Genomic DNA, 57,671 nt, shown 5'->3' with positions numbered 1-57,671 from the left:
TTATCGATATAACCTTCTACCCTAGGGCGGATTTCGATATTTTGCTGTCCCTGGATACTGGCAGGAAAATCTGTATTTAATGTAGCTGATTTAGTCTCTAAAGTCAGCGTTTTATACTCTTTAACTTGTGGTGCACCTCCGGCCTGAGCCGATTTGTCATTTTTATTACCACACGATGTGATAACAACAGCTACTGCGAGAATGCTTAAAAAGGATTGCTTATTCATTGTGAAAAATGTGTAATTATCAATTTATATCGAAACAAAAGAACTAAAATATAACAAACAAAAAATTTTCAATAGACGGAGCGCAAGAAACAATCGATAGATATAACTTAAGAACCGATGGAACTATATTTGCCAATACTATTACGTTTTACAACAGTCTCGTCGGCTCTAAAATGGTTTTTACGGGTTCTCATTCTATTTTGGGCGATTGCTTTTAAATCTTCTATAAATATAATGTAATATTGTCATAAAATCATCATATAAAATGTCACCAAACTTTTTTAAACCTTACATATTCACAGGATTACATATCCTTGCCTGGCTTTTATTGGGATTTATAATGCTGTTTTATATCCCTATAACCTGGAATGTAGTGCTTCCTACAGTTTTTTGGATTTGGCAAATGATTGTACTGGTTTTACTTATTATTATATTTTATTCTAATGCCAAAATCATCGTTCCTAAAACCATTATAAAAGATAGTACATCTCCTTTTTTACTTTGGGAGTTCTGTATCATCTTTGTTATGCAGATTATTGCCTATTTCTACACATCTCAAACAGATCTTCATACTAAAATCAGTTTGGTTTTAGGGTTTAAAAAATACAAAAACCCCTATTTTGATAATTACGTTTTCATGCTTACCTTATTGGTTTTGGGTATTAGCACGAGCTGGGCCATGTTACATCACTGGCAAAAAGCGGCGCAACACAAACAAAAGCTGGAGCAGGATAAAACAATGGCCGAACTGGCAATGCTAAAAGCGCAAATCAATCCGCACTTTTTCTTTAATTCGCTCAATAGTATTTATTCTCTTACTTATACCAATATCGAAGATTCCCGCAGTGCACTTCATACTTTAAGTCGTATGATGCGATATTTGCTTTACAGTACCGAGGGCGAAAGAACTACTTTACTAAAAGAAGCCGACTTCATGAAAGATTTTATCGCTTTAATGAAACTTCGAGCCAATAGCAAGCTTACCATAACAACCGATATACCCGAAAAAATACACGATTACCCAATTGTTCCTATGTTGTTATTACCTTTAGTAGAAAATGCTTTTAAACATGGTGTACATGCCACAGATAAAAGTGAAATACATATTAAACTCAGACAAAAAGAAAATAATCTTGAATTTGAAGTTGAAAATACTTTCTTCGAAAAAACATCAACAACACATCAGGGCGGAATTGGATTAACAAATACAAAACGCAGACTGCACTTAATTTACCCTAATAGTCATATTATGACTTGTGGTGTTGACCAAAACGGTAAATACAAAGTAAATCTGCAAATAACTTTAGAACAATGATGGTATTAAAATGTATAGCGGTAGATGATGAACCACTCGCGTTAAGACTGGTGGAAACTTTTATAGAACAAACTCCTTTTTTAGAATTAACCTGCAGCTGCGATAATGCGGTTGAAGCAATGAGTCTGATCCGCGAACAGCAACCTGATATTGTTTTTCTGGATATCAATATGCCCAATTTAACGGGGATGGAACTGGCCAGACTTTTGCAGGAACAACCCGGACCATTGCCTAAAATCATTTTTACTACCGCATATAACCATTATGCGATTGAAGGTTACAGGGTTAATGCTGTAGACTATCTTTTGAAACCTTTTAGCTATGAAGAGTTTTTAAGAGCTGCCAATAAAGTTTTACAAATCTCTGAAGAAGCATCAAACCAATACCCTTCTGTTACTGCTGATGATGAATTTATTTTTTTGAAGGTCGAATATCAATGGGTTCGAATTTCATTAAAAGACATTTTATACATCGAAAGTTTGAAAGATTATGTAAAAGTTCATCTTGAAGATACCCAGAAATCCGTAATGTCTTTAATCTCCCTTAAAGCGCTGGAAGAGAAATTGCCTGCATCAAAATTTATGCGCATCAATCGTTCTTTTATCGTTTCATTAGAAAAAATAAATGCGATAAGTAAAAATTCAATTTTTATTAATAAAACCGAAATAACTGTTGGGGAACAGTACAAGGAAACCTTTAAAACCATTGTAGAAAAATGGTTGAAATAATTATAATTTAAATCAAATGGAAAAAAGATCAAATAAATATTACCTGACATTAAGCTTAAAAGAATACGCAAACGGAGAAACCGAACCGGCAAAAGAACTCGGAATACAATTTGACAATCACGACGAAATATTCAGCATTATCGAAAGAATAAAAGATAAAAATATTTTTGAAGACCCTAATGAAGCAACACAATTTGCACTGGGCCTGAAATTGTTTAGCGAAATAAAATTAAAGCACCGTAAGAATCCTCTTTTTGATGAATTGAACGAAGTGTTTCCTGTTTTTATGAAAAAGCTGAAAAGTATGTAAAAAGTATAATAAAGACTGTTCTTTTTAGACAGTCTTTTTTTGTTTAAAATTAGTTGGTTCTTATTTTATACATAATGAATGTCAGCCTTAACGAGTCGAAGAGCGTGTCTATTGAAACGGGCTTTGACTTCACCTGGAAAAAACCAAAGTAACCACAATCTTATCGTTCTGGGCAACGAAGGATCACAATAGAAACTCTGCAAAGTAATTTCCTAATCTTTATCGAGATTCTTTGTCGAGTTTCTATTGTGATCCTTCCTGCGTCAGGATGACAAATATTTTGGGGTTATTTTGCGTGTTGATTGTTTAACGCAACCTTGTCTTCCTGAGGAACAAAGGATCACAGCAGGAACTCCGTAATCTTTGTCGAATTTCTTGTGTGATCCTCCTGTTTAAGGATGACAAAAAATGAGGATACCACCATTTCAAAATAATAAAAGAACAATTATAAAAACATCTTTAAACAAAAAAACACCAACTTTTCAGTGGTGTTTCTTTATACGAAAATATAAAAACTATGCTTTCGCTTTTCTTTTTACCGTACAACCAATTTCTTTCGTCTCAGTTATAGCAGGTTTTTGATTGCTTTTTAAGGCCGCAATAACATCTTCGGCATATTTTGTTTTCTCTGTTTTAGTGCCTTCCGGATCATTGTCGATTGCTCCTACATACTCTACGATATTTCCTTTTGTTGTTTTAGAAACAATAAAAAGATGCGGTGTATGCTTTGCTCCATATTGATCTGTAACTACTTGTCCCTGATCGAATAAATAAGGGAAAGGATATTTTTTATCTTTTGCCAATTGCTGCATTTTATCGTAAGCATCAGCTTTCGAAGCTTCAGGATCATTTGGGTTAATGGCAATTACAGGATATCCTTGCGGTTTGAATTTTTTATCCAGCTCAATTATTCTTTTTTCATAAGCCACTGCATACGGGCAGGTATTACAAGTAAAAACAACGATAAAACCTTTTGCTTTTGGGTAACTGGCAAAAGAAACCTCTTTCCCATCAACATTTTTTAATTTAAATTCAGGTGCTGTTTGTCCTGCCTTAAGCGTTGCCGTTTGTGCCTGGGCAAATAAAATACTAAATACTAGTATTGTAACTGTAGTAATGAACTTTTGCATAATTTATAGTTTTTTATATTCGGTTAATAATTGTTCGTAGGTAAATTCAGATTCGATAAATTTTCTTTGATCTCCTTTAATGAAGAGTGTTGCTGGAATACTTCCTGACCAGGATTTATCGATTCGGTCAATGTACTTTTGAGGATCGCTTTCGTTCAGTAAGAAAACCTGACTTTTCATGTTTTTTCTTTTTACAAAAGGAATTACAGCAGAGTTTAATTTTGATTTAAAATCAACGCTAACCAGCAAAACAGCAAGTTTTTCTGATTTAAATTCTGCGTTTAACTTTTCAAAATGAGGCAATTCCTTAATGCAGGGCGCGCACCATGTTGCCCAGAAATTCACTACATAAGTACTGTCTTTTCCGTTTTTGATTCTTTCGTTCAGCTGATCAATATTTAGCAGCTTGACATTTTGACTGTAAACACTTACCGAAAAAGCGAATAAAAGAAAAAGTGAAATTTTAAAAGCGGGGATTTTCATACTCGTAAGGCTTAAAATTAAATTTGCCTTACAAATATAAATTAATGACCACTTACTTTTTGTTAATAAAAGTTTAATGCTTTTCAATTTAACCGCTAAGGCGTGTAGGATCGAAGATTATTATTTGAACGAATGAAGAATTTTATTCAGCTCTTTTACATCTTCCTGATAACGCGAGTACTTTATTACATTTCTCACACTGTGATTTTCATTATTTGTTATACCAATTTCAGCTGTTTCCTGAAATGAAGAGTCCATTATTAAACCATTTAAAATACAATTGGCAATATATTCAGAATGCGATTCAAATTTAGGAATAGCTTCCAGATGTTTTATAATTGTTGGTTTTAAGACAGATTTCTGATTTTCATGTATTCCTGTCATTGGTAACAGAAGCAAAAAGAAAATGGGATTTTTTCCAAAAGCCAGCAATTCATTCAATGTTAAAAACCAAGCTTCAAAATGACCTCCTAAATTACCAATATAAATATCATTCAGAAAAAAATTGATCTCATATTCCTGAAATTCAACAGCAAAATTTAAATTATCTGTTAGATTCCCCGCAATATATCTTGGGTTTTCTTCGATCGATTCATGATTAAAAAATGATCTTTCCCAATTATAAAATTCGGTTTCATTGGTTTCTATAACATCAACTGCTTCATCGATATTAATTTCTTCTTTATCATCAAAACCTCTGAACCAGCATAAATAAAACTTCCAGAAAAAAGTATTTTCCCTAATTTCTTCTATATTTATTTCGTTATTCATTCTTTAAATTATCTTGTGGAGTCCACATTTTAAAGAATTTGAACATTTTTGGATATTCTTCTCTGGGTACAAATGCCAAACAAACTTCCTGATTATCCAAAGCAGATTCAGTTAATACAATATTGTCCGGTTCTTTCTGTGCATTTTTAAATTCTGTTTCAGAAACAACACAAACTACTTTTTTAAAGATTCCGTTGATCCAGGTTTGCATGTTTTCATTCTGTTCAAATCTTCTAAAACAGGCTAAAGAAGCGTGCGCAGTAATTACAGGAACCAACTTATCAGGAACACCCTGTTTTACTAAAATGTACATTTTCATATTATTATCTTTTTAGAGGTTATCCCCTGTCTTTTTATATTTCGAACAAACCTTATTCTATTAAAATTGCAATAACCTCATCAATCGAATATTCAAAATATTTTCTGTCTTTATCTTTGTTTCTTTGAAATAAATTAAGTCTGAATTTATTAAAATTAATTTCCAGAAATTTCATAAAATATCCATTTCCGTAAACTGTATTCTGATAAAACGTTGAAAAAAAATCTGAAACATGTTTCGTATTAATTTCTTCAAAAGTTTTCAATCTTCTTACTATTTCATAGACTTCCTCTTTGGTAAGAGAATTTACTTTTTGCGGGTCTGGTAACGAAATATCGAAAGCCAGATTTTCGGCACCCTCTTCTTCCCACCATTCCCACAAATTAAATTTCGACATCTCTTTACCTGTCATGAGATTAAGTTTTTCTTCGAGTTTTTTATATTCTATATTCTCTTCATCTCCATTTTTTTCACAATAATCTGTGTAATCCAAAATTGATTTTAATACTTCAGGATAACGGTTTTCGGCAACATCAAATTGAGGCTCTATTTCTTTTCGTAATTCCACTATTTCTCTTTTATAACTTATACTTCCACTTTAAACTGATAATTAAAATCTGCTGTATAATCTGGTTTTTCAGTTGATGGTTTCAAAACAAATTCAAAAGTGGGTTCCATGCTTTCAAATTGTTTTATTTCGCCTGAAACCGTTTCTATTTCTGTAAGCTGTTTTGTTAATCCGGCTAACACAGAAACTGTATACCAGCCATTTGGTAATTCTATCGTAGCATTTTTGAATTTCTTTAAGACTTCGACTGTTGGTGTTGTAAAATTTCTTAGATAAGGAATTGTATAAAGGTAAATTCGTCCGTTGACTACTTTTAAGCAATATCCGTCACGCTGATGCTGAAGTTCATTTTCTGGTTTTAAAAGCTCCGGAGTTTGAACCGAAAGATTGAAGTATACAGTGTACGGATGATTTTCAATTCCTATCATCGGTACCATTACTCCTTGTTCTACAACCTGATCACCAGTTTCTTCTGTAGTAAATTCCGTAAGCAAATCATCAGGCAAATTATTTTCAGTTTTATACTGCAATAAATAATCCGGATCGCCTAAAATGAAATAATCCATTAAGTCATTTAAAACTTCGTCGAATTTGTATAGAGACATATTGGTGATTTTATGTTTTTGTTTTAAATTTTGATTTTCTAAATGATCTAAAAAAAAATCTATTCTCTAGCCTGCTACATTCATTTTTATGAATTTCAGCGTGTCATTTTTCCATTCAAATTCCCACCAAAAAGAAAATTCATCAGAGAACTCGCTTGGGTACAAAGATTCTGCAATATCAGATCCTCCTCTGCTGCTATATTGTACCGTTACATGATTCTTTTCTATCTTTAGCTCATACGCCATTACATAATCACCGTTATCAATAGTTACACTATATAAACCTTTATTTTTCGACCAGTTTACATCCTCAAGATTTAATTTTGTTAAAGCTTCAGTAATATTTTTGTATTGCTTGTTTTGGGTTGTAAATGAATATTTATTTTTTAGGGTAACTTTATCATTACTCAATATTGTAGCTTTAAATATCTTTAACTCATTCATTAACTTATCACGATCTGTTTTAAGTTCAGCTGTTCTTTGCTTAAATAATTGCAAATTTTGCTGTTCAATTGTGTTGTAAACAATTTTCTCATTCTCATTGATTGGTTTATACCATTTTTTATCAGAATAGTAACTGTCTATTTCACCACTTTTGAATTTATATCCTTTTCGGGCGTATAAATCATTGGTAAGAAAACGCAATTCATCTACGCTTAAGTTTTTTATTTGTTCTTGTTTTATTGTTTTAGACAAACAAGTTTCACAGTCATTAATTGCCTGCGATTGTGCTGTATTAGCAAATAAGATTACCAGGAGTATTAATTGTAATTGCTTCATTTTTGTATTAATTAAAGATGTAATGCTAAAGAATCTAATTTTTTATATTCTTGCTTCAGCAATATTTCTAAAGGTTTTATCTTAGTATAATTTACGGAATCCTCTTCTCTATTGATCAATTTATATTCTTTATCTGCATTTATTGTTATTACAACATCTGAACTATCATATTGAATACGACGTTTACCACTATTAATACGCTTAAAATCTACCAACTTGATGCTATTTATTATTTTTTTCCATCTATCGCTGGATGTAACTTCAGATCTGGTTTTTGTTTCTTTATAATTTGCCCATAGGTACTTTGTCGAATCTTTTGAAATTAAAAGACTGAAACTGGCAGCGCCCTTACCTCCATTTTCGATACTATAAGAAACGGAATAAATAGTGTCAGCAGTATTTCGTTTACAGGAAACAATTGCTATTAAAAACAACACAAATAAAATTAAAGGTATGTTCATTTTTTCGAAACTAAATCATCAATAATTAATTTTAAATTGTTTATTTCCTTACGATTACATCAGTATTGTTTACAAATAATAGTTGCTCCATATTATCCATTTTAGTAAGTGATAATATGCCATTTTTGTTTTCGTTGATTGCATTTATTCTAAAACAAAATTCATTTCCGTCTTTGTCCATTAATGTTATAAATTCAATAGTCTCAGATAAATAATTTTGACAGGAGTGCGAAATGGTATAGCGATACATGACCTTAAAAATGTTTTTATTATAGTTGTAGACTTTTCCATCCTGACTGAAAACCCATTTCGTATCCCGGTTTTGATCCATGTACCAGGTTCCGATAATTTTTTTTGATGAAGGGTCTTCACTTTGATTTTGTCCTGAGATTGTAGGTATTTGCAATAACAACAGTAAAATTAAAAATAGTTTTTTCATCATTTTTAGTGTTTAATGGTTTGTTTGATATTTATTTTGAAAGTTTCCTTCTTACAAAAATAATATTTATTACCACTACTCTTCTTCATATTCCCCGTCATCATCATACGAAAGATAAGACCAGTCAATATCTAAATTCTCTAAAATACTATCGAAACGATCCTGATGGCTTGTTCCTATAAAAGCTGCCGTGCAATTATTATCTTGATCAAAAGACAGACTGATCAGCTCATTGTAATGTTCAGTATATACTTTTTGATTATCACGACTTATATCCGGTATTAAGATCCAGTTTTGCTCAACAAACTTTACAATATCTGAATCAATTGCACCAAAATAATTTCCGTTATATTTTAGTCCGCCCAAAGTGCCATTAAAAACAGCCATAAAAAGAAAAAAAATCTCAGTGGTTTGGGTTTCAATTTCCCAGTCCGATTTTTCAATGGTATCATAATTGCCATATATTGGCGGATTATCTAACTTTAAATCTTCTTTTTTGATTCCCCAAAATGCTACAACTTGGTTTTCTTGGTAAATAACCAAATATCCATCGTCTGAATAACCAATTTCGCTTTCTAGTTTCAAAAGCCTGTTAAAAGAGTGATTTAGGTTTTCTTATTTTCCTAATTCCAGATAATATTCTTTAAGTTTTGCCGGAAGCGTTACCTCTAATTTTTTTTCAAGTTCAAGAATCTCAGCTTCCGAAAATCCATAATTTTCATTTTCCGAAAGGTTATAAAGGCGTTTAATTTTTTGTATTATGGTCATTTGAATTATTGTTTAAATCTAAGTTGCGCAGAGATTACCTTTCCAAAAAAAACTCCAATTGCTTAAAAACCGGAATCAAAGATTTTCCTTTTTCAGATAAATTATATTCGATATGAAGTGGTTTCAGCTTGATCACATTTTTGTCTAAAATTCCAAAATCTTCCAGCTCGCGAAGCGCCACGGCGATAGATTGTTTATTAGCTCCTTTAATATCTCGTAGAAGTCCATTGAAGCGCAAAGGACCATTAACCGCCAACAAAAAAATCTGTGGTTTCCATTTTCCGGATAACAATTTTAGAAGCCCTTCTGCCGGACATTCATTTTCTTTTTGAGATTTATTTTCTGTAGTCATATTTTTTAGACTAATTGACTTGTGATTAAAGATGAGCGAAGTTTGCAGTAAAATTATAAAATTAAAAACCGAAGCGTAAATTTAAAACAGTTATTTATGAAAATACTGTCGCTATTATTAATCCTGATGTACAGTTTTAGCTGCCAATCACAAACCACCTCAAAAATGAACGAAAATAAAATAAATCCATTATTATGCGATCCCGAAACCGGAACATGCGAAATGCCTGTTGATGAAAAACTAAATAAGAATGGCACAATTACAACAGAAAACAAACCGGTAAAAATAGTATATTATACAGATCCTATCTGCTCCTCGTGTTGGGGAATTGAGCCACAATTGAGAAAACTAAAACTCGAATATGGACATTATATCGAGATTGATTATCGAATGGGGGGCCTATTACCCGACTGGTCTTACAACAGCGGCGAAATAAGCAAACCAGCAGATGTGGCACATCATTGGGATGAAGCAAGTTTACATTACGAAATGCCAATCGATGGAAATGTATGGCTTGAAGATCCTCTCGATTCCTCATATCCGTCTTGTATTGCCATGAAAGCGGCGCAAATTCAGAGTAAGGAAAAAGCAATAAAATTTATGCGAATTCTTCGTGAGAAATTATATCTCGAAAAGAGAAATATTGCAAAATGGGAAAACATTGCCCAGGCCGCTGAGCTTGCCGGTCTTGATCTTAATAAATTAAAAACCGATTATGACGGTAAGGCAAAAATTCTTTTTCAGGACGATTTGACTTATGGGAGAACACTTGGCGTAAGAGGTTTTCCAACTTTATTTTTTTCTGATGCAAATAATAATCAGCTAACGGTTTACGGTTCTAAACCTTACGCATCGTATGAAAACGCTATATTAGCTTTATATCCTGATGCCAAAAAGAAAATATTTATAGCTGCAAATTCTTTAGCCCTTTTTGAAATTTATCCCACTTTGGCTCCAAAAGAATACGCTGTGATTTTGGATAAATCGTATTCTGAAGCGACAACTATTTTAGAAAGCTTATACGAAAAAGGAGAATTGAATAAAAAATCAATCAGGAATGGTTCACTTTATAGTAGAAAATAACCTAAAAATAAAAAGTCGCAAGGCATTCTTTGCGACTTTATCACATCCTTTAAAAGCCTTAGTTAACTCATTAAAAGACAATTAAACTCAATTAGCAATAAGAGAATCTTTTGGATCGCAAGGAAAATAAATCGTAATTTCTGTTCCTTCATTCAGTTTACCAACTGCGCGAATATTTCCGTGGCAGGTTTGCATAATTTTTTTGCATAATGCCAGTCCAACACCTGAACCATCGTATTTTTCAAGTGTATGTAACCTGGTAAATATTTTAAAAATAGATTCGGCATATTCCTGTTCGAAACCAATACCGTTATCAGTAAACTTGACCCAATTACAATATACTTTATTAGAATATTCATTGATTTCCGGTTCTTTTGAAGCTGTTACTTTAATTACCGGAAGTCGGTTTACGGAGGCGTATTTTAATGAATTTTGCATGATATTTGAAAATAACTGCTTCATCAAAAACGGAACTGCATGTACTTCAGGCAAACTTTCACATTCAAAAGTAGCTTTGTTTTCCTGGATTATTTCCTTCATATCCTGCAAAGTTTCTTCCATAATCGTATTAAGGTTTACTTTTTGAATAGATTCTTTGGTATGTTTTATTCGGGTATATTTAAGGATATCTATCAATAAATTCTGCATTCTATTTGCCGATTTGGTCACTCGCTGTAACGAATCTATTATCGCCACCGAAGGAATTTCGGTAGTATCTGATAATACTTTCGAAGCAATAAACTGAATCTTACGTAAAGGTTCCTGCAAATCGTGCGTACTAATCCAGTTAATGTTTTCCAGTTCCAGATTTGTTTCTTTTAATACATCACTCAGATTTCGGTATTTCTCCTCCTCTTCACTAAGCAATAACATTATAATCTGATTATGAAGAGAATGTGCATAACTTGCCGCTGCATTTAGCTCCGGTTGTAACCAGGCTTTACTTTGATGTTTTATAATCTGTTTCCATAAATTGAATGAATTTCTGGGATGCAGTCCTTTACTATCGATAATAATGGCTTTTTCAGGATCTCCGGCCCAATTGATCACAGCAACCGTTTCCGGCCTGTACCATATAATATTGTTGCCATCCCCCAAAGCATAATAAATTATTCCAGATACATGCTCGTAACTCTTTAAATCTGTTACAAAATTGCTCAGTTTATTGGTACTGAATGTTTTTCCGTACTCATTATCATGCATGCTTAGAATGATCTTTTCGATCTCCTGATCAGATGGCGTTATTCCGTTTTTATACATTTTATTTCCAATACAAATAGAAACTCCTGTAGCATTACAAAGCTTTAACAATTCAGGATTAGCGCAAATAATCTCGAAAGAGTCATGTACTAATGGAAGATTTAAATCCGTTAATCGTTCCAGGGCTTTATTGGTTTTACGGGCAATCTCATATTCATCATTCGATTGTCTTAAATCGATTTGAGAAGTAATAAATTGTCCCTGAAGTTTGGCTGCCAGTCTAATTTCTGGAGAAATATTTTTAGGCGAATAATGATGACAGGCAATAAGTCCCCATAATCTGCCGTGATGAATAAGCGAAATGGTAAGTGTTGCGCCAACGCCCATATTTTTAAGATATTCAACATGAATTGGCGATGTACTTCGCAGCGAAGAGAGACTCAGATCAAGATTCTTATTTTCTTTGTCATCAATAGTAAAAATGGGAACCGGTTCGTAACCAATATCAACAATAAGACGCAAAAGATTTTTCATATACAATTCTCTCGCCTGAACCGGAATATCAGTATGAGGATAATGAAGTCCTAAAAATGGTTCCAGATCTTCCCTGCAATCTTCAGCAAAAATTTCACCGTTATAATCCTCATCAAAACGATAAATCATTACACGATCATATCCTGTTATTTCCCTTGTTCCCTCTGCAACAAGTGCGCATAACTCTTTTAATGATCGGGTATTATTCATATTAGACACAAACTGAATGGTCTGCGCGTAAATATTGGCCAATTGTTCTTTGCCTGTAGATTGTGGCTCTGCTTCAAGCACATAAATAGCACCAGATTTATGTATCGTAATCTGAAATGCTATTCCTTTTAGTTCGACTTCAAGCGGAAAAACAAGTTGCTCTTTTTGATTGTGTACATAATCATAAAGCTCTTTTTGTGCTGGTGCTCCAAAAATTTTACTGAATTTATGTCCTAATAATTCATCGTACGTTAAATCGAGAAACAAATTAATATTGGCAGTACAAAATTCAATTTTCCAATCTAAATCAATTCCTAACAAAAAACCATGCGGCTGAATACTTCCCGGAATATGTATGGGTTCATGCTCACAATTTGTTAGTGTGACCAAATCGCGGTTAACAATATCCTTAATCTTCATTGTTGGCCGTATTCAAAAAATGGTTGTAAATAGTATCAAAAGCATAAACAGCACCATTTATGATCTCGTCCTGGCAATTATTTTGCTGTTCGTATGCTGTAAGCTGGTTTAAAAAAGTTTTCCAATAACTTCCTGTTTTATTACCGTAACCTGTAAAATACGAAACTCCCTGCTGCTGATCTAATCCCGGAATTGTTTCAATATTTTTTAGAATAAAACGCCCTCCAAGCGAGGATCCTTCTATAACATAGAGAATACCCAGTGCAAATGGAACATTTATAGCCTTATTGCTAAAAACCCAAACTGTATTATTTTTTGTGTAATGTAAAAAAGAAAGATCTTTATTTATTAATTGCGTTTTTTCTCTTTCTGCTAAATCTGCAATATGATCTTTTAGCAAAGGAAAAACAATTTCCTGAGCGCTATAATGTACATCATACATTAGAGATAAATAATGGCAATAGTCAGCTATCTTCATTTGAGGAGAAAGTATAGATGCTGAAACCGGAAGACTTTCAAGCTTTTTATGCGCTGTTACTGTTTGATTTTTTAGCTTATCTAAAAAATCAACATTTATAGTGGAATCTAAATTGTTAGTCATTGTAGTAGATTGTAGAAATATAAATTAATTTTGGACGATATGCCATCTAATTCATGTTTTTAGGTAATGTGAAAAACACCATTATGGCATTCTGGTAAATGTAGCATTTTAATCGGTAAAATTTTAAACGGTTTATTTAAAATAACATTTTACTGTGCATTTAAAGGCCTAAAACTGATTTAAATCTTATATTTATACCTCTTCCAAAATCAATTCTGAAACTGCATCAATAGCCTGATCAACGATGCTATCAGGTTTTCCTTTAAATGTAAATTGTCTGGCGATTTCCTTATCGGGAAAGATAATATGAACAAAAATGGTTCCTACAGGTTTGCGTGGGGTTTCACTTCCACCCGGCGTTGTGAGCCCGGTTAAGGCAACACAAATATCAGACAGAACATAACGATGGAAATTCTGTGCCATTAACTTGGTAACAATGGCTGATTCTGCGGTATGTTTTCTAATTGTTCCCTGCGGAATCAAAAGCAAATCTTCTTTCATTGAGGTATGATAACAAACCATTCCACCAATGAGGATTTGTCCCGAATTGATCACGGTCGAAAATTCATAACTTAATTTTCCTGCCGAGGCACTTTCTACAAAAGCGATGGTCCAATTTTTTTTTATTAGAGCCTGGCAACATGCAGTCACTTTTTCTGAGGCCATATTATTATCTAATTAATTATACTTATTTATTCTCCTGTTTCGCTATGAGGCGCGTCTACAGGTTTAGATTGTGAAGATCCTTTTTGTCTTAAAAAAATAGACAATACTATAATGGCAAAAACCGAAAGAAATTCGCTTTGCCAATTCTGAAAAGATTCAAACCAAAATCTTGATTCTCCCAGATAATCCACCAAAGAAAGTTGTGGATTTCCTTTTAAAACATTCGCTGTATTTTCGTCTTTTAAACTTCCATAAAAATGAAGTACAAAAGAAGCAAAAAACAGCAAAAACAAACTGATTGTCAATGAGTTTTTATATAGCCAAAGCCAAACTCCTCCTTTTTTCACCGGCCATGGTGCGCCTTTTCGGTTGGGTGAAGGCTCACGGTCAACTTCTTCATCTCCATCAAAACCTTTAGATTCTGATGATCCTTTTTGTTTGAGAAAAATAGTAAGCCATACTAACAAAGCCATTTGTAGAAACTCACTTTCCCAATTTTCGAAAGTCGCTTCTATGAAATGTCCGGTGGTCAGATAATTGCTCATCGTAACTGCATGACCACCGTTTTCTAAAAGCCCTTTGTTATATTCTTCTATACCAAAAAATATCTGACCTATAAAGGCACCGATAAAAAGTAACAGAAACACAATCGACAAACTGTTATGGTAGAAAAACTTTTTCATTTCCTGCTTATTAGAAATTACATTTCTAAAAAATTATTCTTTTTTTAATAACTCTTCTCTTTCCCAGAAACGGTGTCTTCCCATTGCTTTTATAAAAGAAGTGGCCAAAGCCTTATCCCCTATTTTTTCGCTGGTTAAAATTCCCGCATCTTTGTGCACGTCGTCTTTTAAAGGAAGAACCTGAACGCCCTGACCTTCGGCTGCGATAAACTTACAGTGATGGTAAGCATCTTTTATAAATTCACCTACTTCTTTCTTGTTTTTAAGTGCCAAAATTCCTTTTCCTGCCGGAATATAAACAGCATCAAACAATACCGAAGCGGCAATAAGATAACTTTGATCTACAGCAATTTCCAGACCTTCTTCTGATACAATTGTACCTAAATGCGGTGCGATAATTACAGCTTTTGCTCGGGCATCTTTTAAGGCTAGTTTCATGGTTTTTACAGATTCTGCATTTACGCCTTCTGCACATAAAAAAGCAACTTGTCTTGTGGCAATAGTATTCGAAATAGTTGGATTTTTCAACATACTTAAAGCATCCGAATTATCTATAGATTGTTTTACTTCTCTCGGCTCTTGTTTCCCTTCATCATCAGCTCCAACGCCTTGATTAATTGGTTTTTCAAGTTCAGTTGGTACATTCATACCTAATGCCTTACCTACTTTTGTCGCCAGATTTTTATCGATTTGAGAAATTAATCCCAAAATACGTTCTCTAATGGCTTTTGTTTCTACTTTTCCTAATTCAAAAGACAAAGCCTCTCCAATATGGTTTTGCTCAATTGGCGTTTGGCTGTTGAAGAAAAGTTTTGCCTGGCTAAAATGGTCTGAGAAACTCTCGCTTCTTTCACGTATTTTTTGCGCATCGATTCGTTCGTTGAAACTACTAAAACCTCCTTCGTCTATTTTTGCCTGAAACGGACAACCACCGCCTAATGAATTAGGATGATAACTCACACGACCGGTTGGAATTTCCTGGCGCATATGTCCGTCACGCTGATTGTTGTGCATAGGCGCAACAGTACGGTTGATTGGGATTTCATGAAAATTAGGACTTCCTAATCTTGATAATTGCGTATCGGTATATGAGAATAATCTTCCTTGTAATAAGGGATCATTCGAGAAATCGATTCCAGGAACTACATGTCCTGGGTGAAAAGCAACCTGCTCTGTTTCTGCAAAAAAGTTATCCGGATTTTTATTCAGAACCATTTTACCTATAATTTGCACGGGAACCAGTTCTTCCGGAACCAATTTGGTTGGGTCCAAAAGATCAAATTCGAATTTATGTTCGTCGGCTTCAGGAATGATTTGTACGCCTAATTCCCATTCAGGAAAGTTTCCGCCTTCAATGGCTTCCCATAAATCCTGCCTGTGAAAATCGGAGTTTTTACCTGATATTTTTTGTGCTTCATCCCAAGCTACAGCGTGAGTTCCTAATTTAGGTTTCCAATGAAATTTCACGAAATACGATTCGTTATTTTTATTTATGAATCTAAAGGTGTGTACTCCAAAACCTTCCATCATTCTTAAACTTCTGGGGATTGCCCTGTCGCTCATTACCCACATAATCATGTGCATCGATTCTGGCATTAAAGAAATAAAATCCCAAAAAGTATCGTGAGCCGATGCTGCCTGAGGCATTTCGTGATGTGGTTCGGGTTTTACTGCGTGTATTAAATCAGGAAATTTCATGGCATCCTGAATAAAAAAGACAGGCATATTGTTTCCTACCAAATCATAATTTCCTTCCTGTGTGTAAAATTTAACCGAGAATCCGCGTACGTCACGCGCTAAATCGGTTGAACCTCTTGAACCTGCGACAGTTGAAAAACGGACAAATACAGGCGTTTTGATGCTTTTATCGTTAAGAAAACCGGCTTTGGTATATTTCTCCATCGACTCATACAATTCAAAATAACCGTGAGCTGCCGAACCTCTTGCATGTACGATTCTTTCGGGAATACGTTCGTGATCAAAATGGGTAATTTTTTCTCTAAGAATAAAATCTTCCAGTAAAGATGGTCCTCTTTCACCAGCTTTTAGTGAATTGTTGTTGTCATTAATTTTCACTCCCTGATTGGTGGTCAGAAATTGATTCTCAGCATTTGATTTATTAAATTCTAAATCTCTTTGTTTTTCATCAGCATGATCCTGACTTGGTTTCTTTGAATTTTTCATTTTTTTGATAGTTGTTTAGGATTTTAAAAATGGTTTTAAAAAGCAGTTTATATTCTCATTTAATAAGTCATTAAAATAGTCAGCGAGAATTATAAACTGTAACAAGCCTGACAAATGTAGGGTACAATACAACCAACTGCTTACATGATTATAGTCAAAGATTACATCATTTAAACATTTGATAATCAGTTATAAATATTGACTAATTCTTTTAGAAAATAGATTTTTAACTGTGCTGAAAAGTTATATCATTCAACAAAAAACTTACATTATAAGGTGCTGTTAATTATACAATTAGAATATGTTTTTTTGTAAGAAACAAGCAGCATTGAGGAAGTAGATTTGTACCATAACAAACATTTAAAAAAATATCATGAAAACTACAGATCAAAAAAACAGCAGCACCTCGACATCCGGTGCAAAGTCTATGGACAAAAAAATAGACAAAAAAGAAACATCTGCAAAAAGAGAAACTAAACCAAATGAAAAAGATGGGAAGAAGCCTTCGGCAAAGAAGTAATTAATTCTAAAGTATACTAACTATGGAAAATGAAAACAATAAAAATTACGGTCAGGAAAATCGTGATTTTAATCAGGACTTAGACACACTTATTGATAAGGAAAATGCTAATCAGGATGAAAAATACCAGATTCAGGAAGAATTTATCGATGATGTTAATCACCAAACAAACGATTATAACAGAAACGAAAATAATCCTGACGGAGAACCTATTCTAAACGGAGAAGATCAAATCACGAATGACGAAGATCCGGAAGATTTGGATAATGCAGTAGAAAAAGACGGCGATCTGGATGATGATGATTCAGAAAATGATGAAAATCTGAGAGATATTGAAGAGGATTTAGACGAGGTATCCCACGATCCTTTTCCGAGTACGAATCCGGAAAATTTCTAGAAATCATGAAATATTATAGTTAGATAACCGTTAAGCACTTAAAACTTAACGGTTATTTTTTGTAAATTGAAATCTGAAATTTGCTATAAAATTCTATAATAAAAAATTAAAACTATGTAATCTATTTAAATGCAAATTGATGTAATTTTAAGCTATTGGTTTTAAACAAATTATAATCGAGTAAGAAAATGCATTTGTATGATGGAGATAACAATTCAAATTGTCTGGTTATTTGTTCTGGCTATCCCGATAGCTTGCATCAGCTGGACTGTAACGCATGAAGAAATATTTAAAGAGCCTCGCGAATGGTGTGTAAAACATTCTAAAAATGATAAGACAATTTTGTCCAGAAAGGTTTTTTATCTCTTTACCTGCGAATACTGTTTTAGCCATTATGTCACAATTGCTTTTTTAATCCTTTGTAATTATAAACTTTTGCTAAATGATTGGCGTGGCTATATTTTGGCAGGATTTTCGCTTGTTTTTATGGCTAATGTCTATATGAGCCTTTTTGCTTTATTGAGACAGGCTATTAAAAAAGAAAAAGTAGAAATCGAAAAAATTGAGAACCAGACAGATGGCGATAAGCTATCTGCATAAAAAAAAGTATAACTAAATAAATTGAAAACTTATGGAAAATTTAAATTTTATAGATCCATTATTACACGGAATTACCCCTGAAAAAACAAATAACAAAATACCAAACCTTTCTGCAAAACAGCTTGCCTGCGCTGGAGTTAGTTCTCTTATAGTTGGCGCTGTACTAAAAAAAGCGGGACAAAATAAAGTAGGTAACCTTATTGGAGGTCTTGCTTTACCATTATTGGCGTCAGCAGCTTACAAACAATTTACCAAGGTATCTAAAGCAAAGAAAGAACTTACTGATAGTAGTGGTATCGAATACAATCACTAAAAATTTCTTTTAGTTTAAATAAGAAACCAAAAAAAATATTTGTCAGCCACGAATTCACGGATCATGCTACATCATCAGCTAGAAAGATTCCTGAATTCGTGGCTTTTAAATTTTGGAAATAAAAAAAGCCTGAATATTTACAGGCCATTTACATTCTTAAGATTCAACTTAACTTCTATTTTTTAGTGGGACTTTTTACGGTATCCAATCGAACAGGATTAGCTGTTGGATCTGATACTATTTTAGTTGTATTGGGTTGTTGTTGTTTCCCTGTCGCTGCTTTATGTACTGTATTCTTTATGGCCAAGATTTTTTACAGTATCTTAAGCCACAGCATTAACCCTTGGATCTGATACTGGGGGTAAAAACATAAACCAATTTTAATTTAAAGCCTTGACATCTGAGCTAATTTACTTCAATTAAAATCAATTTATAAGCTTATACTGCCAATGATTATTTAATTTGAATATTTCCTTCGACCCAATTTAAAGCTTTGTTGAATTCTAATTTTTTAAATCCTTTAAATTCTCCGGGAACGACAAAACTAAAACCGTTTGTAAAAGTTATGATTTCCTCAGAATCTGTTACAATTGCTGCCCTATTCCATTTTCCTAAATGTTTTAATCCTAGTAAAGCATCCTGCAACCAGGCACCGGCTGTAAAATTCTGAATATCAGTGTCGAGAACTAATAAAAAGTTGACTTCGTTACTTTGCTTAACTAAATGCTCTACAGCGGGAACAACTACGCTAAGAAAGTCTTCTTTTGTTACTTCGGCCAAAGCTCTAAAAGCTACAATATTGTCTGTTGTATCGATTTGATGTATCATTTTATGCGATTTTTTTGAATTAGTGATTCTTGAATTTTTATACTTTTTGAAATTTTCGAAGGGTTGAAAATTACTATCAAATTTAGTTATAGAATTGGTTTTGAATCTTATAAGATCTCGGTTGAGTTTTATATTATAACTACTTTGTTTTTGAGGTGTAAAGGTTCGGAGGTTTTCTCATTGTGGGTTTTGCCTATGAAAGATGCATTTTTATTCTTGAAAGATAAACCCGGTAAATCCTCTTTTGAAAACTACACGCACATAAGGAATAGAGCTAAGTTAGCGAAGTAGCAGCGAAAGCCCGACAGTATCCCGATAAGAGGGCGTATACGCGCAAGGTAACTTTTTCCTCCTATCGGGATGGTGAATCCCCTATTGTTAAGGCTCTGAGATACTATGCTGCTAAGGTTCTATTTTTTTTAGCGCTTGAGATTAGTTGTAAAGGTTCAAAGGTTTTTACTTTATGTATAACCTTGAGAACTAAAAAGACAAAAGCCTGTCTCTTTCGAAACAGGCTCTTTGTAAAAAAAAATAAACTAACACAAAACTTTTAATTATATCCTTGATTTTGTTTGAATACCTTTTGGTCAATTACGGTTTGTGGAATTGGAAATGCTCTTCTAAAGGGTTGAGAAGCAGCTTTTGCAGTTCCGGCTAAATCGAATTTTCCAAAACGGATACTTTGTGGTCTTCTTTGTAATTCCCAGTACAATTCGAAACCTAATTCTTTGTACAATTGCGCTGCATCTAAAGACGTAAGGGCTTTCCCCGGAGCATTACCAAATAATGACTCTCTTTTTCTGCTTGTACGCAGTGTATTAAGATCGATCATGGCTAAACCTGTGCTTCCTTTTCTAAAATAAGCTTCGGCTCTCATGGCATAAATTCCTCCTAAACGGAATAATGGAATATCGACATTACTGTTACCATTTCCTCCTTCAGGATCAAATTCGTATTTAAAAACACGGGCTCCCTGATTGATTTCGTTTTGAGCAAAAACAGATTTAGTAGGGTCTGCAAATGTTAATGATGGGGTAAAATTCATTCTTGTACCGGTACTTTTTTCCATAAATAATGGAGAAACTTTGATACGGTTACCTACCATTTCAAGAGATCCTGAAGGCAATAATATTGGGCCGTATTGAAGTCCTGCCTGGATTCCTCTGTTGAAATGGAACCATGGCAAAGCCGGGCTGCTTTTAGGTACGATATCTGTTGCAGGAACACTTACATCTGTACCATCGTTCATGAACCATGTACCATCAGCATATTGGTAATGTTGTTCAAATCGTGGATCGTCATGATTGCCATCCCATGATGCGTAGAATTCAGGTGTTGTACAAGCTGCATTTGTTCCTCTGTTTGCAGCAGATGTTCTCTGGTTACGCTCCATACACACATATGCAAAACTGTTTGAACCGTTACGGATGTAATCTATTTTTTGAGAAATGGCAAAAATAAGCTCTTTACCGTTATTGTTGTCTCTTGCAAAGTTTTTGAAAAAGTCACTTTCTAAACTGAATTTTCCTGAATCGATTAGTAACGACGTGTAATAAATAACACGATCCATATCTGTTCCTGCGCTTCCTGTTACAGCTGGTTCATTGAAATTGAAATTTGATGATGCATTGTAACGATCTTTGAATACAGCACGATTTAAATACATGTTGGCTAAAAAAGCATAAGCGGCTTGTTTGGTAAATCTTCCCTGATAGGTTCTCTGCGTTCCAATATCAGCTAAATCAGGAATTAAAGCCTCAACATCTGTAATTAATTTATCTATTTGAGTATCAGCTTTTAAAATTTGTAAAGTCGCTTTTGCATCCATTGGATCTTTATATGGAGCCTGTGCGTATAAATCCAAAGTGGTATACGTGTAAAAAGCCATAAGTGCTTTTGCTTCTGCAGCATATAATTTCTTTTCGGGAATTGAACTTTGTTCAGCCGATTGTATAGCCGTTATACAACGTGTAATACCATTTGTTAATAAATCCCAGTTACCTACAATGATTGAATTGGTAGAGCTCCAGGTAAATTCGTGCATATCTCTCCATTTTCCGCCATCTCCCCAGTCACTTCCACGAGTTGGTAAAATAGCTTCATCTGTAGTGTATTCCTGCATGGCAAAAATGGCTCCATGATCAACGAAAGTTCCGTCACCCAATCTGTCATAAGCCGCAGCAAGTGAACCCGCTGGATCTGAAACTGTATTTCCAGGTATTTCATCTAAAAAAACTTCATCCAGATCAGTACAGCTGTTTAGTAGAAAAATAAAAGAAAATAATGTTAAAAATTTTATGCTTAATAATGTCTTTGTCTTCATAATTTATAATTTTAAAGTTGCTCCGAAACTGAACGTTCTCGAAGTTGGATAAGCTGCGTAATCAATTCCAATAGATTGGTTACCGTCGGTTGCTTTAGGCGTATTTACTAATGGATCAAATCCTGTATAATTTGTAATTGTAATTAGGTTATTTCCTGTAACATAAAGTGTTAAGCCATTAATCCAGTTCAATCCTTTCAAATCAAAATTGTAACCTATACGTGCCGCATTTAATCTTATAAAATCAGACTTTTCTAAGAAAAGCGTAGACAAAATTGGTGAGTTTGTTGGATTTGCCCCTGACTCATAATATCCTGTTGCCACGTTACGATCTGATGCTAAGTTATTAATATTCAAAGCATTCAATCCTGTATTATTCAACAAATAACCGCCCGTTTGCCCAATAATTGAGAATGAAAAACTAAAGTTTTTATATCTCATATCACTGTTGAAACCGTAATAAAAAGTCGGTAAAGCTCCTTCGATAATAATCCTGTCGCTGTTATCAATTTTACCGTCTCCGTTCTGGTCTTTAAATACGTTTGCTCCATTTTGATCAAAACCAGTGTGCTCTAACAAATAAAATGAACCAGCCGAATAACCGCTTTTGTAAATATTAGCATTAACCCCTGATTGTCCAGGACCAGAAATAGCACCTGTTAAGATCTCTGAAAGCGGTAAGTTTTCAATTTTGTTGTTTAATGTTGATCCATTCACATCAACATTCCAAGTGAAATCTTTTCTATCGATGATTTTAGAACCCAGCATAATCTCAATACCCTTGTTAACAATTTTACCGTCAATATTTGTCCAAATAAATTTTGTCTGACTCAAAGGAGTTGAAGGTATATACAAAATAGCATCTGTAGTTGTTTTATTAAAATAGTCTACAGTTCCATAAAATTTGTCATTCCACAAATTAAAATCAAGACCTACATTATATTGTGTAACAACTTCCCATTTTAAATCTGGATTTGCTGTTCTGGAAACAGAAACACCATTTACAAGATTTAAATCATCATTTAAATAATATCCGTCCGGGCCAGCCAAAGAGTAACTTGCCTTAGTTTGTTTATTGGGTACTTCTTGATTTCCTGTTTGTCCCCAGCTTGCTCTAAGCTTTAGGTTATTGATTGTTTGAGAATCTTTCAGGAAATTTTCATTAGAAATATTCCATCCTAAAGCAAATGAAGGGAAATAACCATATTTGTTATTATCTCCAAAACGTGTAGAACCATCAGCTCTCATAGAAGCTGTTAATAAGTATTTATTATCAAAACCGTAATTTAATCTTCCAAAATAAGACTGCAATTCGTTTTCCTGAGCATAACCTGTTGTACCAGACTGCGTTCCTGCAAAACCTGGATTAATAGACGGTTTTACACCTGCTCCCTGCGCTGAAATTCCATCAATACTGAAACTTGTTCCTGATCTTTCAAATTTTTGATAAGAGAATCCGCCAAGAACTTCAAATTTATGTTTATCGAATGCCTTATTATAAGTTAGATAATGCTCAACCAAAGAATTTTTTGAATCAAGATTGTTCTGAACATATTTACCTTTTGGATTTAAATCGGTAAGGTTGGGATAAATTGTAGTATTTCTTTCTGATGTAGAGCGATCTACGCCAATATTTAATTTATATTCTAATCCGTCAATAATTCTCAAAGAAGCCTCTAGATTTCCTAAAACTCTTAATGTACGCGTTTGATCCTCATAAATACTTAATAAATAAGCTGGGTTATAATGTGCGTTCATATTAAAATTGGTGTACTTTCCGTTAGCATCAAAAACTGATCTTGTTGGGTTTGCCATCAAAGTATGCACAATCAATTGTCCGTTAGAACCACCGTCATCACTTGTAGGAACGCCATCATCTGTAGTCTGGCTCGCAGTAAGATTCAGTTTTACTTTTAAACGTTTGTTGTCTAAAAATGATTCAGCAGCATTAATTCTACCCGAGAGACGTTTGAAATTACTGTTATGAATAATACCTTCCTGATCCATTTGTGCAACAGATGCATAATAATTTCCTGATTCTGTTTGTTTTGCAAAAGATAAAGCGTTGTTTGTAGTAATTGCAGATCTAAAAATTACATCCTGCCAATCTGTGTTTCCGCCATGATCAAATGCTTTATCTTTTATAGCGTTTCTATATTGGCCTGCATCTAAAACATCTAATTTATGAGCAACAGTAGAAACTCCCATATAAGAGTCAAAGGTTAATGTTCCTTCGCCTTTAGATCCTTTTTTAGTGGTCACCAAAACAACTCCGTTAGATCCTCTTGCTCCGTAAATAGCCGCAGCAGATGCATCTTTTAAAACTGTAATCGATTCGATATCACTTGTATTCAAAAAGTTTAATGGATTTTTTGCCGTTGAACCTCCAAAACCAACATTAGTTCCGGCAGGGCTTGTATCATCATTGGACAATGGCATACCATCAACAACAAATAAAGGTGTACTTCCGCTTCTGATAGATCCCACTCCACGAATGGTAACGTTTACGCCAGCACCAGGTTCTCCGCTTGTATTCACAACCCGAACACCGGCCACTTTTCCTTGTAATAAATTATCAACAGAAACGTTTACACCTTGCTTAAAATTAGCTGCTTCTAATTGTGTAACAGCTCCGGTAACATCTTTTTTGGCTTGTTTTCCGTAACCCACAACTAAAACCTCACTCAATTCGGCAGTGCTTGGTTCTAATTGAACAGTCATAAAACCAGACTGTGCAGCAAGAACTTTTGTTGTGTAACCTACATAGGAAACTTCGATATTTTTTCCTTCTCCTACAGAAAGTTCAAATACCCCGTCAAAATCAGTAACAGTTGAGTTTGAAGACCCACTTTCGATTACTGTTGCCCCCGGAATTGGCAATTTGTTTTCGTCAACAATTTTTCCTTTTACTCTAATTTTGTCAACCGCTTTTGCAGGAACTGCTCTTGGCACAACTGCTTTTTGAATTAAAACCAATTTACCATTAATGTTGTAATTGAAATTGGCTTTTTTAGAAAGATCACTTAAAATCAATGCCACAGATTCATTCGTGTAATTTACTGTATATGTGGTATTATCAGCAATAATAGCTTGTCCGTAGCTGAATTTATAATCGGTTTGCGCGCTCAATTTTGAAAAAATAGAAACAAGTGTAGCTTTTTCTATTTTATTTTCTATTTTTGATTTTTTTAATGAATTAGTTTTACTAAAACCACTCTCAATGGTCAGTAACGCTAGTACTAAAAAGATGAAACTCTTTAGATTTAAATAAGAAGGTTTAAAATACATGATTTAAGTTATTGGTTTTTTTACGATACTTAATGATAAATGGCAGTTGTTCTCAGCAACTGCTTTTTTGTTTTTAATCCACTTTTACTATTTCGCCATAAACTTTAAATTTTAGGTTTGTGATATAATTTATTTGTTCTAAAACATTCTCTAATGATGCGTCCTTCTTTATGAACACCGTTAATGGCGTTGCCAATACGAGCTTATTTTCATACTGAAATGAAACTCCGTATTTATATTGTAAAACCGTAATTACTTGTTTTAAAGTAGTTTGATTGAGCGTAACATCTGTATTGTACCAATTGACCAAATACGATTTTTCAGCCATTTGTTTGGTTAATTTTTGTGCGATAAACAAAGCTTCTTCATTTGGAACCAAATCAACGCTCTGCCCTTTTACAGAAACATTTACCTTTCCGGTCACGACAATTACCTCACATTTTGATTTTGACATTTGAATGTGAAATGAAGTTCCCACCACTCTGGTTTTAATTTCGCCGGAACTGATAATAAAAGGATGCTTTTTGTCTTTGGCTATTTCAAAAAATGCATTTCCTTTTAGTAAAGAAACCTTTCTTTGCTCGCCCACAAATTTTTCAGGATACTGAAATGATGAATTTGCTGCCAGATAAATTTTCGAGCCGTCACTTAATTGGATAGATTTGGGGGTATCTGACGTTTTAAATGATAATTGCTTTTCGGCTGTAGTAACTGGTTTAAAGTAAAACCCTAAACCAACCAGAAAAAGAATGCTGGCAGCTGCCATATATTTTAAGTAAGGATTGAAGTTTTTCTTCTTTCCTATTCGAATTTGGATATTGTCGTAAATATCATGAGCAACTTGGTCCGGATTTCCCATGGAAGATACATCCCACTTTGATTTTTGATATTCGCTAAAAGTAAAATTATGCAACAAATCTTCTTCTGCTCTTGAAGTTTTATGTCGGGAACTTTTATCGATAAGATATTCTAAACTGTGCTTGATTCTTTTTATCATAATACTTGTTATTACCAATAAGTACCAGAAATGCAAAATCGTACTATCGCCAAATATTATGAAACCATTAACAGAAAGTTATCTTAAAAATTTTGTTTAAAAAAGATCATTGGAGCTAGCCAGGCAAGGTCTTTTAAGCCTTCACGCAATTGTTTTAAAGCCGAAGAAATTTGATTTTTTACCGTTTGTTTCGAAATTCCAAGCTCTTCCGCAATCTGATCAATTGACATATCCTGAAATTTGTACATTAGTAAAACTTCTTTTCTCTTCTCCGGAAGTTTATCTAATAAGCAATACAGTAAATCCATTAATTCAGGATCGATCGAACTGAAATTATCAATAATATAATCTTCGAATTTATCCTCGAGAATCGTCTTGTCGAACTTGTTATTTTGGTAATGTTTGAAGACCTGATTTTTTACGGCCCTGAATAAATAAGGTTCGATGGCATTTATAGTAATGTGGTCTTTTCGTTCCCATAAATCAATAAAAACATCCTGCACGATATTCTGCGCCAAGTCTTTATCCTGAGTCATCGTATAAGAAAATGCATTAAGCTTTTTCCAGTAATCATTATACGCTTTTTCAAAAATTTCAGGGTTTTTCATAACTTATTTCAAGACTGTTTGGTGATGTAAAATAATAAAATGTTATACCAAAGTTTTTTGCCTGAAGGTTATCTTTAAATTAAATAAAGAATTATTTTGATGTAGAAATACTACTATTTCCGGACAATGATTACAATCAGGTTGCGATTTCTTTTTTTTTTAATAACATAAAAATCAAATCCCGTCTTTACATTAGTGTTTTCTAAAAAAGGTAATTTTCTTGTGCTGCGTCCTCAGTATTAATAAAAAATTACACTTCTTAAAACCATGAAACAAATTCTGTTTACCTTATTTCTTGCCGGCGCCCTACATAACAGCGTACAGGCACAAAACGACAATCTAAAAATCAATCAAATACAAGTAATAGGTTCACACAATAGTTACCGCCAGAATATCGAACCCGATTTATACAATCTTATTCAGGCAAAAGATACATCGCGTTCCTTAAAAGGATTGCAATACACACATATTTCAATTACTGATCAATTGAATAAGGGTTTAAGAAATCTCGAAATTGATGTTCAGGGCGATCCTAAAGGCGGGAAATATGCACACCCAAAAGGATTGGATCTGGCAAAATCTGAAAAAGTTTATGACCCAAATGGAGAAATGAACAAACCGGGTTTTAAGGTCTTTCATATGATCGATATTGATTTTAGAACCTCTTGTTACACTTTGCAAAACTGTCTTGGAGAACTAAAAAAATGGTCTGATGCCAATCCTGATCACATTCCGGTTTTTATTACTCTGGAACCCAAAGATGATGATAGTTTTTTAGGTACAAAATCTGAGAAATTTACACCTGAATTGTTCGACGCTTTAGATGCTGAACTTCGCAAAGGTCTCGGCAATAAACTAATCACTCCGGATATGGTTCGCGGAAAATACAAAACCTTAGAAGAAGCAGTCCTGCACAACAATTGGCCAACGCTGAAAAAAGCAAAAGGTAAATTTTTATTTATCTTAGATAATAACGGAACCAAAAGAGACCTTTACGCCCTGAATCATCCATCCTTAAAAGGACGCGCCGCTTTTATATGCGCAGAACCAGGGAAACCGGAAGCCGCAACTTTAATGATCGGCAATTCTGAAGATCCAAAAATTACCGATTTAGTCAAAAAAGGATATATCATTCGTACAAGAGCCGACTCAGATACAAAAGAAGCCCGCAAAAATGATTACACTCACTTTGAAGCTGCCAAAAAATCGGGCGCACAAGTCATTACAACCGATTATTATCTGCCAAGTACTCTCTTCGATTCTCCTTATCAAATTAAGTATGATGATGGTAGTTATGTGAGAGTTAATCCCGTTACTGGGGAGTAATAATTTCACTTTTATTTTGTTTCAGGTTTCAAGTTTTAAATGGTATAAAACCTGAAACTTTTTTATGGCACGCAGATCACACCGATTTATACCAATCGAGACGGATTCTTTACACAAAGTCATTGCGAGGAACAAAGCAACCTTACAAACAATAAGAGAAAAAGCTTGATTTAGCAAATGTAATTGCTTCTTTACTCGCAATGACAAAAAGAATAAAATCCGCGACAATCCGCGCTTTGACCAAAGCAAATCCGTATGATCCGCGTGCCATTTATCAATTCAAACTTTTAATTTTTCCACTCTTCAAATCAACACTAAAATGATCCGCAGGAACTTCATGCATGAATTTATTAAATATAATCAAGAACAATCGCATTTGGTTTTGCAATAATTTTTCTTTTGATGCATCTTCTTTATGATTTTCGAAAAACAGCTGAGACAATACTTTATATTGTTTGGCTCTGGCAATTCCAACATCTACTAAAGCTAGTTCATCGGCGCTTCTGAAACGGTAAAAATCGACCAACAAATCATAACCTGTCCAATTGAAATCTTGTTTTTTGAGATTGTTTTGAGCTAAAATTTTCTCAGCAATACTTTGCGCTTCTGCCCATTCTTTTTTAAAGTTTTCTTTATTTTTCAGAATTACATCAAAATCTTTATCCGACTGAATATTGGCTAAAACCAATAAATCTTCTCCTGAAACATTCAGTATGAAATTCTTGAAAGATTCTGGCCAATCGTCTTTCAGAAAACGCAAACGAACCAATTCCTTTAGATGAAAATCGGTAAAATCATGGTAGTTTTTAGTTTTTAGTATATCAATATTCCAAATATCTTTTGTGTTTTGACTTTCTAAGAATTGATACTCCATTTTATACAAATCAAAAAGCTCGTTGTATCCTGAAACTTCATCAATTGTAATGGTTTGAATATCGAGAAGATTGTCTTTTTTGATCGTTAATAATTTGTATGCCGGTATATATGCCGCCAAGGATGGCGTCTGAATATTCACCAAAGTATTTCCTTTTGCTGTGGTTCTGATTCCTGTATCATTGATATGCATATGCCCGCCAAAGTGAATCTTCAATCCAACATCAGCAAAAACCTGCGCTACTTCCTCAACCGGAACGCGGTTGAGTTGCCATTTATTTGGCCCAAGCAACTCTTTTATTTCCACCGAAGCGTCATCATTAAAATCAATCATCGGAAAATGACTAAAAGCAATCAAAGTTTTGCCTTGTAGTTTGGCTTGCTCTGAAATTTCTTCGACCCATTTTATCAGGTGTTTTTTGTTGGAAAGTACATTGTTGTAACCCGTACTTGCTTCTGAATAGTTTTTAGAATCTTTAGGATCTGCGTCATTATTTTTTGGAATATAAACATTCCCATCAATTGCCATTAACCAAAGTCCGTCGAGAGGCTCAACGAGATAACTTACATCCGGAACTTCAAATCCAGAGGAAACATTATACACTCTATTGGATAATAAAGCAGCTTGAGATGCTTTTTCGAAGCTATAATTCTGAGATGTATACCCAGAAAAAGGTGTCGCCCAGAACTTATATTTTTTATTGGGATAAAAACCAAAGTTTTTCAAATTCTCAGTAATTCCCAAATAACCCATTTTAGCAATATCGGCGGTAATAACAACAGGCTGTTCGATCGTTAAGTTTGGCTTATACAGGCCTTCTTTGCTATAAATGGGTTGGCTTTTTCCTTCTCTACCTAAAAAATCTTCTTTGCCGGATTCCTGTGCAAAAGGTCCAACAGGATCGTGATTTCCAGTAGTAATGAAGAACTCTATATTGTATTTTTTTCTGTACTGATCTAAAATTTTCTCTAAGCCTCTTACGTGAATTGGCTGACCGTCATCTGTGTAATCTCCCGGAAGTGCCACATATTTTATCTTTCTTTTTGCAATATCTTCTAAAGCGGCTATAAAAGCAAAATAATTTTCATTGAAAATTCGGGTCGAATGCAGCTGAGACGCCATTGTTCTCATTAACGTATATTTTCCGTTTTTCGTATTCAGAATGCCTTTATAATCATTATCAGAAAATGTTCCGTACAGATCCTGTAAATGAACATCGGATAAAAAAGCAACCTGAACGCCTTCCAGATTCTTTGTTTTTTGTGCTGAAATTGTGGTATTTAATAAAATAAAGAACAGAAAAGCAAGGTAATTTTTATAGTAGGTAGTAAATTTTAAAATCATGGGTTAGGCTTTTGCAAATGAGGTTATAAAAAGATTTGCAATTTTAGGAATTAAAACTCGAAATACCTTTATCGTATTGTTACGGAATGATAATTATTAGTGCTTTGCCGTGATGTTGATTTAAGCGCGAGGTGGGCTAAGATATACGCCAAGTTCGCAAAGTTTTTTTTGAAGCTGGCTAGTAATTGCTGGCAAAGTCGCGAAGGCGCAAAGTTTTTATTTTCTTTTCGACCTTACTCGATTAAAAAATAACCCTTGCGAACTTGGCGTAAAACCCTGTGTGCCTTGTGGTTATTTTTTTTTATTAAATTTATAATCATTTTCAATTCAGATCAATCATGGAAACAAAAGATGAAAAACAAGCCATTTATGCCAAGACCAGAAAAGAATGGCGAGATTGGTTACAAGAAAATAATCAAACAGAGAAATCTGTCTGGTTGATTTTATATCATAAAAAAAGCAAAGTAGAAAGCATTAATCTTGTTGAAGCAACCGAAGAAGCTTTATGTTTTGGATGGATTGATAGTTTGTGTAAAAAACGAGATGTCGAAAGTTTTTATCTCACCTTCACGCCCAGAAATCCAAAGAAAAGTAAATGGAGCCAACCTAACAGAGATCGTGCCCAAAGAATGATTGAGCAGGGTTTAATGACCGAACACGGACAAAAACTTATTGATATTGCGAAGGAAAATGGGAAATGGGAACCTGTATAAAAAACAATCTTGCCATTTCTGACAAGATTGTATTAACCTTTCTCAAAGTCTACAAGTTTGACAAAGGTTCAAATAAACATAACTAACAATATTATTTCTTTAAAAAACGCCTCACGATTTGTTGACCCTCTTTCTGAAAAACAATCAAATAAACACCTCTGTTTAAACCTGAAACATCGATATTATTATCCTGGATTTGCTGGGTCTTAACCAAAATTCCGTTTTGAGAGTCAACAATTGAAACGGTTGCTCCTGTTACATCTCTTGTAAAGAAAAGCGTATTGGCTACCGGATTTGGATATACATTTAATGCAATGGTATCTTCTTTTTCTTCCGTAAGAATCGATGAAGATTCAGCAATTATGCCCTCAGCAACAATTCTGGTAATTTTGATCCAGTTGATATTTACAGCACTAACCTGAATGTAGATTCCAAAATTATAAGTTCCGGCATTTACCTTTACCGTTTGCGTAACGGTTTGCCAGTTTTGCCATCCTGCTGTATTTGGAATATCAACATTACCTAAAATAGTCGTTCCTGCGTTTAAATCAGATGATATTCTGGCGCCTGATACAGCACTTGCAATTCTGTATTCTATTAAATAAGAACCACTAGTTGGGAAATTGATATTGTTATACGCCAGCCAATCTCCGGTATCTGTATAAGCAACGTTTAAACCTCCGCCTGAATCTGTGGTCGTTTCAGTTTGAATTCCGCTCATTGCAGCATAATCTTCAGCCTGAATTAAAGTCGAACTTTGTGATGCTGTTGTTGCAATTAATCTCCATTCTGCGCAAGTCTGATTGTTATTGTCCCATTGCTGTACATTGGCACCATTTGCAGTACTTGCTCCCGCAACCTCAACAACGCGCCCACTATGTCTGGCAATTATTTTATAAAATCCATCACCAGTGGCAACTAAAACAAACTGTTGATTGGTGGTTCCGTTATATGGATATTGCTCTACATTGGCTCCATTAGCTTTATTAAAACCATTTACATCAAGAGATTGTCCGCTATGATTGGCGATGATTTTATACAATCCGTCACCTAAATGTGTGAAGGTATATTTTTGATTGTTTCCAGAATTTGGTGTTCCCTGCGCAATATTTGCTCCGTTGGATAAACTCTCACTCCAAACATCCATATTCAAGCCACTGTTTCTATTTTGTAAAAAGAAAGTTTGATTTCCTAAAGTGGTAACTCCGTTGGCAAGAATTCTAATAGAAGTTACTTTATCATTCCAGGCCGCATTCAAACAAGAATTATCAGAATTGATTACCGTGGAGGCTCCTGTGAAATTATCATCCTGATACAAAATTGCCTGAAATCCCTGCGTGATTTTAAGCGAAGAAATATCATCATTTAAAACACCCAATGAATTCAAACGTGCCATATTATAATCTCCAATGGTTAAACCGCCTGAAAATCCAGTATAATTACAATCTTTATAAACGGTAATCACATCTGTCGACGCACTTATATTTCCTCCCGGGGGAATTGTTCCTGTAATGGAATAACTTCCGATAGAACCATAAGCCGAATAACCGCCATAACCTGCATTTCCTGCTCCTGTACCATCAACATCAATAAAGTATTTACCCGCTGGTAAATTGACATTCATAGAAGCATTTAAAGCAAAAGGATCAGAGTTCCAATAGGTTCCCATTTCGGCTCCTGCCGAATTATACAAACGAATTAAAAGATGAAGATTTCCGTCTCTTCCAACCGTATTAGCGTTGATCGAAACATTTCCTCCACCAGTTGTAAATGAGAAGAAATCATAATCGGCTTCACTTGAAATGATACCGCTTTTTTGATTAATAGCTCCACTTGCGTTATAATCTAAAGTAGCTGCCGAAGCTGTGGTATTTCCGTAATCATCGCCTCTGTAGCCTACCCCAAATTTAGAGCCAGCAATACTCGCTACATCATCCTGTTTGTTATTGGCAAAATCATATTCGCCTTTACTCCATTGTACAACTGGTCTGTAATAACCCGCTCCCATAATAGGAGCCCATGAAGTATTATTTATTCCTACGAAATAGTCTTCTGCAGGATTGGTTCGTCCGTCATGACCCAGATCAAAAGTATGTCCTACTTCATGCGCAGAGGCATCTCCACCAGATTTACCCGAAGTAATAAATACCCAACAAGGTACATCATTGTCCCAATTGAAGGAACCAATATATGCAACGCCTCCCGCCCCCGGGGCTGCAGTATTGGTTGGAGTTACCACCACACGCATTCTTCTGTTTCTTGGATACAAATTATAAACGGCTTCACTCGTTGTAACATTCAGATTAAATGGTCTGTAATCTTCAGATACTACTTCCCAATGTTGTTGTACATCTGCATCACTCATTCCTGATGGTAAGGCATTTATGGCTTTTCCGTTATTCCAAAGATTTCCTGCCGGCATATTATAACCGTCGAAATCTAATAATATACAACCTGCTGCGCCTGGCAAACTTTGCAAATTCAGTAACGCCGGAGCAATTGCAACGGCTACTTTACTGGTTGTTCTATTCGTGTTTTCAGGAACATTTTTATAATCAATACAAAGCAAAGTATTGATATCAACTTTCGAAACAAAAGCATTTCCCTGAGCATCTGAATAATATTTGTAGGCTTCTTTTGTCTTCTTTAAAATAATATGACCTTCCAGCGATTTGTCCCTCACTTTGATATAAAAAGAAGATTCTGCAACATTGCTGATTTCTCCAATCAAAAATTCACTTGAAATATTTGATTCTTTATAATTTATTTTTCCATTAAAGTTTTTTGAGTTGTCTATTTGAAGTAAAACTGTTTTTTCGGTACTCTTTGAAGTTGCAGAACTGACCAATTCTTTCTTTAGTTTATTCATAAAAGTTTTGCTCGAACCTAACGAAGTCTGTGCAATTGCAAAACTTCCAAACGCGATAAACAAGAGTAGGCTTAATCGAAATTTGTAATTGTTTTTCATATAAAATTTGGGGATTTGAGGTTACAATTTGCTAAAATATTAACCGCAAAGCGCAAGGTTATACGCAAGGTTCGCTAAGTATAGGCTTTTCGAACTTTGCGTATTTTCTTTGCCAACCTTGCGCTTAAAACTATTTTTTAATGAAACGTCTTACGGTTTGTGTGCCTTCTTTTTCAAAAACAATCAAATAAATACCTGATTTTAAAAGAGAAACATCTATACTATTGTTATTTACTTTTGACCCTGAAACAACAGCGCCGGTTTGAGAATCGATAATACTCACATTGGCATTGCTTACATCCTGAGTAATAGAAAGTGTACTATCAACAGAAGTTGGATATACATTTAAAGCGACAAACTCTTCTGAAGATGCAGATTTTGCTGCTAAAGCTGAAGCTGATTTGGTGATTCTCAACCAATTGATATTGACACCAGAACTTTGTATAAATATCCCGAAATTGTACGTTCCGGCATTTACATTGACCGTTTGAGATACCGTTTGCCAGTTTTGCCATCCTCCTGTATTAGGAATATTTACATTACCTAACTGGATTGTACCTGCATTTAAATCAGATGATATTCTGGCACCGGTTATGGCACTTGCCACTCTATATTCGATTACATAATTTCCTGAAGTTGGGAAATTAACATTCGAATATGCCATCCAGTCGCCTGTATCTGCGTAACCAACATTAAGGCCTCCGCCCGCATCTGTAGTGGCTTCTGTCTGAATACCGCTCATTGAAGAATAGCTTTCTGCTTGTATTAAAGTTCCTGTTCCTGGAGGATTACTCCCTGTAATAACCTGATTTACGGCTGTCAATAATGATTTAGCACCAGTCGCATCCTGAGACAATTCCCAAATCATAACTCCGCCCGCATTCTGAATCGCGAATGTTGTTTTGGCTTTAATGGTTGGAATACCGTTATAATAAATCGTGTTCCCTACCTGATCCAGATTTTCTGCTCCCGGATATTGCGCTACAATATTAGCATAAGAGATTCCCTGATTGGCAGAAGCTCCAAAACCATACCCATAAAATGGAAGTCCAATAATGGCTTTGCTTGCCGGTAAACCTCTTCCTGTCCAGTAATTAAATTGGTTTACGGCCATACTATAGGGAGAATGTTGTCCAGGGTTTCCCGGTTGCCAAGGTCCTGTTGCATCATACGCCATGATATTAATCCAGTCAAAAGCTGCAAAAGTAGATGCAGGTACATTTGCACCACCATATCCTTCTGAGAGCGCTGCCGAAATTAGCTTTCCATTAGCATGCAATTTTGCCGCAAGTGCTATGACAAATCCTCCATAATCGCTATTAATGGCCGGACCTTCTAAATCCATATCGACACCATCAAAATTGTGAGCCACAACATAGTCATAAATTTTTTGGATAAAAGCTGTTCTGTTGGCAGCTTTAATCAAATTGAAATAGTTATCACGAATGGCACCTCCTTCAGAAACTGATCCTCCTCCAAGAGAAACAAAAACTTTTACGTTTTGTGCATGTGCTGCATTAATTATGGTGTTACTTCCTGAATTAAAAGACAGATATCCATTGGCATCAGGATTTTCGAAAGCAATATTAATATGGGTCAGTTTACTGTACTGAACGCTGCTCGAAAAGGCATTCAGGTCTACCCAATTGGGGATATAAGCGATAACTTTCTTCTGGGCCATAGACAAATTGAAAACTCCCAATACTAAAATAAGGATCCATTTTAGTGGCATTCTTTTGTAATTGTTTTTCATAGGTTTTTGTTTAAAGGTTAATAAAAATGGTAATTAATTGAAAAAAAGAAAAGACTCGAAATAATAAATTCCAATTTGTTTTAAGTTCCAAAATCTAGTTTTTTCAAACTTCGTATTTCCTATTTACCAGGCTTCGAGAAGTAAAGTCATAGTTAGAATTTGGAATTTATCATCTTGAGTCTTTTACTTCATTAAATTATTTTTTGATAAAACGTTTCACCGTTTTTTGGCCGTCTTTTTCAAATACTATCAAATAAATTCCGCGTCGTAAATACGAAACATCTAAACTGTTATTATTGACTTTTCGTCCTGAAAATACAGTTCCTGTCTGAGAATCTACAATGCTTACATTTCCTCCACTGACATCTGTAGTGATGTAAAGTGTGTTTTCAACCGGGCTTGGATATATGTTCAAAGCTGTTTCAACATCTTCTTCTTCAACCAGTGGAGCCTGAGCCGTTTTAGCCGTTGATCCCGTACCCACTTTTGTAATTTTAATCCAGTTGATATTGAGTCCCGTATTCTGAATATAGATTCCAAAATTGTACGTTCCTGCATTTACATTTACCGTTTGAGCTACCGTTTGCCAGGTTTGCCATCCTCCTGTGTTTGGAATATCAACATTGCCTAAGACAATGGTTCCTCCGTTTAAATCAGACGATAATCTACCCCCGTTAACAGCACTTGCAACACGATATTCGATTAGATAAGAACCAGTCGTTGGAAAATTAATACTGTTATAGGCCAACCAGTCGCCCGTTTCTGTATAACCAACATTTGATCCTCCTGCGGTATCGGTAGTAGCTTCTACCTGAATGCCGCTCATGGCAGAATAATCTTCGGCCTGAATTAAAATAGAACTTTGAGAAGTCGTTGCCGGAACCAATTTCCATTGTCCGCATGTTTGATTGTTATTGTCCCATTGTTGTACTACAGCGCCAGAAGCGGTACTTGCTCCTGCAACCTCAACGATTCTGCCGCTATGTCTGGCTACAATTTTGTAAAATCCGTCGCCTGTTGCAACCAATACAAACTGTTGGTTAGTTGTTGCATTGTATGGATATTGCTCTACTTTGGCACCATTGGCTTTATTAAAATTATTTACATCCAGAGATTGACCGCTATGATTGGCTATAATTTTGTACAATCCGTCGCCTAAATGCGTGAAGGTAAATTTCTGATTGTTACCTGAATTCAAAGCTCCCTGATTGATAGCTGCACCATTGGATAGATTCGCATTCCAGACGTCCATGTATAAATTGCTGTTTCTGTTTTGAAGATAAAAGGTCTGATTATTCAAAGTAGTTGCTCCGTTTGCCAGAATTCTAATCGAAGTTACTTTATCATTCCATGTGGTATTCAAACAAGCATTATCAGAATTAATTACAGTTGAAGCTCCTGTAAAATTATCATCCTGATATAAAATCGCCTGAAAACCCTGAGCCACTTTAAGCGAAGAAATATCATCGTTTAAAACCCCTACAGTATTCAAACGCGCCAGATTATAATCTCCAATGGTCAATCCGCCGGAAAATCCGGTATAGTTACAATCTTTATATACTGTAATAACATCAGTTGTAGAGGGAACCAAAGGTGTTGATCCAGCATATCCGCCAAACGTAGCAATCACTTTAGTAGGTTGTGTGGTATGAAGCGATGGAGACTGATCAGCCACATCATCATAAGCAAATCCGTACGCCAGATTATCAACACTTATTCCCGGTAAATGCCAGAATTTAGAATAATGATTCGTTGGGTTTACCTGATAGAATTTCGAAGCATCGTACCAGTTTTGTTGCCCAGGATTTGGCGTCGTCACATTTACCACATGACGGTTAATGGCAGCCGTTAATTGCGCCTGAACCACAAGATCTAGATCTCCGTCGACCAATCTTCTGTCCAGAACGCCTTTTCCTTCAAGGGCTTCCTGAGTCGAAGGTCGGCTTTGAACTCTTCCTGTTCTTCCCACAAAACCTCCTGATTGTCCCACAACTTCAAGTTGTTCTCCAATCACTCTTCCTTTAAAAACTCCGGCATCACCTGCATAAAAAATTAAATCTTCATTTTTATATTTGTTCCAAATGGCATCAATATAAGATTTTAGATAATTCGCCTGAGCCCCTACAGAAGTTCCTCCGGTTCCATCGGCGAAGGCGGGAGTTTTTGATGGCGCCGTAATTTCGCCCGTTACATCATTTACACAACCTTGAAATTCTGATGGTACATTGGCTTTGAAAGCCGCCACAATATCGGCGTGTTTTTTTAATTCACCCACTCTTTTCTGATATCCATTAGCACCGAATAATTCTAATCCCATTGGGTATTTATACGAATCGACTCTGGATGGATTTCCAAAGAAACCATATTGATTGTTCGTTAATTCGATAATTTCATATAAAATGCCCTGATTCGGGTCAGTAGCATTTAACGGATTTGGCGAGGTATATCCCGAAGGAGCTCCGTTTGCACCAAAAAAGTAGAAATACAATTGTTGTCCTTTGGCAATAAAAACCCTGCAACCTGCAATTTGAGGCAGCGTAAAAGTCTTGTTTGGGATTTCGCTTAATTTGGTAAAACAATTGGCATATTTTGAGTTTTGTCCCGGTCCGGTATTCCCACCAATTGTAGGTCCTGTAACGGTATTGTAAGAAGCGCTCATAGGCAAAACCTGACTCGTTTTGGCGTTGACCCAAACGTGATTTCCGGTATTGTAATCAATACCCACTATGGCGACGTACAATTCGTTGTCATTAAATGTTGACGTATTACTTATCGTAAAGGGAATTGGGCCCTGCCCGTACATAAAATTGCATAGCAATGCCAGAAGCAATGCGGTAAAAAACCTTTTTTGTAATTTAAAATTTCTCATTGTTTAATTTTTTTTGGGTTAATAAACTTGTTTTTAATTCATTAGTAAGAATGAGAAAATTAATAGGTATAAAAGTTGGGTGTAACTATTAAGGATCATTACACCCAACCGGGTTTTAGATTATTGCTTGATCAGTTTTTTTGACCAGCTTTTTTGATCGGATTTAAAGTTCACAATGTAAATTCCCTTTCTAAGTTTACTCACATCGATCAGGTCTTCCTGAGCATCAGCATTCAATTTTTTCTCTATTAGCAAGGTTCCTGAATCATCATAAATCGTTACCACTTTGTTGTTTAATTCTCCAGGTATTGCCAGCTCAATATAATTGCTTGCCGGATTAGGATATACCGCAAATGCAGTACTTCTTGCATGAGTTTCTTGAGTTACAACCGCAGCTTTTCTGGCAGTAGAAGCAGATCCATAAGCTTCGATTTCGAATAAAGAATATCCGTATGGAGCCAAAGCTTTCGCCGTGCATAAAACTCTAATGTATCTTCCGGTTCCACTCACCGTCAAATCATCAGTTGCACCATCGCTTGCCGTTTGTGTATTTATAGTTTCATTTTCGGTGAAAACATTATCGGTCGAAATTTGTACTTTATACTGAGTTGCAAAAGCGGCTTCCCATTTTAATACTACACGATTGATGTTGTAATTACTTCCTAAATCAACATAAATCCATTCACTTGCATTGACAAAACTACTTGCCCATCTTGTTCCTGTGTCTCCATCTGTGGCTTTCGCCGAAGAATAAGTTGCGTTTTCTTCTGAAGAAGCTAAAGTAGTTTTGGCTAAAGCCAAATTGACATTGTTAGTAGGAGGCGTACTATTGCGAACAATAACATCACTAAAAACTCCTGTTGCCAAAGTTGCGTTCGCGTGAGAAGTTACCGCCATTCCCACATAAATGGTATTGGCCATAGCAATTGTTCTTGGCGTACCCAATTGTGTCCAGGTTGAACCATTATCTGAGGTATAAGATGTAAATACATTTCCTGCTCTTGTTACACGAAGCCATTTTGGAGCCGTTCCTGTAGCTGTCTGAGCTGTTGTGATTCCCGAAACAGTATCCCTGGATAGAAATTCTACTCCTGCTGCGGCCGTAATATCGGTCATAGCGTGTTTAGAACTTGGCGTCAAAGTTTCACGGAACATTACTCCTGCTTTTGCGTAAGTGTTGGTATTGGTTAATGAATTTACTTTGGCAATAATTTCAGCATCGCCTGTAATGGATTGGTTTACAAACTGAAATTGATCGCTCGATTCCCAAATATCAGTTCCCGATCCTTTTATGGTGAAAGTTCCGCTGGCATGAGTGGCTTCTCCGGCTGGAGTTACATCTCCTAAATCTGAACTTATCCAAGGCGCTGGTAAAGTTGCCGGAGGATTTTCTGTTCCCACTAAATTTACTGCTCTGATATTATCAAAATAATAGGTATTTCCTGAGTTCGTTCCCGGTTCAAATAAGAACACAAAACGATTTACTTCAGTATCCAATGTCGATGCATCCGGAGCGCTCGCATAAGTAAAGGTAATGGTATGCCAGGTATTGGTTTGTTTTACAACACCCTGATAAATACTATGTCTGCCAACAGGATAATTGGAAGGAACCGATGCGCTGCTTTCTGCCTGCCATGAAATTACTGATCCAACCGGCGCAGAAGTATACACATCCATAGCAAATTTCTTGGTTCCGCTTTTAAAATCTCCAATATTATTTAAAGTGGTATTGAAAGAAAAGTTATCGTACAACTCTGTGGATTTTCTAACATATTTTCCAACGTTTGTAGAGGTATTGATTCCACTTACGCTTGGATTTGGCGTGTTTGCTGTATAGGTTCCAATGGCATCTCTAAACGTGATATTGTGCACTGTTTGGTAATCTTCATAAACTACTCCGGGCGTAAAAGTGTCCGGTAATTTGGTTGAACCAATTCTGATATTATCAAAATAATACGTGTCGTTTGTAAAAGAACCTGAATTGGCTAGTATCACCATTTGGTTTACCGCCAGATTGGATGTTCCGGGATCCGGACTTGAATTGTAGTAGAAAGTCAGGGTTTCCCATTGATTTTGTTTGGTTGTAATCGCTACATAATTACTATTTCTTCCCGTGGGGAAATTAGCAGGAAGCGACGTTGCGCTATTCTCTAAATTCAGACTGACCACTGTACCAATTGGCGCGGTAGTATACACATCGATCATGATTTTATTGGTCTGATTTTTTAGTAAACCTGCATCTTCGATATTGCCTTGCGTATTAAAGAAAAGCACATCGTATTGTTCTGTAATATTTCGAACATATTTCGCCACATTTGCAGAAGAGTTAACCGCATTTACTCCCGGATTTGCCACAACAGAATATACTCCGGTTGTCGTTCCTTTAATTATTTTACTGATACCATCATAGTTTTGTAAAACATCTGTAGCAATAATTGGTTTTTCCAGAGCAGCTCTTGTAAGCAAATTATCAATATAATACGTCGTTGCGGTATTCGAATTGGATTCAAAAAGAAATACTACATTATTAATTGTTAAAGCACTTGTATTGGCATCGATTACTTTTTCGAATTCAAATTCAATGGTTTCCCATTTGTTCTGAACCGTAGTTGTGGCTTTGTAACCGCTGTGTCTTCCTGATGGGAAATTCGTGGCTGTGGTTACCAGACTATTTTCGAGTTGCATCGAAATTTTTGTACCAACAGGCGCCGAGGTATAGATATCAAAAGAAAGTTTTTTTCTGCCATACACATAATCATTCGCATTGCTGATCGTTACATTTTTGATATTTAAAACATCGTATAATTCAGAAGCGTTACGAACATATTTCCCCACCAAAGCCGATGTGTTGATTCCTGTAGCCGATGGATTTGCAACAGCTTCTGTAAGAACTCCTGTTTTAAGTCCATAAACAACATTTCGATTCGATTGAAAATCTTCGTAGATTCTCTCTACCGGTAAAGGCACTTCGGTAACCACGGCCAATTTATAAGTATTTCCAGCACATCCTGAAACGCTAGTGGCTACAGAAACGTCTCCGCCAGTAGTTCCCCAATTCACAGTGATTGTATTTGTTCCTTGCCCTGAAGTAATGGATGCTCCTGCCGGAACGGTCCAGTTATAAGTCGCTCCCGCAATAGCATTGATAGAATAGGTTTTACCTGTTTCGTTATGATACACTTTTGCATCGCCTAAAACGCCATAGGTAAAACTACCGCTGTAAACACGAACATAATCTACCTGGAGTTTTGCCGGAAAGTCAGCCGGAATTGGCTCTACACCTACTCCGTTTACACTTGTATAAGGCGTTCCGCCGCTACCAACAGCCAGATTTAAAATAATATAAAACTGTTGATCATTAAAAGGCCATCCGCCATTTACAGTCGTATTAGGTGTTGCGGTATGAAATAAAGTATCGTCTATAAACCATTTGATAATGTTTGGTCCCCATTCTACGGCATAAACGTGAAATTCGTTAGATAAATCAGTTGTTGAAGAATAACTTCTTCCGGTATAATGATAACCGCCTGCGTCATAATGAAGCGTTCCGTCTACAGATTTTGGGTTTCTGTGTTTGGCTTCCATAATATCAATTTCACCAGTAAAAGGCCAGTTTGAAGTTCCTGCCGGTAACATCCAGAAAGCCGGCCACGCGCCCATTGCGTTAGATAATTTCATACGGGCTTCGATTCTTCCGTATTTGATGGCATATTTACCTTCTGTTGTGAGTTTGGCCGAAGAATACGGCTGCGAGGGAAATGCCGCATTGGGTTCGTATTTTGCCTGAATGTTCAAATAACTGTTTGTTCCTTCCTTGACAATGGTTGCCTGACCAGGATCGTAACGTTGGGCTTCGGCATTTCCGAAACCGCAAAGCGATGGACAGCCGTTTCCGGAAATACTTTGCCATTTGGTCGCATCTACCGTTGTCCCGTTAAATTCATCTGACCAAATTAAAGTGTTGCATTGTGAGTGAACTTTTAAAAGTGGAAATAATGCCAGAACCAGTAACATTAAACACCTTTTTAATACATTGTAATTGCTTTTCGGTGGTCGGCCGAAAAAAGAGTCTTTTTGCTTCATTTGTCTTTAGGTTATTTGTTAGTAAAGATTATTAGCGCAATAAATACCTGCTTTGTAAAAAACAGATTATATTGTAATAATAAAGGGACAATATTAACAAATAAATCAGGCAAGACTTACATTTTTGAATACGGTTTGACTACGGTGTTTGCAAAAAAATGTAATAATTAGCCCGCAAAAAGCGTAAAACTACTTGAGATTTTACTTAATAATAAAACGAGATATGAAATGTGCCTTTAGACACTAAATATTGGTAGAGAAACACAATTGAAAATAAGTTTAACGTGCCCTAGGTGGGTAATATTCATCATTTTGTTGCGTACCTGCAGCACGCAAACGAATTTAAAATCTAATAACTACCAACATGTAGTTCCTAACGGCACAAATTTCAGATTTTTCAAACCTTAATTGGTATGAATAATAAAAGATCAAAAATTCAAAATAAACTCCGTAATATTTGCTTCTGATGAAAGCTGCAATTTTTTACGAATACGATATCTGGTATCTTCAACTCCTCTTACAGAAATCCCTAAAAGCGGTGCGATTTCTTTGGTATTGAAATTCATTCGCAAATAGGCACACAATCGCATATCACGCGGAGTCAATTCCGGGAAACTCGTTTTCAATCGTTGCATGAAATTATCATGAAGCTGATTAAAAATCTCTTCAAACTCGTTCCAATGCTGATCTCCCTGTAATTCGTGATCAATGATTCGGTTAATCTTCTTTAATAAACCAAAATTGGTATTAAAATCATTGTTTTTATCAATCTGGCCAATAAGATCTTTTATCGAAAGTAAAATTTCATTTAAATGAATAAGATTGACGGTATTCGAAGCTACTTTAGCATTTTTGAGATTAATCGTGGTTTGAAGATTTTCTTTCATAATGGCCATGTTTTCCTGTTCTAACGCCAGTTTTTGTTCATTTAATTCGGCGCGATTTCTAAGTAATTCCTTTTCCTGATTCAGGATTAGTTGTTCGCGTTCGCGTTCAGCCAGATTTTTTTGGTATTTGATAATGGTATAAATCAAAACCCCAAATAATATCAAATACAAAATATAAGCCCAGGTTGTTCTGTACCAGGGCGGCAAAACTTCAAATTTAAAAATAGCTTCTTGGCTAACTACATCATAAATGTTTTTTGCCCTTACGTGAAAAATATATTCGTTTTCGGGTAAATTGGTATATTCCTTTTCAGTCTGAAGAGTATATTCTGACCATTTGGGTTCAAACCCTTCCAGCCAATATTCGTATTTAGTTGCATCGGCCTGATCATAACAAAGTGAAGCAAATGAAAAGTGTAAAGCGTTATTCGAATACGATAAAACAGGCGAAAATGTATTTGCCCATTCCATATTAGTTGGAAGTACATCGTATCTGCTGGAAAACAACAAACTGTCTTTTGGAAAGATACATTTAACCTCAGAAATTATTGCTTTGTACTTCGCCTCATATTTCTTGCTTTTGGTTGTATTGTAATGAATCAAACCTTCTTGCGTCCCAAAAAAGACATCTCCCTTTGTAGTGGTCTGAATATTCTCGAAACCCGGAATGTATAAATATCTCAGTTTGCGAAAAGGCAATTCTTCGATAGTGAAACCTGCGCCTGTTTTCTGATTCATCTTTCCGGTATTCTCTCCCGAAATATACCAGATATTGTTTTGAGGATCTTCTTTAAGCAGCCGAATATGACTTTCCATTCCGAGATATTTTTTGAAAATAGCATCAGGAATCATTTTCTTTGAATGAGCATCTTGTTTATAGACGCCTTTTGTGGTTCCAAAAAGAATCTGATTCTTAATTTTGAAATTATTTAAAAACAGACTCGACGGAAAACCATTTTTATCATTATAAAATTCAATATTCGAAACAGCATCGAATGTTTTATTAAATCTCATTTTGAAGATTCCTTTATAACCATGCGCAATCCAGATATTCTCATCCTTATCCGTTACAATTACTCTGCTGCTTTGTTCAAAACCTTTTATTTTATGCTGATACACCCAGGAATTATTAATCTGCTTTAATAAATATAAACCGTTATAACCACCCACAAGCAATAAATCTGGATGGTTTGGAATTAGAACACCTTGCCATGCGCCATCTGTCCTGGCTAATAATTGCGCCGAATTACCTTTGATTTCAAAAACTCCATTTTTCTCAAAAGCCAAAAGTGAATTTCCAAAAACGCCAATATTCCATACATTTTCAGACATTCCTGAAATATGCTGAAAATGAACATTCTCGTGTTGACCATCTTTGTAAGCATTCCAATCCAACCAAAAAACACCATTATCGGTAGCGATATACAATTTGTTCTGATAAATCTCACTGCAATATATTTTGGTTTCTGAATTAGACGCGTCCAGTATTTTTGATAAAGGCGACGAAATCTGAATCATCGAAATTCCATCTTTCAAGCTAACCCACAAATTACCTTCCCTATCCATTTTAAGATTGGTCACATAATCGTTTTGCAAACCTGTCTGCTTATTAATATGCTGAATTAAATTTCCTTTACTATCAATAACTATCAATCCGTTTTGACGCGTTCCAATTCCGAAATATCCATCAGGGAGCAAAATTCCTGTTGAGATCTGATTCTGTTTCAATACATTATCTGCTTCGGTTACAAAAGGTTTTAACTGATTGTTTTTGTAAACCAATAAACCTTTCTTTTGTGTCAGGATTATCAAACCTTCATTGGTTTTAAAAATTTTCCTGATCTTCATTCCGATAAATTCTTTACTGCTTGGAATTTCGCCTAAAGCATTATTTTCTAATTTCAGCAAACCTTTTACATTATCTGAGACGTAGATTTCTTTACCAACTTCAAAAAATTCATCAAATTTGGCCTCAGATCCTATTACTTTGATTCTCTTATCCTTATAAATAAACAGTTCTTCATTCGAGAAAAAAACTACTTCTTTATCTAGAATAACCGTATGCAAAACATCACCAAAATTTCTGGCAGAATCCGGCAATAATTTGATCAGAGAAGTATATTTATATTGCCCATTTGGTAATTGAACCGTATAACCGAATTCGCCCTGAGCGCCAACATACATTTTATCATTTTTATCGATCGCAAGAGAACGAACCATGCTTTTATTTTCCGGCTGTGCAACAATACTCCATCTCACGCCATCAAATTGCATAATACCAAAATGATTCGCAAAAAACATCATGCCTTTAGAATCCTGCAAAACATCCCAGTTTTCAGATGCTGCTTTATAGGTTTTAGGGTTATAGTTGGTAATAAAGGGAACTCCAATTTTCTTAATTTGGGCATTAGCAATTGGATACAAAAGGGATATGGATAGAACTAAAATTCTAAGTGAAAATTTTGTCATTTTTGTTTCTGTCTGTAGGTTAGTGCGTAGCTTTTTAAGAGCTACAGTCTCAAAAATACCCCTTTGGGAAAAGGTATTTCTAAGCAAGAAAGATATCCTTATTACTACTCTTAAAATTATAATTTGACAATTAAAAGCATTAAAAAAAATAAATCTTTATAATCAAATATATAAAATTTTATTTTAATGCAACAAATTACATTTTAATTAGAGGATTTGATAATGAATAAATTAGAGAATGTGGGAATTAGAAAAAGCTTAAAATATGAAAGCTTTGTCAGAGTTTAAAACTTTGACAAAGCTCCTTAAAAGTAGCGCAAACCTGAAACTTGAAACCTGAACTTTTTTCTCTAAAAAGTAATAATTTATGCTTTACGATCTTGAAATAGTAATTTTAAAATTTGTTAATTTGCATCCGATAAAAATCAAATATGAAAAAAATCCTTTGTTTACTAAGCGTTACTTTACTATTGCTTTCTTCCTGTTCTAACGATAAAAATGAATCATCAAATTTAGAAGAATCTGTTTTTGTTAAAGAAATTGCAGTTAATTATAATGGTAAAACGATTACTCAAAAATTTTCATATGATAAAAATAAAATTAAATCAATCACTTTTCAAGATGGAGAAAAAACCAATTATACTTATAGTGATAATCTAATTACAAAAATTGAAGATTTGGACGCAAACGGAAAACTCTTTTCGACTATGGAATATAAATATTCAAATGGTAAAATTTATTCTTGTTTGAGAATCGAGTACGATTTTGGACCTCAATATAAAAACCTTACAAAGTATATTTATAATGAGGACGGAACCGTTTCATATCAAATATATAAAGTTAATGCCTTAAACGGGGCTGAACAGGAAAAAGATCTCATTTCTGGTAAACTTTTTATTAAAGACGGTAATATTGTTAAAGAGGAATATTACTCAAATTCTGTATTAGAAATTTCAACATTGTACGAATACGATAATAAAAATGATAGCTTCAAAAATATTTTAGGCTATAATTTATTATTAAATCTCATGCCATCGGTTAACAACATTATTAAATCAACTAAAACTACTAAAGATGTTTTTATAGGCACAACAATTAATTTGTACGAATACAATTCAAAAGGTTATCCTACAACAAAAATGGTTGATATTGTTAATGGGAAACCTTTCTCAACTGTAAAGTACCAATATTAATAAATAGTAAACGAAATTTAAATTCTAAAAATAAAGTTGCTGACTTAACTCTTCATAGTTACTAAAAAGGACCGCTCCTTCTTTTTTTAAATCTTCATTATTGTAACCATTGACAAAACCATAAACTTTAAACCCACCGCTAATTCCGGCAATTACTCCTGCTTTGCTGTCTTCTATTACGATACACTCCTTAACCTCAAATCCCATTTCTTTTGCGGCGTGCAGAAAAATTCCCGGTTCTGGTTTCCAGCTGTTAATCTGGTAAGAACTGAATATTTTATTTTCGAATTTATCGAGCAAACCAGCCACTCCAAGATTCAATCGTATTTTATCGACAGGACCGCTGGAAGCTACGCAATAAGGGATTTTTAATTTATTAAGAAATTCAACTATGCCTTCCATTGGTTTTACCTGTGTTTTGAAAGCTTCAAAACTTTTCTCACGATAATCTGATTCAAAAGTATCGGGAAGTTTTTTGCCGATAGCATTCTCAATATACAGGAAACATTCCTTTAATTTACGACCGTTAAAATCGCGATAAGCATCTTCCAGTTTCATCTTAAAACCATATTCTGCTGCCATTTCAAGCATAATTCCGTTACCAATTTTTTCTGTATCGACAAGCACACCATCACAATCGAAAATAATACATTTAATCATACTGTTGATTTACATTTAATTATACAATAACCTGATAGAAGTTACCCATTATGTAAATTACAAAAAATAAAATAAGAAGTTACAGCATCATTAAAATAATATTTTTTAAACCTGTCTGCTTATCTAAGAAAACAAGTACCTGAAAATATTTCTAATGTAATGAAGAATTGGTGGCTTGCGCAAACTGTGAAGTATTTACAATGTAAAAAGCCCGATGCTATTGATCGAAATGAAAAAATGAACATGGATTGAAAGCCCAACCATTAAGAGATATAAAATTTCAAAGAAATCCATACAAAACAGAGCATGGATTTCTTTATAAAAGACTACGTTTACCAGGAGATTTGAACTCGCGCACGGTCCATCCCATTATTTTGAAGAGTTATAACACTTCCACTTGTCAAATCACCTAATTTAAAGGTACTTTGATGACCGTTTCTTAATTCGTAACGGTTTCCGGAAACTATGACACTGTCAGAAGGTCCTTCATTCGTAATTGTAATTTCCAAAGAAGGTGTATTGGTTCCCACATCCACACCTCTTGTACTACCCGACATGATATCTATCGTTTCTTTCTTTGTACCTGTAACTGTTTTGCTTTCTGATTCCATTTTAATTGTTTTTAGGGGTTAATAATACTGACAAAGCAACAAATAAATTATTGATTAAAACCACGTATAAGTACCTGAATACTAAATAAATCATATAAAAAAAACACTCCATTATCACTCAAAAAAAGTTTTTTAACTCAACTTATAAAAAAAAGAATCCACATATTCAAAAATAACACTTTGTACTTTTTTACCCCAATTCCGTATTCTAAAGTTATATTTGATTTGTATCTTTATGATTCAAAAAAAAAAAATCCAATTTTCGATTAATTAATACCTGTAAAGCTTTGAAAAAACATATTTTATTCACCGCAATTCTGGCAAGTAGTTTTGCCGTTCATGCTCAAAACAAAATCATTACCGTTACTAATTTCCTTCCCATAGATCGTGAATTCGAAACTATTGAATTGACTAAAAAATCTCTGGGATTATCAACTTCTGTTAAACTGGAAAATTATGCTGTAAAAGAAGCGGGTACAAATACTTTTTTGAGCACACAATCTATCGATAATGATGGTGACGGAACTATTGATGTACTCTTATTTCAACCTAAAATAAAAGCGTCATCGCAACAAGATTTTGAAGTGTTGGTTGCCGAAAATCCATCAAAAGAAACTACGATTAGCTGCTTTTCGAGATTTGTTCCTGAACGTACAGACGATTATGCGTGGGAAAACAATAAAGTAGCCTTTAGAACTTATGGTCCTGTGGCTCAAAAAATGGTAGAAGAGAAAGTAGCTGGCGGAACTTTAACCAGCGGAATTGACGCCTGGCTAAAAAGAGTCGATTACCCAATTATCAATAAATGGTACCAAAAAGCTACTAACGGAACCGGAACGTATCATAAAGATACTGGTGAAGGTTTAGATAATTTTCATGTAGGTGATAGCCGTGGCGTGGGCGGAATTGCCGTTAAGGTCGATGATAAATACTATTTTTCCAAGAATTTCACTAGCTGGAAAACTATCACCACCGGACCTATCAGAACGAGTTTTATCCTGACGTATGCCGATTGGGATGCAAAAGGCAACAAAATAACCGAGTCAAAACTGATCAGTCTGGATTACGGAAGTTATCTTTCTCGTTTTGAAATCAATATTACCGGAACAAAATCTATTGCTGCCGGATTAACGCTTCATGACAAAAAAGGAACTATTGGAACCAATATAAAAGAAGGCTGGTTAAGCCATTGGGAACCTATCGACGATTCTGAAATTGGAACTGGAATCGTAGCTCCCAAAAACACTTTAAAAAGTTTTGATAATCATATTACCGAAGATAAAGATCTAAGTAATCTATTCGGAAATATTGAGGTAAAGAACAATAAAGCGATTTACTACGTTGGTTTTGGATGGAAAAAAGGAAGCCCATTTCAAACTCAAAAACAATGGGAAACGTATTTGACTTCGTTTGCTAAAAAAATAAATAACCCATTGGTTATTAAGGTGAAGAAATAGTTTCTCGCAAAGACGCTAAGTGGCTAAGATTCTAGGTTACTAAGATTAAAAACTTTGCAACTTAGCGCCTTTACGAGATTAATTAAAAAGGCTTGGAAAAAAATCATTTCCTCGCAGGAAAATAATTCTCTTTTAGAATAATTTCTAGCGGAATATAATGTGTGTTCTCTATAGTTTCCTGCAAGACGAGTTTTTTATACAAATGATTAATTCCCATATAGCCCTGCTCTTCGGGTCTTTGGTTGATTAAAAAGTCGATTACACCTTTATTTAAATATTCGATATTATCCTTCAATAAATCGTAACCAATGATTCTCACGCCTTTTATATTGTTTTGCTCTAAAAATCTCGCGACAATATACGCTCTGGAATTAGGGACAAAAACACTGTTTATTGCAGTGAACATTTCTAAATTGAGCTGATCAATTCCCGAATCTTTAATGGTGATTTCAGAAAATTTAAAATTATTAAGTTCATTATGATCTTTAAAAAACGAATAAAAACCATTGATGCGTTGTAAATAAACCGATGTACTTTCGATCTCTCTGGTGATTTTGAAAATCAAGATTTGTCTTTCGTTTTTTACCGCAAAACTGATTAGCCTTCCGGCCAAATAACCACTCTGAAAAGCATCTTGTCCTACATAAGCATGTTCGTCATTATTAGAAATATTCGAATCGATCATCACCACGGGAATATTTTTCTTTTCATATTCTGCCAAAAAACGAACCGACTCTTGGTAAAAAATAGGCGCGAATAAAAGTCCCTCGCAATCAAATTCCAATACTTTTTTAACGGCCTCTTTAAACGAAGATGCATTAAAATCATAAAAGAAATAATCCAGTACAATTCCGAACTTACTAAACTCAATTGCTGCTTTTTCTATTCCGGTAATTTGGCTTTTCCAATATTCCAAATTTTCATATTGTGGTAAAAAAACTGCAAAATGAAATTTTTTATTCAAGGCCAGATTACTCGCCAGAATATTTCTTTTGTAGCCATATTGTTCAATAATAGCATTTACTTTATCTACATTTTCCTGAGCAACCTGCCCACGATTATGGATAATTCTATCAACAGTTCCGGGTGAAACATTGGCTAATTCGGCAATTTTTTTTATCGTTATGATATTGATGAGTTTTAAGTTAAATGATGTTGTAATACACTTGAAATTATTATTTTTTTTATCAAATATAAGTTGTTTTACTTAACTTTTTATATACATTTGTAAAATACCGTGTGCGTACACGCAAATATACACATGTGTATTTTAAAAAACATAATATCAAATAGATTATTTATTATGATTTTTGATAATTAAGAGTTTACTCTATAATTATGACATAAAAAATGGCTACTGACATCTTAATGAGTTATTACTTAAAGCCAGTATACTAAATAACGTTATATAAAGTAAAACTTTAATTATAAAAAACATAAGTTACCCTTGTGTGAAATAAAATTAGAACATAAAAACCAAATAAAATGATTGTAGATTCATTACAAAACGCTGCAAAATATTTCAGTCTTCACCCTAAATTCAAAGAAGCATTTGATTACGTAAATCAAAATGACATTAGTAAACTTGAAGAAGGCGCATTTGAAATTGCCCAAGGATTAAAAGTAATTGTAATTCTTGGCGAAGGCGCAACCAGAGAAGAAAGCATAAAAGGTTTTGAATGTCACGATCAAAACATCGATATCCAGATTTCGATAAAAGGTCCGGAAACTTTTGCCTGGAAACCAAGAGAAAAATGTGTGAGCCCAAATGGGGATTATAGCGAGGAAAGAGATGTTCGTTTTTTTCACGACAAACCCGATATGTTTTTTGAATTGCAGGAAAAACAATTTGCGATTTTGTTTCCTACAGATGTTCACGCGGCAATGATTGGTGAAGGAACACTCAAAAAAATCGTCATTAAAGTTAAAATATAAAACTGATGAGTACAATTCAAAAAAACATCGATGTTATTGCTGAGCAAGGTATTGTTCCGCTGTATTTCACAACAGATCAAACCATTAGTATCGAAATTCTAAGAACGCTTTACAAAGCAGGAATCAGAGCCGTTGAATATACCAACAGAGGTCCTGAAGCTTTATCCAACTTCAGAAAAATGGTTGCGGTTCGAAATGCCGAATTGCCCGAAATGTTATTAGGTATAGGAACGATTAAAAACCTTGAAGATGCCAAAGACTTCAGCGATGCTGCAGCCGACTTTTTTATCAGTCCGGGATTTGTTCCTGAAGTGGCTGATTTCTTAAAAGATAAGGAAGTTTTATACGCTCCGGGTTGTATGACTCCAACAGAAATCATAGCAGCAGAAAATGCGGGAATAAAACTCGTAAAACTATTCCCGGGAAACATATTGGGAACAGAATTTTTAAGCAGCATAAAAGATGTTTTTCCATCCTTGGTTTTCATGACCACTGGCGGTGTAGAACCTACTCATGCCAGTATTGAAAGCTGGTTTTCTGCCGGTGCTTCTGCCGTTGGGCTGGGAAGCAAACTCATCAGCAAAAAACGCATTGAAGAACAGGATTACGATGTAATTGAAAACGAAACTAAAAAAATGCTGGAAATTATCCAGACAATAAGAAGAATATAAACTTTAGATATTTAGCACTGGAAAATTTAGCCACAGATTAAAAAGATTAACACAGATTATTTTAAAATCCTTTTCAGTCTTTTAATCTGTGGCAAAAAAACACAATAAATTATACAACTTAATATGGATTCAATATTTAATCTAAAAGGAAAAATTGCATTAATTACCGGAGGTGCCGGAGTATTGGGAAGCAACTTTGCAAACGTTTTGGCCAAACAAGGCGTTATTGTTGGAATCGTTTCTCAATCGATTGAAAAGGCTAATAAGGCTGTACAAAACATAGAAAACAACGGTGGAAAAGCTTTTGCGGTTCAGGCCAATGTTTTAAACAAAGAAGAATTAGAAAAAGCAAGAGATTTTATCGTAGAAAAATACGGGGGTCTTGACATTTTAATTAATGCTGCGGGCGGAAATATGCCTGGAGCAACAATAAGCCCTGATCAGGCGATATTTGATATGAAGGTAGACGAATTGCAAAAAGTAGTCGATCTGAATATCATTGGTACTATGCTGCCATCGCAAGTGTTTTCGGAGCTTTTTGCAAAACAAAAACAAGGTATTATCATCAATATATCATCGGCATCTGCACAAAGACCTTTGACGAGAGTTGTGGGATATTCGGCTTCAAAAGCGGCAATTGACAATTTTACACAATGGATGGCAGTTGAGTTAGCTCAAAAATATGGCGAAGGAATTCGTGTAAATGCGATTTCTCCGGGATTTTTTATAGGAGAACAAAACAAGGCTTTGTTACTAGCCCCTGATGGAAAACTAACGCCAAGAGGCGAAAAAATTATCGAGCATACGCCAATGGGAAGATTTGGAACTCCTGAAGATATCGACGGGGCACTTTTATTTTTATGCAGCGATATGTCAAAATTTGTTACGGGAACAATCTTAAAAGTCGATGGAGGATTTGCCGCTACAAGTATTTAAAAATATATAGCAGTATTAGTTTTGTCATCTTGAGCAACGAAGGATCACACACGAAACTCGACAAAGATTGGCAACTCACTTTATGGAGGTTCTTGCGTTGCTTCGAGTCCGCTCAGTATGACATAAGAGGCAAAAATAGTTGTGATAAAAACCAGTGCTCTAGCCCCGATAGAGGTAAAAATCCTTTTATTCCCGGGTTCAGAATAAAAGATTCTAACGGATAGCTGGAAATAGCTCCTTAAAAATATTAGTACAAATAATACCTACAAGCTTTTGAAAACCTTGCAGGACAAAAAATAAATCAAAAATGGAACAAACGTTAAGATGGTTCGGGCCAAACGATCCGGTTTCTTTACAAGATATTAAACAAACCGGCGCAACTGGAATTGTGACTGCATTACATCATATTCCCAACGGACAGGTTTGGGATATTGAAGAGATTATCAAACGAAAAGTTGAAATTGAACACGAAAACGGTGACCCTAAAAAAGGGGTTTCGGGTTTGACATGGTCGGTTGTAGAAAGTATTCCGGTTCATGAAGACATAAAAAAACAAACCGGGAATTATATTGAGTATATTGAAAATTATAAAGAAAGCATCCGAAATTTGGCGTTATGCGGGATAAAATGTATTTGCTATAATTTCATGCCGGTTTTAGACTGGTCCAGAACGGATTTGGCCTTTGAAACTGCCGACGGATCTAAAGCCTTGCGCTTTGATATTAATGCTTTTGCTGCTTTCGAATTGTATATTTTAAAAAGACCCGGAGCAGAAAATCAATATTCACAAGAGCAAATCGCAAAGGCTAAAAGCTATTTTGAAGCCATGACAGCGGCCGATAAAGTAAAATTACAGCAAAATATTCTGGCTGGACTTCCGGGTGCTGAAGAGGCGTATTCTGTAGAAGATTTTCTGGTTACTTTAAACGGTTATAATCATATTGACAGAAAAGCGTTGAAGGAGAATTTATTCTTCTTTTTAAAAGAAATTATTCCCGTTGCCGAGAGTAAAGGCGTTCTAATGGCGATTCATCCTGACGATCCGCCCTACCCCATTTTAGGTTTGCCAAGAGTGGTAAGTACTGAGGAAGATTTGATAGAATTGATGGCTTGCGCTGAATCAAAATCGAACGGATTCACGATGTGTACGGGTTCATACGGTGTAAGAGCTGATAATGATTTACCGGGAATTGTAAGACGTCACGGCGATAAAATGAATTTTATTCACCTAAGAAGCACAGAAAGAGACGCCGAAGGAAGCTTTTACGAAGCCAATCATCTTGAAGGCGATGTTGATATGTATGAAGTGGTAAAAGCCATTATTGAAGTCGAAAAAAGAAATAACAGCCAGTTGCCCATGCGTCCGGATCACGGACACCAAATGCTGGACGATTTGAATAAAAAGACGAATCCGGGATATTCGGCAATTGGGCGTTTGAGAGGTTTAGCTGAATTGCGAGGACTTGAAATGGGAATTAAGAAGTCGCTTTAAGATAATCTGACAGAGTCGCAAAGTCGCAAAGTTTTTTTAAGCTATAGTATTAAAGAACTAAAAAAAGTTTCAAGCAGATTTAAGCGGATTTACCCAGAGATTATTTCCAGATTTTTATTAATTAAATCTGCGTGAAACAAAAAAATTGCGTCTTTGTGCCTTCGTTGCAAACCACTAACTAACCAAATAACCACAACCATGAATACCCAAACCCTGCTGATTTGTTGCAGCCTTTTTGTAAATAGTGTTACCATGGCGCAAGAAATGCCTAAAATACTTACGGACTCAAAAGCGAATTATTTACCTGATTTTAGTTATGCGGGCTATCATTTCGGAGAAAGCCAAATTCCACAAGTTCAGGGAAAAATTATTAATGCTACAGATTATGGCGTAAAAGCCAATGATGGTCTTGATGATTCCAAAGCATTACTAAAGGCCGTAAAAGCTGCAAATGCTATTGAGGGAAATGTGATCTTGCAATTGCCTGCCGGACGCATTATTTTGAGCGAAATTGTATATATCGAAAGAAGCAATTTCGTACTTCGTGGTGAGGGTTCTGGTGAAAAAGGAACAGAAATTTATTGTCCAAGACCGATGATGTATCTTAAAGATCCCGAATCATTGGCAGAACTTCGTGAATATCTCACTACGCTTGATAAAAGGCAACGTGAGCCTGATAATAATGTCGATTTGCCTTTCTCGCAATATGCCTGGTCGGGTGGATTTATCTGGACGCAAATTCCCGGTGAACGTGTAAAATCGTATTTGGATAAATATGAACCAACGCCCAATTCGTTGGCGAAAGTAAGTTCGGGAAATATAGGTGAACATACGATCAATGTTTCGGATGTAAAAGATTTGAAAGTGGGCGATATTGTCGAGCTACAGCTTTTTAATAAAGATGGTGAAAACGGCGAAATCATCAAGGATTTATACAAAGGCGCGAATGTAAAACCGGGTTCACATCACTGGAAATTTCCAAAACTTCCCATTGTCAGGCAACAAGTTGAAATCACCAAAATTTCAAACTCAAAAATAACAATTAAAACTCCTTTGACCATTGCCATAAAACCAGCTTATCAGGCGCAGTTGGTCGAATGGAAACATTTGAATGAAGTCGGGATTGAACATCTTCGTTTTACTTTTCCTGATATTCCAAGAGTGGCACATCATGTTGAACCCGGAAATAATGCAATATTTCTAACCCGTGTTTTTAATAGTTGGGTCAAAGATGTTACGATTACAAATGCTGATAGCGGAATTTTGGGCGAAGAAATCTCAAATGTTACCATACAGGATATTGTTACCGATGGCCCGCATATGTCGCATTACACGGTGACTTTGGGCGGCGTGCATAATGTATTGGTGAAGAATCTGAAGATCTACAACAAAGCCGTTCATCCGTTAAGCTTCAACACTTTTGCAACTAAAAACGTGTATCAGGATTGTGAGATTTTTGCCGATGCTCTTTTAGATCAGCATTCGGGGGCAAATCATCAAAACTTATTCGATCATATTACCCTGCATATAACGCCGGATAAAAACAACAGTTATTACTTGTTTGGCGGTGGCGGTGCTGATTACTGGAAGCCTTCACACGGGCCATATAGTACTTTTTGGAATCTGAATATTCTGGTCGAGAAACCAGCTGAAATCACGAAACCAGTTTTGCTTTACGGCATGAAAGACGGACCTTTTGCGAGAATGATTGGTGTGAATGGCAATGCTAAATTCGAAGTAAAATATGAACCTGACCCTTATATTGAATTCTTAAATACACCAATGGACAAAGTGGCGTCGCTTTATGAGTATCAATTAAAAAGGCGCTTGAAGAAATAGTCTCGCAAAGTCGCAGAGTCGCAAAGTTTTTTAAGGTAAAATCTTTATCTCTGCTCTTTTCTCGAAAAACATCTTCGAAACGTATCAAAAGCGCTTGAAGTACGTTCTTTTTTTAATCTCGCAAAGACGCGAAGACGCAAAGAAAAACTTAAAGAGAAACTTAAAGAGAAACTTAAAGAGAAACTTAAATAATAAAAACTTTGCAACTTCGAGACTTTGCCAGAGATCAACTCCACAATAAAATTCGACCGCTATGAAATACAAAATAGCCTTTCTTCTAACTGTACTTATTTTCGGGAATGTATTTTCCCAAAATAAATACCGCCTTAAAAATATCTCTACTACAGATGGACTTTCGCAGAGTTCTGTCATTGCTATACATCAGGATAAATTTGGGCAAATGTGGTTTGGTACGCGCGACGGACTCAATAAATATGACGGAAGTAAATTCACGGTTTTCAGGAACGATGTAACCAATAAACATTCGATAAGCAACAACGATATTTTGTCTATCGAGGAAGATAATACAGGCAAAATCTGGGTAGGAACTTACAACGGGCTTAATTGTTATGATCCTGTGAGTAATACTTTTACACGATATTTACATACAAAAAACAATCATACGATAAGCAGTAATGCCATTTGGTCGATTAAAGAAATTGGCGACGAGATGTGGTTTGGAACCTCAAAAGGATTGACGATTTATAATCAAAAATCAAAACTCTTTACCTCGATTTTTCATTCGGATACAGATCCTACAACGGTTCCCAGCAACAATATTATTACGATTTTAAAAACGAAAAAAGGAGAAATCTGGATTGGTACAACAAAAGGTTTATGTAAGCTTGTACGTCGAAAAAATGGTGATTTATCCTTTAAA

General features: G+C 35.0%; 52 protein-coding genes (2 of these 52 running past the window's edge). 19 read left to right on the top strand and 33 right to left on the bottom strand.

Annotated elements, in window-relative coordinates; all coding sequences use genetic code 11:
- Positions 1-227 carry the beginning of an efflux RND transporter periplasmic adaptor subunit gene (locus GIY83_RS06195; protein WP_208685745.1) on the bottom strand. The gene continues 934 nt to the left of window position 1, outside the view, so only the first 227 of its 1,161 coding nucleotides appear in the window; its start codon is at positions 225-227; the stop codon falls past the left edge of the window.
- Positions 228-492: 265 nt separating this feature from the next.
- Here GIY83_RS06195 and GIY83_RS06190 point away from each other — a divergent pair, with 265 nt between their 5' ends.
- The 3 genes from GIY83_RS06190 to GIY83_RS06180 are packed head-to-tail and all read left to right on the top strand — an operon-like array spanning position 493 to position 2,580.
- On the top strand, positions 493-1,542 hold the full coding sequence (locus GIY83_RS06190) for a sensor histidine kinase (RefSeq protein ID WP_208685743.1): 1,050 nt from the start codon (positions 493-495) through the stop codon (positions 1,540-1,542).
- Positions 1,539-2,270, top strand: a complete 732-nt coding sequence (locus GIY83_RS06185; protein WP_208685741.1) for a LytTR family DNA-binding domain-containing protein — start codon at positions 1,539-1,541, stop codon at positions 2,268-2,270. Before GIY83_RS06190 ends, GIY83_RS06185 begins: the two co-directional genes overlap by 4 nt.
- A 16-nt stretch (positions 2,271-2,286) precedes the next feature.
- A complete protein-coding gene (locus tag GIY83_RS06180) occupies positions 2,287-2,580 on the top strand; it encodes a DUF3861 domain-containing protein (RefSeq protein WP_208685739.1) in 294 nt (97 codons plus the stop codon).
- A 515-nt stretch (positions 2,581-3,095) separates the two neighbouring features.
- Here the strand turns inward: GIY83_RS06180 and GIY83_RS06175 are convergent.
- The 7 genes from GIY83_RS06175 to GIY83_RS06145 all read right to left on the bottom strand — a co-directional run bounded on the left by GIY83_RS06175 (position 3,096) and on the right by GIY83_RS06145 (position 7,101).
- Positions 3,096-3,710, bottom strand: a complete 615-nt coding sequence (locus GIY83_RS06175) for a thioredoxin family protein (RefSeq protein ID WP_208685732.1) — start codon at positions 3,708-3,710, stop codon at positions 3,096-3,098.
- Positions 3,711-3,713: 3 nt separating this feature from the next.
- Positions 3,714-4,193: a TlpA family protein disulfide reductase gene (locus GIY83_RS06170; protein ID WP_208685730.1), complete on the bottom strand. Its 480-nt coding sequence runs from the start codon at positions 4,191-4,193 to the stop codon at positions 3,714-3,716.
- A 120-nt stretch (positions 4,194-4,313) separates the two neighbouring features.
- Positions 4,314-4,964, bottom strand: a complete 651-nt coding sequence (locus GIY83_RS06165; protein WP_208685728.1) for an Imm19 family immunity protein — start codon at positions 4,962-4,964, stop codon at positions 4,314-4,316.
- Positions 4,957-5,283: a hypothetical protein gene (locus GIY83_RS06160; protein WP_194616183.1), complete on the bottom strand. Its 327-nt coding sequence runs from the start codon at positions 5,281-5,283 to the stop codon at positions 4,957-4,959. The genes GIY83_RS06165 and GIY83_RS06160 overlap by 8 nt, the downstream gene beginning before the upstream one ends.
- Positions 5,284-5,335: 52 nt before the next feature.
- Positions 5,336-5,851: a hypothetical protein gene (locus GIY83_RS06155; protein ID WP_208685726.1), complete on the bottom strand. Its 516-nt coding sequence runs from the start codon at positions 5,849-5,851 to the stop codon at positions 5,336-5,338.
- A gap of 17 nt (positions 5,852-5,868) precedes the next feature.
- Entirely contained in the window at positions 5,869-6,456 is a 588-nt protein-coding gene (locus tag GIY83_RS06150; protein ID WP_208685724.1) for a hypothetical protein, read from the bottom strand.
- A gap of 66 nt (positions 6,457-6,522) precedes the next feature.
- On the bottom strand, positions 6,523-7,101 hold the full coding sequence (locus GIY83_RS06145; protein ID WP_208685722.1) for a YARHG domain-containing protein: 579 nt from the start codon (positions 7,099-7,101) through the stop codon (positions 6,523-6,525).
- Here GIY83_RS06145 and GIY83_RS25165 point away from each other — a divergent pair.
- Positions 7,052-7,321 (top strand): ferredoxin-thioredoxin reductase catalytic domain-containing protein, encoded by a 270-nt coding sequence (locus GIY83_RS25165; protein ID WP_370514240.1) that lies wholly within the window; start codon positions 7,052-7,054, stop codon positions 7,319-7,321. The two genes, GIY83_RS06145 and GIY83_RS25165, sit on opposite strands and share 50 nt — an antisense overlap.
- On the opposite strand, the gene GIY83_RS06135 is transcribed toward GIY83_RS25165, so the two are convergent.
- The 5 genes from GIY83_RS06135 to GIY83_RS06115 all read right to left on the bottom strand — a co-directional run bounded on the left by GIY83_RS06135 (position 7,248) and on the right by GIY83_RS06115 (position 9,256).
- Positions 7,248-7,697: a hypothetical protein gene (locus GIY83_RS06135; protein WP_208685719.1), complete on the bottom strand. Its 450-nt coding sequence runs from the start codon at positions 7,695-7,697 to the stop codon at positions 7,248-7,250. The genes GIY83_RS25165 and GIY83_RS06135 overlap by 74 nt on opposite strands.
- A gap of 40 nt (positions 7,698-7,737) precedes the next feature.
- Positions 7,738-8,136 (bottom strand): hypothetical protein, encoded by a 399-nt coding sequence (locus GIY83_RS06130; protein ID WP_208685717.1) that lies wholly within the window; start codon positions 8,134-8,136, stop codon positions 7,738-7,740.
- 75 nt (positions 8,137-8,211) lie between these two features.
- On the bottom strand, positions 8,212-8,721 hold the full coding sequence (locus GIY83_RS06125) for a hypothetical protein (RefSeq protein ID WP_208685715.1): 510 nt from the start codon (positions 8,719-8,721) through the stop codon (positions 8,212-8,214).
- A gap of 30 nt (positions 8,722-8,751) precedes the next feature.
- Entirely contained in the window at positions 8,752-8,904 is a 153-nt protein-coding gene (locus GIY83_RS06120; RefSeq protein ID WP_208685713.1) for an SMI1/KNR4 family protein, read from the bottom strand.
- A 34-nt stretch (positions 8,905-8,938) separates the two neighbouring features.
- Positions 8,939-9,256, bottom strand: a complete 318-nt coding sequence (locus tag GIY83_RS06115) for a helix-turn-helix domain-containing protein (protein ID WP_208685711.1) — start codon at positions 9,254-9,256, stop codon at positions 8,939-8,941.
- 165 nt (positions 9,257-9,421) lie between these two features.
- On the opposite strand from GIY83_RS06115, the gene GIY83_RS06110 reads away from it, so the two are divergent.
- Positions 9,422-10,339: a DsbA family protein gene (locus tag GIY83_RS06110; protein WP_208687115.1), complete on the top strand. Its 918-nt coding sequence runs from the start codon at positions 9,422-9,424 to the stop codon at positions 10,337-10,339.
- A gap of 87 nt (positions 10,340-10,426) precedes the next feature.
- On the opposite strand, the gene GIY83_RS06105 is transcribed toward GIY83_RS06110, so the two are convergent.
- The 5 genes from GIY83_RS06105 to GIY83_RS06085 form a co-directional block, all read right to left on the bottom strand.
- Positions 10,427-12,703, bottom strand: coding sequence for an ATP-binding protein (locus GIY83_RS06105; RefSeq protein ID WP_208685708.1), 2,277 nt, complete (start codon positions 12,701-12,703; stop codon positions 10,427-10,429).
- Positions 12,693-13,304 (bottom strand): biliverdin-producing heme oxygenase, encoded by a 612-nt coding sequence (locus GIY83_RS06100; protein ID WP_208685706.1) that lies wholly within the window; start codon positions 13,302-13,304, stop codon positions 12,693-12,695. Before GIY83_RS06100 ends, GIY83_RS06105 begins: the two co-directional genes overlap by 11 nt.
- A 192-nt stretch (positions 13,305-13,496) precedes the next feature.
- A complete protein-coding gene (locus GIY83_RS06095) occupies positions 13,497-13,970 on the bottom strand; it encodes a CinA family protein (RefSeq protein ID WP_208685704.1) in 474 nt (157 codons plus the stop codon).
- Between the two features lie 26 nt (positions 13,971-13,996).
- A complete protein-coding gene (locus GIY83_RS06090) occupies positions 13,997-14,653 on the bottom strand; it encodes a DUF6766 family protein (RefSeq protein ID WP_208685702.1) in 657 nt (218 codons plus the stop codon).
- A 33-nt stretch (positions 14,654-14,686) separates the two neighbouring features.
- Positions 14,687-16,837, bottom strand: coding sequence for a catalase (locus tag GIY83_RS06085; protein WP_208685700.1), 2,151 nt, complete (start codon positions 16,835-16,837; stop codon positions 14,687-14,689).
- A 373-nt stretch (positions 16,838-17,210) separates the two neighbouring features.
- Between GIY83_RS06085 and GIY83_RS06080 the strand changes: the two genes are divergently transcribed.
- From GIY83_RS06080 to GIY83_RS06065, 4 genes are all read left to right on the top strand, one after another.
- Positions 17,211-17,357 (top strand): hypothetical protein, encoded by a 147-nt coding sequence (locus tag GIY83_RS06080; RefSeq protein ID WP_208685698.1) that lies wholly within the window; start codon positions 17,211-17,213, stop codon positions 17,355-17,357.
- 22 nt (positions 17,358-17,379) lie between these two features.
- The gene (locus GIY83_RS06075) at positions 17,380-17,754 is read left to right on the top strand and encodes a hypothetical protein (protein WP_208685695.1); all 375 of its coding nucleotides are present in this window, start codon (positions 17,380-17,382) and stop codon (positions 17,752-17,754) included.
- 198 nt (positions 17,755-17,952) lie between these two features.
- A complete protein-coding gene (locus GIY83_RS06070) occupies positions 17,953-18,354 on the top strand; it encodes a hypothetical protein (protein ID WP_228520416.1) in 402 nt (133 codons plus the stop codon).
- 31 nt (positions 18,355-18,385) lie between these two features.
- Entirely contained in the window at positions 18,386-18,667 is a 282-nt protein-coding gene (locus tag GIY83_RS06065) for a PrgI family protein (RefSeq protein ID WP_194616198.1), read from the top strand.
- Positions 18,668-18,842: 175 nt separating this feature from the next.
- On the opposite strand, the gene GIY83_RS25090 is transcribed toward GIY83_RS06065, so the two are convergent.
- The 6 genes from GIY83_RS25090 to GIY83_RS06040 form a co-directional block, all read right to left on the bottom strand.
- Positions 18,843-18,974 carry a hypothetical protein gene (locus GIY83_RS25090; protein ID WP_255474395.1) on the bottom strand — a complete coding sequence of 44 codons (132 nt, stop codon included), beginning with the start codon at positions 18,972-18,974 and terminating at the stop codon, positions 18,843-18,845.
- A 146-nt stretch (positions 18,975-19,120) separates the two neighbouring features.
- Positions 19,121-19,495, bottom strand: a complete 375-nt coding sequence (locus GIY83_RS06060; protein WP_208685693.1) for an STAS/SEC14 domain-containing protein — start codon at positions 19,493-19,495, stop codon at positions 19,121-19,123.
- A gap of 550 nt (positions 19,496-20,045) precedes the next feature.
- Positions 20,046-21,818, bottom strand: a complete 1,773-nt coding sequence (locus tag GIY83_RS06055) for a RagB/SusD family nutrient uptake outer membrane protein (RefSeq protein WP_194616200.1) — start codon at positions 21,816-21,818, stop codon at positions 20,046-20,048.
- Positions 21,819-21,821: 3 nt separating this feature from the next.
- Entirely contained in the window at positions 21,822-25,106 is a 3,285-nt protein-coding gene (locus GIY83_RS06050) for a TonB-dependent receptor (RefSeq protein ID WP_208685691.1), read from the bottom strand.
- Positions 25,107-25,179: 73 nt separating this feature from the next.
- A complete protein-coding gene (locus GIY83_RS06045; protein ID WP_208685684.1) occupies positions 25,180-26,103 on the bottom strand; it encodes a FecR family protein in 924 nt (307 codons plus the stop codon).
- An 83-nt stretch (positions 26,104-26,186) separates the two neighbouring features.
- The gene (locus tag GIY83_RS06040; RefSeq protein ID WP_194616203.1) at positions 26,187-26,711 is read right to left on the bottom strand and encodes an RNA polymerase sigma-70 factor; all 525 of its coding nucleotides are present in this window, start codon (positions 26,709-26,711) and stop codon (positions 26,187-26,189) included.
- Between the two features lie 267 nt (positions 26,712-26,978).
- Here GIY83_RS06040 and GIY83_RS06035 point away from each other — a divergent pair, with 267 nt between their 5' ends.
- Positions 26,979-28,037 (top strand): phosphatidylinositol-specific phospholipase C1-like protein, encoded by a 1,059-nt coding sequence (locus GIY83_RS06035; RefSeq protein ID WP_208685682.1) that lies wholly within the window; start codon positions 26,979-26,981, stop codon positions 28,035-28,037.
- Between the two features lie 274 nt (positions 28,038-28,311).
- Here GIY83_RS06035 and GIY83_RS06030 read toward each other — a convergent pair whose 3' ends face one another.
- Positions 28,312-30,255 (bottom strand): metallophosphoesterase, encoded by a 1,944-nt coding sequence (locus tag GIY83_RS06030; protein ID WP_208685680.1) that lies wholly within the window; start codon positions 30,253-30,255, stop codon positions 28,312-28,314.
- A gap of 338 nt (positions 30,256-30,593) precedes the next feature.
- On the opposite strand from GIY83_RS06030, the gene GIY83_RS06025 reads away from it, so the two are divergent.
- Positions 30,594-30,968: a YdeI family protein gene (locus tag GIY83_RS06025; RefSeq protein WP_208685678.1), complete on the top strand. Its 375-nt coding sequence runs from the start codon at positions 30,594-30,596 to the stop codon at positions 30,966-30,968.
- Positions 30,969-31,059: 91 nt separating this feature from the next.
- Here GIY83_RS06025 and GIY83_RS06020 read toward each other — a convergent pair whose 3' ends face one another.
- The 5 genes from GIY83_RS06020 to GIY83_RS06000 form a co-directional block, all read right to left on the bottom strand.
- Entirely contained in the window at positions 31,060-33,936 is a 2,877-nt protein-coding gene (locus GIY83_RS06020; protein WP_229029232.1) for an RICIN domain-containing protein, read from the bottom strand.
- 130 nt (positions 33,937-34,066) lie between these two features.
- Positions 34,067-35,689: a glycosyl hydrolase family 18 protein gene (locus GIY83_RS06015; RefSeq protein WP_208685676.1), complete on the bottom strand. Its 1,623-nt coding sequence runs from the start codon at positions 35,687-35,689 to the stop codon at positions 34,067-34,069.
- A gap of 196 nt (positions 35,690-35,885) precedes the next feature.
- The gene (locus GIY83_RS06010; RefSeq protein WP_208685674.1) at positions 35,886-38,558 is read right to left on the bottom strand and encodes a beta-1,3-glucanase family protein; all 2,673 of its coding nucleotides are present in this window, start codon (positions 38,556-38,558) and stop codon (positions 35,886-35,888) included.
- Positions 38,559-38,678: 120 nt separating this feature from the next.
- Positions 38,679-42,572, bottom strand: coding sequence for a family 16 glycosylhydrolase (locus GIY83_RS06005; protein WP_229029231.1), 3,894 nt, complete (start codon positions 42,570-42,572; stop codon positions 38,679-38,681).
- A 497-nt stretch (positions 42,573-43,069) separates the two neighbouring features.
- Positions 43,070-45,997, bottom strand: a complete 2,928-nt coding sequence (locus GIY83_RS06000) for a triple tyrosine motif-containing protein (protein ID WP_208685670.1) — start codon at positions 45,995-45,997, stop codon at positions 43,070-43,072.
- Positions 45,998-46,428: 431 nt separating this feature from the next.
- Here GIY83_RS06000 and GIY83_RS05995 point away from each other — a divergent pair, with 431 nt between their 5' ends.
- Entirely contained in the window at positions 46,429-47,190 is a 762-nt protein-coding gene (locus GIY83_RS05995) for a hypothetical protein (protein ID WP_208685668.1), read from the top strand.
- A 24-nt stretch (positions 47,191-47,214) separates the two neighbouring features.
- Here the strand turns inward: GIY83_RS05995 and GIY83_RS05990 are convergent, their stop codons facing one another.
- Both GIY83_RS05990 and GIY83_RS05985 read right to left on the bottom strand, forming a co-directional pair.
- A complete protein-coding gene (locus GIY83_RS05990; RefSeq protein WP_208685666.1) occupies positions 47,215-47,850 on the bottom strand; it encodes an HAD family phosphatase in 636 nt (211 codons plus the stop codon).
- Between the two features lie 332 nt (positions 47,851-48,182).
- A complete protein-coding gene (locus tag GIY83_RS05985; protein WP_194616213.1) occupies positions 48,183-48,461 on the bottom strand; it encodes a hypothetical protein in 279 nt (92 codons plus the stop codon).
- Positions 48,462-48,748: 287 nt separating this feature from the next.
- Between GIY83_RS05985 and GIY83_RS05980 the strand changes: the two genes are divergently transcribed.
- The gene (locus GIY83_RS05980; RefSeq protein WP_208685664.1) at positions 48,749-49,918 is read left to right on the top strand and encodes a DUF4861 family protein; all 1,170 of its coding nucleotides are present in this window, start codon (positions 48,749-48,751) and stop codon (positions 49,916-49,918) included.
- Positions 49,919-50,021: 103 nt separating this feature from the next.
- Here the strand turns inward: GIY83_RS05980 and GIY83_RS05975 are convergent, their stop codons facing one another.
- Positions 50,022-50,984, bottom strand: coding sequence for a substrate-binding domain-containing protein (locus tag GIY83_RS05975; RefSeq protein WP_229029312.1), 963 nt, complete (start codon positions 50,982-50,984; stop codon positions 50,022-50,024).
- 419 nt (positions 50,985-51,403) lie between these two features.
- Between GIY83_RS05975 and GIY83_RS05970 the strand changes: the two genes are divergently transcribed.
- The 6 genes from GIY83_RS05970 to GIY83_RS05945 all read left to right on the top strand — a co-directional run.
- Complete coding sequence (locus tag GIY83_RS05970; protein ID WP_208685662.1) at positions 51,404-51,853, top strand: YhcH/YjgK/YiaL family protein; 450 nt, start codon at positions 51,404-51,406, stop codon at positions 51,851-51,853.
- A 5-nt stretch (positions 51,854-51,858) separates the two neighbouring features.
- A complete protein-coding gene (locus GIY83_RS05965; protein WP_208685660.1) occupies positions 51,859-52,524 on the top strand; it encodes a bifunctional 4-hydroxy-2-oxoglutarate aldolase/2-dehydro-3-deoxy-phosphogluconate aldolase in 666 nt (221 codons plus the stop codon).
- Between the two features lie 123 nt (positions 52,525-52,647).
- On the top strand, positions 52,648-53,460 hold the full coding sequence (locus GIY83_RS05960; RefSeq protein WP_208685658.1) for an SDR family oxidoreductase: 813 nt from the start codon (positions 52,648-52,650) through the stop codon (positions 53,458-53,460).
- Positions 53,461-53,767: 307 nt separating this feature from the next.
- Entirely contained in the window at positions 53,768-54,952 is a 1,185-nt protein-coding gene (uxuA, locus tag GIY83_RS05955) for a mannonate dehydratase (protein ID WP_208685656.1), read from the top strand.
- Positions 54,953-55,150: 198 nt separating this feature from the next.
- On the top strand, positions 55,151-56,791 hold the full coding sequence (locus GIY83_RS05950; protein WP_208685654.1) for a hypothetical protein: 1,641 nt from the start codon (positions 55,151-55,153) through the stop codon (positions 56,789-56,791).
- Positions 56,792-57,044: 253 nt separating this feature from the next.
- Positions 57,045-57,671 carry the start of a two-component regulator propeller domain-containing protein gene (locus GIY83_RS05945; RefSeq protein ID WP_194616220.1) on the top strand. 3,465 nt of this gene lie beyond the right edge of the window, so 627 of the gene's 4,092 nt are visible here — the first part of the coding sequence; its start codon is at positions 57,045-57,047; its stop codon lies beyond the right edge, outside the window.

It is taken from the genome of Flavobacterium sp. SLB02, assembly GCF_009664855.1.
Classification (GTDB): Bacteria; Bacteroidota; Bacteroidia; order Flavobacteriales; family Flavobacteriaceae; genus Flavobacterium.
Note: the sequence above shows the minus strand (reverse complement) of the source record. Positions and strands in the feature narration are given on the sequence as shown.

Bases quoted from the DNA above. Each gene is read 5' to 3' on its own strand.
- GIY83_RS06190 (WP_208685743.1), top strand. From the start codon at position 493: ATGTCACCAAACTTTTTTAAACCTTACATATTCACAGGATTACATATC.
- GIY83_RS06010 (WP_208685674.1), bottom strand. From the start codon at position 38,558: ATGAGAAATTTTAAATTACAAAAAAGGTTTTTTACCGCATTGCTTCTG.
- GIY83_RS06090 (WP_208685702.1), bottom strand. From the start codon at position 14,653: ATGAAAAAGTTTTTCTACCATAACAGTTTGTCGATTGTGTTTCTGTTA.
- GIY83_RS06120 (WP_208685713.1), bottom strand. From the start codon at position 8,904: ATGACCATAATACAAAAAATTAAACGCCTTTATAACCTTTCGGAAAAT.
- GIY83_RS06050 (WP_208685691.1), bottom strand. From the start codon at position 25,106: ATGTATTTTAAACCTTCTTATTTAAATCTAAAGAGTTTCATCTTTTTA.
- GIY83_RS06135 (WP_208685719.1), bottom strand. From the start codon at position 7,697: ATGAACATACCTTTAATTTTATTTGTGTTGTTTTTAATAGCAATTGTT.
- GIY83_RS06000 (WP_208685670.1), bottom strand. From the start codon at position 45,997: ATGACAAAATTTTCACTTAGAATTTTAGTTCTATCCATATCCCTTTTG.
- GIY83_RS06060 (WP_208685693.1), bottom strand. From the start codon at position 19,495: ATGATACATCAAATCGATACAACAGACAATATTGTAGCTTTTAGAGCT.
- uxuA (WP_208685656.1), top strand. From the start codon at position 53,768: ATGGAACAAACGTTAAGATGGTTCGGGCCAAACGATCCGGTTTCTTTA.
- GIY83_RS06025 (WP_208685678.1), top strand. From the start codon at position 30,594: ATGGAAACAAAAGATGAAAAACAAGCCATTTATGCCAAGACCAGAAAA.
- GIY83_RS06080 (WP_208685698.1), top strand. From the start codon at position 17,211: ATGAAAACTACAGATCAAAAAAACAGCAGCACCTCGACATCCGGTGCA.
- GIY83_RS06105 (WP_208685708.1), bottom strand. From the start codon at position 12,703: ATGAAGATTAAGGATATTGTTAACCGCGATTTGGTCACACTAACAAAT.
- GIY83_RS06175 (WP_208685732.1), bottom strand. From the start codon at position 3,710: ATGCAAAAGTTCATTACTACAGTTACAATACTAGTATTTAGTATTTTA.
- GIY83_RS05950 (WP_208685654.1), top strand. From the start codon at position 55,151: ATGAATACCCAAACCCTGCTGATTTGTTGCAGCCTTTTTGTAAATAGT.
- GIY83_RS06085 (WP_208685700.1), bottom strand. From the start codon at position 16,837: ATGAAAAATTCAAAGAAACCAAGTCAGGATCATGCTGATGAAAAACAA.
- GIY83_RS06115 (WP_208685711.1), bottom strand. From the start codon at position 9,256: ATGACTACAGAAAATAAATCTCAAAAAGAAAATGAATGTCCGGCAGAA.
- GIY83_RS06160 (WP_194616183.1), bottom strand. From the start codon at position 5,283: ATGAAAATGTACATTTTAGTAAAACAGGGTGTTCCTGATAAGTTGGTT.
- GIY83_RS06020 (WP_229029232.1), bottom strand. From the start codon at position 33,936: ATGAAAAACAATTACAAATTTCGATTAAGCCTACTCTTGTTTATCGCG.
- GIY83_RS05965 (WP_208685660.1), top strand. From the start codon at position 51,859: ATGAGTACAATTCAAAAAAACATCGATGTTATTGCTGAGCAAGGTATT.
- GIY83_RS06045 (WP_208685684.1), bottom strand. From the start codon at position 26,103: ATGATAAAAAGAATCAAGCACAGTTTAGAATATCTTATCGATAAAAGT.
- GIY83_RS05985 (WP_194616213.1), bottom strand. From the start codon at position 48,461: ATGGAATCAGAAAGCAAAACAGTTACAGGTACAAAGAAAGAAACGATA.
- GIY83_RS06040 (WP_194616203.1), bottom strand. From the start codon at position 26,711: ATGAAAAACCCTGAAATTTTTGAAAAAGCGTATAATGATTACTGGAAA.
- GIY83_RS06185 (WP_208685741.1), top strand. From the start codon at position 1,539: ATGATGGTATTAAAATGTATAGCGGTAGATGATGAACCACTCGCGTTA.
- GIY83_RS06100 (WP_208685706.1), bottom strand. From the start codon at position 13,304: ATGACTAACAATTTAGATTCCACTATAAATGTTGATTTTTTAGATAAG.
- GIY83_RS06030 (WP_208685680.1), bottom strand. From the start codon at position 30,255: ATGATTTTAAAATTTACTACCTACTATAAAAATTACCTTGCTTTTCTG.
- GIY83_RS05970 (WP_208685662.1), top strand. From the start codon at position 51,404: ATGATTGTAGATTCATTACAAAACGCTGCAAAATATTTCAGTCTTCAC.
- GIY83_RS06180 (WP_208685739.1), top strand. From the start codon at position 2,287: ATGGAAAAAAGATCAAATAAATATTACCTGACATTAAGCTTAAAAGAA.
- GIY83_RS06165 (WP_208685728.1), bottom strand. From the start codon at position 4,964: ATGAATAACGAAATAAATATAGAAGAAATTAGGGAAAATACTTTTTTC.
- GIY83_RS06095 (WP_208685704.1), bottom strand. From the start codon at position 13,970: ATGGCCTCAGAAAAAGTGACTGCATGTTGCCAGGCTCTAATAAAAAAA.
- GIY83_RS06070 (WP_228520416.1), top strand. From the start codon at position 17,953: ATGATGGAGATAACAATTCAAATTGTCTGGTTATTTGTTCTGGCTATC.
- GIY83_RS06065 (WP_194616198.1), top strand. From the start codon at position 18,386: ATGGAAAATTTAAATTTTATAGATCCATTATTACACGGAATTACCCCT.
- GIY83_RS06170 (WP_208685730.1), bottom strand. From the start codon at position 4,193: ATGAAAATCCCCGCTTTTAAAATTTCACTTTTTCTTTTATTCGCTTTT.
- GIY83_RS05990 (WP_208685666.1), bottom strand. From the start codon at position 47,850: ATGATTAAATGTATTATTTTCGATTGTGATGGTGTGCTTGTCGATACA.
- GIY83_RS06110 (WP_208687115.1), top strand. From the start codon at position 9,422: ATGAACGAAAATAAAATAAATCCATTATTATGCGATCCCGAAACCGGA.
- GIY83_RS06130 (WP_208685717.1), bottom strand. From the start codon at position 8,136: ATGAAAAAACTATTTTTAATTTTACTGTTGTTATTGCAAATACCTACA.
- GIY83_RS06035 (WP_208685682.1), top strand. From the start codon at position 26,979: ATGAAACAAATTCTGTTTACCTTATTTCTTGCCGGCGCCCTACATAAC.
- GIY83_RS06005 (WP_229029231.1), bottom strand. From the start codon at position 42,572: ATGTTACTGGTTCTGGCATTATTTCCACTTTTAAAAGTTCACTCACAA.
- GIY83_RS06015 (WP_208685676.1), bottom strand. From the start codon at position 35,689: ATGAAAAACAATTACAAAAGAATGCCACTAAAATGGATCCTTATTTTA.
- GIY83_RS06150 (WP_208685724.1), bottom strand. From the start codon at position 6,456: ATGTCTCTATACAAATTCGACGAAGTTTTAAATGACTTAATGGATTAT.
- GIY83_RS05960 (WP_208685658.1), top strand. From the start codon at position 52,648: ATGGATTCAATATTTAATCTAAAAGGAAAAATTGCATTAATTACCGGA.
- GIY83_RS06075 (WP_208685695.1), top strand. From the start codon at position 17,380: ATGGAAAATGAAAACAATAAAAATTACGGTCAGGAAAATCGTGATTTT.
- GIY83_RS05995 (WP_208685668.1), top strand. From the start codon at position 46,429: ATGAAAAAAATCCTTTGTTTACTAAGCGTTACTTTACTATTGCTTTCT.
- GIY83_RS06055 (WP_194616200.1), bottom strand. From the start codon at position 21,818: ATGAAGACAAAGACATTATTAAGCATAAAATTTTTAACATTATTTTCT.